59 protein-coding genes, 1 pseudogene and 1 other annotated feature (1 of these 61 running past the window's edge) are annotated in these 57671 nt (G+C 39.2%); of the genes and pseudogenes, 16 read left to right on the top strand and 44 right to left on the bottom strand.

Translation table 11 applies throughout. The annotated features are described in order from the left end of the window. The 3 genes in view from HMPREF2984_RS02260 to HMPREF2984_RS02250 are tightly spaced (at most 42 nt apart) and all read right to left on the bottom strand, a layout consistent with a single transcriptional unit that may run on beyond the window. On the bottom strand, positions 1-1823 hold the 5' portion of the coding sequence (locus tag HMPREF2984_RS02260) for a fructose-1,6-bisphosphatase (protein ID WP_049534311.1). The gene continues 97 nt to the left of window position 1, outside the view; the window shows 1823 of its 1920 coding nt (coding positions 1-1823); its start codon is at positions 1821-1823; the stop codon falls past the left edge of the window. Positions 1824-1865: 42 nt separating this feature from the next. Next, positions 1866-2684, bottom strand: coding sequence for a pyruvate, water dikinase regulatory protein (locus tag HMPREF2984_RS02255; protein WP_049508215.1), 819 nt, complete (start codon positions 2682-2684; stop codon positions 1866-1868). 13 nt (positions 2685-2697) lie between these two features. Then, positions 2698-3327, bottom strand: coding sequence for a CBS domain-containing protein (locus tag HMPREF2984_RS02250; RefSeq protein WP_049534309.1), 630 nt, complete (start codon positions 3325-3327; stop codon positions 2698-2700). 176 nt (positions 3328-3503) lie between these two features. On the opposite strand from HMPREF2984_RS02250, the gene ppdK reads away from it, so the two are divergent. Together ppdK and HMPREF2984_RS02240 are read left to right on the top strand one after the other, a co-directional pair. Then, on the top strand, positions 3504-6113 hold the full coding sequence (gene ppdK / locus HMPREF2984_RS02245) for a pyruvate, phosphate dikinase (RefSeq protein WP_070670240.1): 2610 nt from the start codon (positions 3504-3506) through the stop codon (positions 6111-6113). Between the two features lie 198 nt (positions 6114-6311). Beyond that, positions 6312-6740: a DUF6556 family protein gene (locus HMPREF2984_RS02240; RefSeq protein WP_003027515.1), complete on the top strand. Its 429-nt coding sequence runs from the start codon at positions 6312-6314 to the stop codon at positions 6738-6740. Positions 6741-6991: 251 nt separating this feature from the next. Here the strand turns inward: HMPREF2984_RS02240 and HMPREF2984_RS02235 are convergent, their stop codons facing one another. The 7 genes from HMPREF2984_RS02235 to lepA form a co-directional block, all read right to left on the bottom strand. Then, entirely contained in the window at positions 6992-8062 is a 1071-nt protein-coding gene (locus HMPREF2984_RS02235) for an ABC transporter substrate-binding protein (protein WP_003027517.1), read from the bottom strand. Further along, positions 8059-8832 carry an ABC transporter permease gene (locus HMPREF2984_RS02230; protein WP_003027519.1) on the bottom strand — a complete coding sequence of 258 codons (774 nt, stop codon included), beginning with the start codon at positions 8830-8832 and terminating at the stop codon, positions 8059-8061. The genes HMPREF2984_RS02235 and HMPREF2984_RS02230 overlap by 4 nt, the downstream gene beginning before the upstream one ends. Further along, complete coding sequence (locus HMPREF2984_RS02225) at positions 8829-9635, bottom strand: ABC transporter permease (protein ID WP_003027522.1); 807 nt, start codon at positions 9633-9635, stop codon at positions 8829-8831. The genes HMPREF2984_RS02230 and HMPREF2984_RS02225 overlap by 4 nt, the downstream gene beginning before the upstream one ends. Next, positions 9616-10773 carry an ABC transporter ATP-binding protein gene (locus HMPREF2984_RS02220; protein ID WP_003027525.1) on the bottom strand — a complete coding sequence of 386 codons (1158 nt, stop codon included), beginning with the start codon at positions 10771-10773 and terminating at the stop codon, positions 9616-9618. The genes HMPREF2984_RS02225 and HMPREF2984_RS02220 overlap by 20 nt, the downstream gene beginning before the upstream one ends. A gap of 97 nt (positions 10774-10870) precedes the next feature. Next, positions 10871-11773, bottom strand: a complete 903-nt coding sequence (gene murB / locus HMPREF2984_RS02215; protein ID WP_049534296.1) for a UDP-N-acetylmuramate dehydrogenase — start codon at positions 11771-11773, stop codon at positions 10871-10873. Between the two features lie 194 nt (positions 11774-11967). Further along, positions 11968-12612 carry a hypothetical protein gene (locus HMPREF2984_RS02210; RefSeq protein ID WP_003027527.1) on the bottom strand — a complete coding sequence of 215 codons (645 nt, stop codon included), beginning with the start codon at positions 12610-12612 and terminating at the stop codon, positions 11968-11970. 108 nt (positions 12613-12720) lie between these two features. After that, positions 12721-14544 carry a translation elongation factor 4 gene (gene lepA / locus HMPREF2984_RS02205; RefSeq protein WP_049534294.1) on the bottom strand — a complete coding sequence of 608 codons (1824 nt, stop codon included), beginning with the start codon at positions 14542-14544 and terminating at the stop codon, positions 12721-12723. A 136-nt stretch (positions 14545-14680) separates the two neighbouring features. Between lepA and HMPREF2984_RS02200 the strand changes: the two genes are divergently transcribed. Further along, positions 14681-15496 carry a Cof-type HAD-IIB family hydrolase gene (locus tag HMPREF2984_RS02200; protein ID WP_049534292.1) on the top strand — a complete coding sequence of 272 codons (816 nt, stop codon included), beginning with the start codon at positions 14681-14683 and terminating at the stop codon, positions 15494-15496. 133 nt (positions 15497-15629) lie between these two features. After that, positions 15630-16853, top strand: a complete 1224-nt coding sequence (pepT, locus tag HMPREF2984_RS02195; protein WP_022525088.1) for a peptidase T — start codon at positions 15630-15632, stop codon at positions 16851-16853. A 59-nt stretch (positions 16854-16912) separates the two neighbouring features. Here the strand turns inward: pepT and HMPREF2984_RS02190 are convergent, their stop codons facing one another. Next, a complete protein-coding gene (locus HMPREF2984_RS02190; protein WP_003027537.1) occupies positions 16913-17593 on the bottom strand; it encodes a YoaK family protein in 681 nt (226 codons plus the stop codon). A gap of 42 nt (positions 17594-17635) precedes the next feature. Then, entirely contained in the window at positions 17636-18268 is a 633-nt protein-coding gene (udk, locus tag HMPREF2984_RS02185; protein ID WP_003039926.1) for a uridine kinase, read from the bottom strand. 104 nt (positions 18269-18372) lie between these two features. Here udk and HMPREF2984_RS02180 point away from each other — a divergent pair, with 104 nt between their 5' ends. Then, on the top strand, positions 18373-19362 hold the full coding sequence (locus tag HMPREF2984_RS02180; protein WP_049534287.1) for a Gfo/Idh/MocA family protein: 990 nt from the start codon (positions 18373-18375) through the stop codon (positions 19360-19362). Further along, positions 19346-20434: a DEAD/DEAH box helicase gene (locus HMPREF2984_RS02175; protein WP_053090519.1), complete on the top strand. Its 1089-nt coding sequence runs from the start codon at positions 19346-19348 to the stop codon at positions 20432-20434. The genes HMPREF2984_RS02180 and HMPREF2984_RS02175 overlap by 17 nt, the downstream gene beginning before the upstream one ends. Before the next feature lie 52 nt (positions 20435-20486). Here the strand turns inward: HMPREF2984_RS02175 and HMPREF2984_RS02170 are convergent, their stop codons facing one another. From HMPREF2984_RS02170 to HMPREF2984_RS02140, 7 genes are all read right to left on the bottom strand, one after another. After that, on the bottom strand, positions 20487-21851 hold the full coding sequence (locus HMPREF2984_RS02170) for a polysaccharide deacetylase family protein (RefSeq protein ID WP_049534283.1): 1365 nt from the start codon (positions 21849-21851) through the stop codon (positions 20487-20489). Positions 21852-21952: 101 nt separating this feature from the next. Continuing rightward, positions 21953-22339 (bottom strand): lactoylglutathione lyase, encoded by a 387-nt coding sequence (locus HMPREF2984_RS02165; protein WP_049534279.1) that lies wholly within the window; start codon positions 22337-22339, stop codon positions 21953-21955. Positions 22340-22618: 279 nt separating this feature from the next. Beyond that, positions 22619-22978 carry a 50S ribosomal protein L20 gene (rplT, locus tag HMPREF2984_RS02160; RefSeq protein ID WP_003027551.1) on the bottom strand — a complete coding sequence of 120 codons (360 nt, stop codon included), beginning with the start codon at positions 22976-22978 and terminating at the stop codon, positions 22619-22621. Between the two features lie 46 nt (positions 22979-23024). After that, a complete protein-coding gene (gene rpmI / locus HMPREF2984_RS02155; RefSeq protein WP_003025048.1) occupies positions 23025-23225 on the bottom strand; it encodes a 50S ribosomal protein L35 in 201 nt (66 codons plus the stop codon). Between the two features lie 33 nt (positions 23226-23258). Then, complete coding sequence (gene infC, locus HMPREF2984_RS02150; protein WP_003025051.1) at positions 23259-23789, bottom strand: translation initiation factor IF-3; 531 nt, start codon at positions 23787-23789, stop codon at positions 23259-23261. A 15-nt stretch (positions 23790-23804) separates the two neighbouring features. Further along, positions 23805-23934, bottom strand: a sequence feature (ribosomal protein L20 leader region). A gap of 26 nt (positions 23935-23960) precedes the next feature. After that, positions 23961-24638 (bottom strand): (d)CMP kinase, encoded by a 678-nt coding sequence (gene cmk, locus HMPREF2984_RS02145; RefSeq protein ID WP_059220624.1) that lies wholly within the window; start codon positions 24636-24638, stop codon positions 23961-23963. A 9-nt stretch (positions 24639-24647) separates the two neighbouring features. After that, a complete protein-coding gene (locus HMPREF2984_RS02140; RefSeq protein ID WP_049534225.1) occupies positions 24648-25097 on the bottom strand; it encodes an SAG1386/EF1546 family surface-associated protein in 450 nt (149 codons plus the stop codon). Between the two features lie 45 nt (positions 25098-25142). Between HMPREF2984_RS02140 and HMPREF2984_RS02135 the strand changes: the two genes are divergently transcribed. Then, a complete protein-coding gene (locus HMPREF2984_RS02135) occupies positions 25143-25340 on the top strand; it encodes a ferredoxin (RefSeq protein WP_003040052.1) in 198 nt (65 codons plus the stop codon). Here HMPREF2984_RS02135 and HMPREF2984_RS02130 read toward each other — a convergent pair. From HMPREF2984_RS02130 to cdaA, 6 genes are all read right to left on the bottom strand, one after another. Next, complete coding sequence (locus HMPREF2984_RS02130; protein ID WP_022525091.1) at positions 25327-25821, bottom strand: EbsA family protein; 495 nt, start codon at positions 25819-25821, stop codon at positions 25327-25329. The two genes, HMPREF2984_RS02135 and HMPREF2984_RS02130, sit on opposite strands and share 14 nt — an antisense overlap. A 215-nt stretch (positions 25822-26036) precedes the next feature. Then, a complete protein-coding gene (locus tag HMPREF2984_RS02125) occupies positions 26037-27149 on the bottom strand; it encodes a glycerate kinase (RefSeq protein WP_070670237.1) in 1113 nt (370 codons plus the stop codon). Between the two features lie 3 nt (positions 27150-27152). Further along, positions 27153-27803, bottom strand: a complete 651-nt coding sequence (gene serB / locus HMPREF2984_RS02120; RefSeq protein WP_049534320.1) for a phosphoserine phosphatase SerB — start codon at positions 27801-27803, stop codon at positions 27153-27155. Between the two features lie 108 nt (positions 27804-27911). Further along, positions 27912-29264: a phosphoglucosamine mutase gene (glmM, locus tag HMPREF2984_RS02115; protein ID WP_049534219.1), complete on the bottom strand. Its 1353-nt coding sequence runs from the start codon at positions 29262-29264 to the stop codon at positions 27912-27914. 24 nt (positions 29265-29288) lie between these two features. Further along, positions 29289-30017, bottom strand: a complete 729-nt coding sequence (locus HMPREF2984_RS02110; RefSeq protein ID WP_037612632.1) for a CdaR family protein — start codon at positions 30015-30017, stop codon at positions 29289-29291. Next, entirely contained in the window at positions 30004-30861 is an 858-nt protein-coding gene (gene cdaA / locus HMPREF2984_RS02105; RefSeq protein WP_003040173.1) for a diadenylate cyclase CdaA, read from the bottom strand. The genes HMPREF2984_RS02110 and cdaA overlap by 14 nt, the downstream gene beginning before the upstream one ends. A gap of 107 nt (positions 30862-30968) precedes the next feature. On the opposite strand from cdaA, the gene murT reads away from it, so the two are divergent. From murT to HMPREF2984_RS02090, 3 genes are read left to right on the top strand one after another with little or no spacing between them, the layout of a single operon-like run. Then, the gene (gene murT / locus HMPREF2984_RS02100; protein WP_059220620.1) at positions 30969-32312 is read left to right on the top strand and encodes a lipid II isoglutaminyl synthase subunit MurT; all 1344 of its coding nucleotides are present in this window, start codon (positions 30969-30971) and stop codon (positions 32310-32312) included. Then, a complete protein-coding gene (gatD, locus tag HMPREF2984_RS02095) occupies positions 32312-33097 on the top strand; it encodes a lipid II isoglutaminyl synthase subunit GatD (RefSeq protein WP_003035035.1) in 786 nt (261 codons plus the stop codon). Before murT ends, gatD begins: the two co-directional genes overlap by 1 nt. A gap of 28 nt (positions 33098-33125) precedes the next feature. After that, on the top strand, positions 33126-33374 hold the full coding sequence (locus tag HMPREF2984_RS02090) for a LapA family protein (RefSeq protein ID WP_003035088.1): 249 nt from the start codon (positions 33126-33128) through the stop codon (positions 33372-33374). A gap of 378 nt (positions 33375-33752) precedes the next feature. On the opposite strand, the gene HMPREF2984_RS02085 is transcribed toward HMPREF2984_RS02090, so the two are convergent. The 7 genes from HMPREF2984_RS02085 to HMPREF2984_RS02055 all read right to left on the bottom strand — a co-directional run bounded on the left by HMPREF2984_RS02085 (position 33753) and on the right by HMPREF2984_RS02055 (position 42532). After that, positions 33753-35651, bottom strand: a complete 1899-nt coding sequence (locus tag HMPREF2984_RS02085; RefSeq protein ID WP_070670234.1) for an ABC-F family ATP-binding cassette domain-containing protein — start codon at positions 35649-35651, stop codon at positions 33753-33755. 74 nt (positions 35652-35725) lie between these two features. Then, positions 35726-36088: a hypothetical protein gene (locus HMPREF2984_RS02080; RefSeq protein WP_070670230.1), complete on the bottom strand. Its 363-nt coding sequence runs from the start codon at positions 36086-36088 to the stop codon at positions 35726-35728. Between the two features lies 1 nt (position 36089). Beyond that, the gene (locus HMPREF2984_RS02075; RefSeq protein ID WP_070670227.1) at positions 36090-36794 is read right to left on the bottom strand and encodes a matrixin family metalloprotease; all 705 of its coding nucleotides are present in this window, start codon (positions 36792-36794) and stop codon (positions 36090-36092) included. 144 nt (positions 36795-36938) lie between these two features. Continuing rightward, on the bottom strand, positions 36939-37730 hold the full coding sequence (locus tag HMPREF2984_RS02070) for an alpha/beta hydrolase (protein ID WP_049534203.1): 792 nt from the start codon (positions 37728-37730) through the stop codon (positions 36939-36941). 97 nt (positions 37731-37827) lie between these two features. Further along, complete coding sequence (locus HMPREF2984_RS02065) at positions 37828-39489, bottom strand: ribonuclease J (RefSeq protein WP_049534200.1); 1662 nt, start codon at positions 39487-39489, stop codon at positions 37828-37830. Positions 39490-40185: 696 nt separating this feature from the next. Continuing rightward, positions 40186-41472 carry a peptidase U32 family protein gene (locus HMPREF2984_RS02060; RefSeq protein ID WP_049534198.1) on the bottom strand — a complete coding sequence of 429 codons (1287 nt, stop codon included), beginning with the start codon at positions 41470-41472 and terminating at the stop codon, positions 40186-40188. Positions 41473-41602: 130 nt separating this feature from the next. Next, positions 41603-42532, bottom strand: coding sequence for a peptidase U32 family protein (locus tag HMPREF2984_RS02055; RefSeq protein WP_049534195.1), 930 nt, complete (start codon positions 42530-42532; stop codon positions 41603-41605). 138 nt (positions 42533-42670) lie between these two features. Here HMPREF2984_RS02055 and HMPREF2984_RS02050 point away from each other — a divergent pair, with 138 nt between their 5' ends. Next, positions 42671-42964, top strand: a complete 294-nt coding sequence (locus tag HMPREF2984_RS02050; protein WP_049534191.1) for a DUF3270 domain-containing protein — start codon at positions 42671-42673, stop codon at positions 42962-42964. A gap of 96 nt (positions 42965-43060) precedes the next feature. Here the strand turns inward: HMPREF2984_RS02050 and HMPREF2984_RS02045 are convergent, their stop codons facing one another. The 12 genes and pseudogenes from HMPREF2984_RS02045 to HMPREF2984_RS01990 all read right to left on the bottom strand — a co-directional run bounded on the left by HMPREF2984_RS02045 (position 43061) and on the right by HMPREF2984_RS01990 (position 52618). After that, complete coding sequence (locus HMPREF2984_RS02045; RefSeq protein ID WP_003040175.1) at positions 43061-43528, bottom strand: YtxH domain-containing protein; 468 nt, start codon at positions 43526-43528, stop codon at positions 43061-43063. 15 nt (positions 43529-43543) lie between these two features. Then, positions 43544-43928 (bottom strand): annotated as a pseudogene (locus HMPREF2984_RS02040) (DUF948 domain-containing protein). Positions 43929-43946: 18 nt separating this feature from the next. Next, positions 43947-44720 carry a prolipoprotein diacylglyceryl transferase gene (lgt, locus tag HMPREF2984_RS02035; protein WP_059220616.1) on the bottom strand — a complete coding sequence of 258 codons (774 nt, stop codon included), beginning with the start codon at positions 44718-44720 and terminating at the stop codon, positions 43947-43949. Then, positions 44713-45645 carry an HPr(Ser) kinase/phosphatase gene (gene hprK / locus HMPREF2984_RS02030; protein WP_049534181.1) on the bottom strand — a complete coding sequence of 311 codons (933 nt, stop codon included), beginning with the start codon at positions 45643-45645 and terminating at the stop codon, positions 44713-44715. The genes lgt and hprK overlap by 8 nt, the downstream gene beginning before the upstream one ends. Before the next feature lie 106 nt (positions 45646-45751). Further along, complete coding sequence (locus tag HMPREF2984_RS02025) at positions 45752-46273, bottom strand: NUDIX hydrolase (RefSeq protein ID WP_059220615.1); 522 nt, start codon at positions 46271-46273, stop codon at positions 45752-45754. 49 nt (positions 46274-46322) lie between these two features. Then, entirely contained in the window at positions 46323-46595 is a 273-nt protein-coding gene (locus HMPREF2984_RS02020; RefSeq protein ID WP_049534177.1) for a PspC domain-containing protein, read from the bottom strand. Positions 46596-46699: 104 nt separating this feature from the next. Next, entirely contained in the window at positions 46700-47149 is a 450-nt protein-coding gene (locus HMPREF2984_RS02015) for a SprT family protein (RefSeq protein ID WP_059220613.1), read from the bottom strand. Next, on the bottom strand, positions 47136-49265 hold the full coding sequence (locus tag HMPREF2984_RS02010; protein WP_070670224.1) for a Tex family protein: 2130 nt from the start codon (positions 49263-49265) through the stop codon (positions 47136-47138). The genes HMPREF2984_RS02015 and HMPREF2984_RS02010 overlap by 14 nt, the downstream gene beginning before the upstream one ends. 199 nt (positions 49266-49464) lie before the next feature. Continuing rightward, entirely contained in the window at positions 49465-50370 is a 906-nt protein-coding gene (locus HMPREF2984_RS02005) for a type II restriction endonuclease (protein WP_070670221.1), read from the bottom strand. Continuing rightward, a complete protein-coding gene (locus HMPREF2984_RS02000) occupies positions 50360-50971 on the bottom strand; it encodes a hypothetical protein (protein WP_049534167.1) in 612 nt (203 codons plus the stop codon). Before HMPREF2984_RS02000 ends, HMPREF2984_RS02005 begins: the two co-directional genes overlap by 11 nt. After that, on the bottom strand, positions 50971-51765 hold the full coding sequence (locus tag HMPREF2984_RS01995) for a DNA-methyltransferase (RefSeq protein ID WP_049534165.1): 795 nt from the start codon (positions 51763-51765) through the stop codon (positions 50971-50973). Before HMPREF2984_RS01995 ends, HMPREF2984_RS02000 begins: the two co-directional genes overlap by 1 nt. Further along, positions 51758-52618 carry a DNA adenine methylase gene (locus HMPREF2984_RS01990; protein ID WP_049534163.1) on the bottom strand — a complete coding sequence of 287 codons (861 nt, stop codon included), beginning with the start codon at positions 52616-52618 and terminating at the stop codon, positions 51758-51760. Before HMPREF2984_RS01990 ends, HMPREF2984_RS01995 begins: the two co-directional genes overlap by 8 nt. A 142-nt stretch (positions 52619-52760) precedes the next feature. On the opposite strand from HMPREF2984_RS01990, the gene HMPREF2984_RS09570 reads away from it, so the two are divergent. The 5 genes from HMPREF2984_RS09570 (at position 52761) to zwf (ending at position 57629) form a co-directional block, all read left to right on the top strand. Next, positions 52761-52901, top strand: a complete 141-nt coding sequence (locus HMPREF2984_RS09570) for an SPJ_0845 family protein (protein ID WP_003040097.1) — start codon at positions 52761-52763, stop codon at positions 52899-52901. Further along, a complete protein-coding gene (locus tag HMPREF2984_RS01985) occupies positions 52898-53803 on the top strand; it encodes a permease (protein WP_049534160.1) in 906 nt (301 codons plus the stop codon). Before HMPREF2984_RS09570 ends, HMPREF2984_RS01985 begins: the two co-directional genes overlap by 4 nt. Continuing rightward, on the top strand, positions 53800-54615 hold the full coding sequence (locus HMPREF2984_RS01980) for a TIGR03943 family putative permease subunit (RefSeq protein WP_049534158.1): 816 nt from the start codon (positions 53800-53802) through the stop codon (positions 54613-54615). Before HMPREF2984_RS01985 ends, HMPREF2984_RS01980 begins: the two co-directional genes overlap by 4 nt. A gap of 114 nt (positions 54616-54729) precedes the next feature. After that, positions 54730-56094, top strand: a complete 1365-nt coding sequence (locus tag HMPREF2984_RS01975) for an MFS transporter (protein WP_049534156.1) — start codon at positions 54730-54732, stop codon at positions 56092-56094. 47 nt (positions 56095-56141) lie between these two features. Further along, positions 56142-57629 carry a glucose-6-phosphate dehydrogenase gene (zwf, locus tag HMPREF2984_RS01970; protein WP_059220604.1) on the top strand — a complete coding sequence of 496 codons (1488 nt, stop codon included), beginning with the start codon at positions 56142-56144 and terminating at the stop codon, positions 57627-57629. The last annotated feature ends 42 nt before the right edge of the window (positions 57630-57671 follow it).

Raw genomic sequence — 57671 nt, 5'->3', positions numbered from 1 at the left:
ACATGTTCAATCACTCTCTTCAAGGATGAGAGATCTACAGCCTTCTCAATCATTTTTTGCACATTTTGAAAAGGTTGGTGTGTGACAATTTGAAAACCATATGAATTATTGAGCAAGGAATAACCAGCAATTCCCGTTTTCTTTTGATAGGCTTCACACAAACCACCGTCAATAACGAACAGCATTCCTTCTCCTCGAATCGGCGATTCTCCCTTCAGCGTTTTCACAGGTGTATGCCCATTTACAATCCTAGAATGTTCTGAAAAAAGCCCAAATTCTTCCAAAATCAACTTGCAAATCTTAGCAGAATTCCGATAGGAGAAATAGGGATTTTCCTTTTCAACGTGCGTTTCCTTATCCTCAATAAAATAACGCTCTAGGGTGGTCATCTTGTCCTTGCCAAACAAGGGAGACAGTTTTCCATTCCAGCAATACCAGATAAGATCCGTTGAGAAATCGTCTTGAATCTCCGGATTTTTAGAACTTTCCCGAATATGGTATTCAAAAAAGTCGAGCAATTCTTTACCAGCATAGCGGATTTGATTGATTTGCAAAGGTTGAAAGTCTCCTGATGTCTCTAGAGGAATACAGCCATGAAACAGGAGATGGTTGTTATAAATCTTATACATGGAACCCTTGTTCATCAAAAACGAAATGTGGTTCTTGAGCTGAATAGAATGCTGGAATGAATCCAGCAAAGTAGCAACCACTTCTTCTTCCTCGGCTGTCAGTTGATCTGGCTGTTGAGGATTGATTGTTTGGAAGCAAGTATTAGCTAAAAAATGCTTCTTTTCTCCAACTAGAATACTTTCTTCCCAATAATCAATCTTATCCAGAGTAAGGTGTTGAGACATATTAAATTCTGGTCGTCTTTTGATGAGCTGATTTTCCAATTTAAACTGGATAATCGCTAAAGCTTGGTGAATCTTTTCCAACTGAAGAATTTCCTCAGGAGAATAATCGTCACTTCTTTTTCCTAATTTTGGTTTGAACTTTGCATTTTCAGAATAAGTTTTTTCTGCAAAGAGAACGAGCGGTCTTAGATTGAGACCATAAGCTCTCTCAATATCGTAAAGATAGCCATATCTAGCAGCTATTCGCAAGAGAATAAGCAAGCATTCTTTTGATCCGAAGAAAGCCCCCATCCAGATAATATCGTGATTGCCCCATTGAATATCCACAGAATGATAAGCCATGATTTCATTCATTACTTTATCTGCGGCTGCCCCACGGTCAAAAATATCACCAACTATGTGAAGATGATCAATGATTAACTGCCGAATGACCTTTGCTAATGCCGAAATAAACTGACTTGCCTCGCCTAAATCAATCAAATAGTTCTGAATCGTTTCAAAATAAATATTGCTATCCGGCAAATTTCGATCTGTATAGAGCAATTCTTCAATCACATAAGCATATTGTGGTGGCAAAGCTTTTCTCACTTTGGAACGAGTGTATTTTGCTGCCACAAAAGTTAGCAAAATCAACAAGTTTTGAATAATTTCTCCATACCAGCTCTTGTCTTTCAAAGGATAAAGGAACCCATCGCTCAAAACTTCCTGGGGATAAGCAATCAGCAAGGTCAGCTTGTCTTTTTCCGCTTTTGATAATTCCTCTCCAAAACAGTCGTTGATTTTTTCATTCAGATTCCCCGCACAGGTCCTTAGGATATAGTCAAAAGCCTCAAACTCACCATGAATATCACTAAGGTACAACTCGGTTCCTTTCGGCAAATTTAAAATAGCTTCCAGATTGATTAACTCTGTAATGACCTTTTGCTTGGAATCAAACTCTTTTAATAAAATTCGTTTGTATTGTTCCATTCGTTCACCTCGTTTAAATACAGCACCTTAGGGCTTTAATTCTTATTTTGAAGCCAGAGATTTTAAGTGTTCTTCAATAATGCAAGCCGTCTCTTCAATAGATTTATCTGTCATATTGATAACATGAGCCTGATATTTTTGGAAAACTTTTTTAGAATAGTCCAATTCTTCATAAATTTTTTCAATATCTGTATAGCTTGTAGTTTGCGTCAAACCGAGCGCATCCAGACGGTTACTTCTCACTTTTGCCAATTTATCTGGGTCACACACCAAGCCTATCATTCTTCTTCTATCTACTTTATCCAAGATTTGCGGTAGCGGAACTTCAGGAATCAAGGGAAGATTGGATACTTTGTAGCCTTTATTAGCTAAATAGATACTGAGCGGAGTCTTGGAAGTTCGAGAAACTCCTAAGATCACAAGGTCTGACTCCAAAAATCCTTGCGGGTTCTTGCCGTCGTCATATTTAACAGCAAATTCAATAGCAGAGATTTTATTGAAATATTCCGTGTCCAAACGGTGCAGAACTCCTGGCACCTCAATCGGTTGCGTGCCTGTTTTTTCTTTGATGATTTCAAAAAATGGGTTCATCAAATCCAGATAAGACAAATGATTGACTCTACTAAATTCTCTGGCTGTTGCAGCTAAATGGCTATCTACCAACGTGCTGATAACAACTGCGTCATCTTTGATAGCGTCCTGCAAAATATCCAACAATTCAGATTCCTTATTGATAAAAGGAAACCGATAGCTATTATTAAAAATCAAATCTGGGTATTGAGCCATGACGGCTGATAGTAATTTTTGGGATGTTCCTCCCAAAGAATCAGAAATGGCGTAAATGGTAATCTCTTGTTTCATGAAAACTCCTTTTTTATCTATTCACTTCTGCATTTCTAGCTTCTTGGATAATAAAGTCCAACAAAGCTGATTTAGTAATTGTTCCGATAATATGACCTTCATTTTGCTCCTCCACAACAGGCAAGGAATCAATGGCAAAATCCTGCAAAAGCGCCGCAGCTTCAAGGATATTCAAATCCTTATGGCAGGTTTTTATATGTGGCATTCTGGTCATGCAAACGGCTACTGGGGTCACATCAATATTGTCATTGAGCGCCGCTCTTAACAAATCCTTTCGCGATAAAATACCTAGTAGCTGCTTTTTTTCATCTATCACATAGAGAACATCTGCATCATACATAAATAAAGTAATAATGGCATCTTGAATAAAAGAATCATGTGTTACTAATACGGGGGAGGTCATCACATCCTCTACTTTCTTCTGAAAAGTATCAAAGAAAAAGAGCGTTTCCAAATCCGAACCAGCATAAGTGTAGCCAACTTTCGGACTTGCTTTTAAAATCCCCACTAAGGTTAGAAAGGATAAATCTGAGCGCAAAGTTGCTCTAGACACATCTAGCAGTTCTGAGATTTTTTCACCGCTAACTGGTTGATCTTTCTTTACAATCTCAACGATCTCTTTTTGTCGTTTTGTTAATTTCAACTTTTACTCCTTTTCCAATATCAATTTCAAATCATTATTATGTGTCATATTATAACAAATAAAACTCTTTTGTCAACGGTTTATGATTGGTTTTTTCAGTTGACAAACATATATGATGTATATTACAATGTATTTGTCTTTTATCATGACACATATTTAATAAATTGGAGGCAAAAATGGATAAATGGATTTATTCTTTTGAAGAAGGACGCGCTGAAGACAAGGCGCTACTAGGTGGTAAGGGTGCCAATTTGGCAGAAATGACCCATTTGGGGCTGCCTGTACCTGAGGGATTTACGATTACAACTCAAAGTTGTCTACGTTATTTAGAAGCTCCTTCCTTTTTTGAATCTATTTTAAAAGAGGAAATTTTGAAAGCGATTACTAAACTAGAAACCAAAACGAATAAATTTTTCATGGGGAATGAACCCTCACTACTACTGGTTTCTGTCCGTAGCGGAGCTAAAATTTCTATGCCTGGTATGATGGACACGATTCTCAATCTTGGTCTAAATGACTTGCGTGTTCAGACTTTAGCAGATGCGACAAATGCCAATTTCGCTTACAATTGTTATCGGCGTTTATTGCAGATGTTTGCTGATGTCGTTTACGGCATTCCCAAAGAAGAATTCGACCAATGCTTAGAAAAAAACGAAAAACAGTTGAGTAAGAAGGTCAATGACTTTTCAAAAGAAGAACACCAATCACTTATTCAACAATATAAAGAACTCTATCAAGAACACTATCAAAATTTCCCACAAAACCCTAAAGAGCAACTCTACGCTGCTATCAAAGCGGTATTCAAATCATGGAACAATCCACGCGCTAAAGTCTACCGTGAACTAAACCACATTCCACATGATTTAGGTACGGCTGTCAATGTCCAGAGTATGGTGTTTGGCAATAGCGACCAAAAAAGTGGCACAGGCGTTGTTTTCACCAGAAATCCTGCCACTGGTGAACATCATCTGTTTGGGGAATTTTTGCTCAATGCGCAAGGAGAAGATGTCGTTGCCGGTATTCGGACTCCAGAGCCGATTGACTCTCTTAAACGGATCTTACCGCAAGCCTATGAAGATTTCTGCAACTACGCCAAGGTTCTTGAAAAACATTACAAAGATATGCAAGATATTGAATTTACTATTGAAAAAGAAAAACTTTATATCCTGCAAACTCGAAACGGAAAACGGACGGCTAAAGCAAGCTTAAAAATTGCTTTGGATTTAGTGAGCGAAAAAATGATTTCAAAGCAAGAAGCTCTCCTACGAGTCAGCCCTTCTGCCATTGACCAACTGATTCACCCTGTTTTTGAAGAAAAAGCTTTAACATCAGCTCATCACTTAACTCAGGGGCTTCCCGCTAGTCCAGGTGCCGCAACAGGAGAAATTGTCTTTACTGCCGAGCGCGCCAAAGAATTTCATGCACTTGGAAAGAAAGTGATTTTAGTTCGCCAAGAAACTTCTCCCGAAGACATTGAAGGAATGGTAGTTAGTCAAGCAATCGTGACCAGTCACGGTGGCATGACTTCTCATGCAGCCGTTGTAGCTCGTGGCATGGGCACTTGTTGTGTCGCAGGGTGCGGAGAATTATCTATCAATGAAGACGGAAAAACACTTGTATGCGGTAAGGTAACCTTAAAAGAGGGAGACATCCTTTCTGTAGACGGCACTTCCGGCAAACTCTACATTGGAAGCATTCCAACCACTATGATTGATAATAATGACGAATTACAACTGTTCCTTTCTTGGGCAGATGAAATGGCACAGCTAACCGTTCGAGCAAATGCCGAAACCATTCAAGATTTGAAAACAGCTGTTCAATTTGGAGCCAAAGGCATTGGTCTTGCTCGTACAGAGCACATGTTCTTTGGTGAGGAACGGATTTTAGAAATGCGCAGATTGATTTTATCAACGAATGAAATCGAAACTAAGTCTGCTTTAATGACACTTTTAGCTTTCCAAGAAGAAGATTTCTATCAGATGTATCAAACCATTCAAGATAAACCGATGATTGTCCGTTTACTAGATCCGCCTATGCACGAATTTTTACCAAAAACACAACAGGAAATTGAGCAATTAGCTGGGAAATTGCAAGTACCTCTTGATTCACTAATGCGGAAAATCACTTCTCTGCAAGAAACGAACCCAATGCTGGGACATCGTGGTTGCCGCTTGGGAATTACACAGCCTGAAATTTATAAAATGCAGGTAGAAGCCATTTTTAATAGCGCTATAAGACTAGCCAAAGAAGGCATGGTTATTAAACCAGAAATCATGATTCCTTTAATTGCAGAAAAGGCGGAGTTGGTTTCAATCAAAACATCTCTTTGTCAGCATATTGAGAAGATTTTCAAGAAACATCACATGCAGCCATTCCCTTATGAAATCGGTACAATGATTGAGCTGCCACGCGCTTGTTTCATCGCAGATCAATTAGCCGAGGAAGCAGACTTCTTTAGTTTTGGTACCAATGATTTGACGCAAATGACCTATGGTTTTTCTCGTGATGATATTGGAAAATTTATCCAGCATTACAAAGAGGGAGAAATCATGTCATTTGATCCATTCCAAACCATTGACCGAGCTGGAGTGGGCGAGCTCATGAAAATAGCTATTTCAAAAGCTCATCAAGTAAATCCAGAACTTCCAATTGGCATTTGTGGTGAAGTCGGAGGAGATCCTGCTTCTATTCCTTTCTTCCAAGAGATTGGCATTACTTATGTTTCTTGCTCACCTTATCGCGTTCCTGCTGCACGATTAGCTGTTGCGCAAGCACATCTTTCCTAGTTCCTTCCTTATAAGTGAATCAGCTCTTTCTATCTGCTAACAGGACAGACAAGGATGGAGCTGATTTTTTGTAAAAGGTAATTTTTTCAATCAATTTTCGATTGCTTTACATGAAATTTTCAACATTTTAAATTTTTTTAAGACAATTTTAAATAAAGAGGGTATAATGAAGATGAGAAAGGAGATTATCAACTCACAATGGAAAATTATTCTCGAAAAAACAAAACTTCAACTACTAAAGAAGAAAAAGCGCCTACTCGTCACCATATCAAAAAAGGGCTGTCAGCTTTTCAAAAGACCCTTGCTACGATTGGGAGTATTCTTGGGATTATCACCGCAACAATCACAATCCTGACTTTCATGAATAACAATAAATCTGATAACAAAACAAAAACCAGCCAGACAACACAAACAACTATTATCAAAGAAATTCAGAAAGAAACAACAACAGACGGGGCTCAATCTAGCAACACGACTGCTACTAGTCAAGGCGAAACAGAAACAAGTAGCGCTAGTTCTGACACCACGCAGTCTAGCAATACATCAAACGATATTAGCTCTAGTCAGACAAGTAGCAAAACGACTGACAACGACACAAATACAACTACTTCAAGCTCTAGTAATTAAAAAAACGGAAGTGAGACAACCAATCAGATCAATGTCTAGGAGTTGCTCAACTTCCGCTTTTTTATATTTAATTTCATACTCTCAATGAAAATCAAAAAGTTTGAATGAGATTCACTGCGTGAACCTTGTCCTACGACTTCAACTGACTTCCAGAAGTTTTTTGATGGAAACCTTGCTTCCTTTATCCGCAGTCTTTAATAGTTCCTCGAGCTGTTAAAGTTTACGAAGTTCGAAACAATTTTCACGGAGCATTATTTCCGATACATTTTCACTTGAAGATACAAGTCATTATAAATTCCTAGCCATTTTGAGCCGAGCTGTTGATAGACTTCTAAGTGCTTCATTGTTTCTTCATCTGGGTAAAAAGCTTTGTCCTCTTGGATTTCTTTTGGCAGCATCGCCTTAGCAGGCATGTTAGGCGTTGAGTAGCCAACATACAAAGCATTTTTATAGGCATTTTCAGGTCTTAACATAAAGTTAATAAATTGATAAGCAGCTTTTTTATTTTTGACCGTTTTAGGAATGACAATATTGTCAAACCAAAGATTGCTAGCTTCTGTTGGGACAACGTAGCGAAGTTTGTCATTCTTTTCCAACATTTGCCGTGCTTCTCCTGAAAAACTAACGCCAATCGCTGCATTGTTTTGAATCATATAGCCTTTCATCTCGTCTGCTACAATGGCTTTGATATTCGGCGTTAATGTATAAAGCTTATCAACTGCTTCTTGTAATTGCTTAGTATTTTTAGAATTGAGGCTATAACCTAAAGCATTTAGCCCGACACCCATTACCTCGCGAGCTCCATCAATCATCATAATAGAGTTTTTATATTCAGGTCGCCACAGGTCACTCCAATGCTTAGGTGCTGTTTTAACTAATTCTGTGTTGTAGACAATGCCTAGCGTTCCCCAAAAGTAAGGAATAGAGTATTGATTTTGGGGATCAAATGATTGATTTAAAAATCGTTTTCCAATATTTTCTAGCCCTTTAATTTTTGAATGATCCAATTTTTCAAGCAAGTGTTCCGACATCATTTTAGAAATCATGTATTCACTAGGAATTGCAATATCGTAAGTTGTCCCGCCCTGCTTAATCTTAGTGTACATGGATTCGTTGGAATCAAAGGTTTCATATTGGACTTGGACACCGGTTTCTCTGGTGAACTTCATCAGCAACTCTGGATCAATGTAGTCTCCCCAATTGTAGATGACCAATTTGTCACCATTCCCGCTTTTTGTCCGACTTTCAATATGATAGCTTACTCCCCAAAGGACAAGGATAATGGCAACAATGCCCATTAAAAATGAATAGAGCTTTTTCATGCTGCATCCTCCTTCTCACGAGAAATAAAGTAATAGCCAATCACCAAAAGAATACTAAACAGAAATACCAAAGCAGAGAGAGCATTGATTTCTAAGGAAATTCCTTGCCGAGCCCGCGAGTAAATCTCAACCGATAAGGTTGAAAAACCATTTCCAGTCACAAAGAAGGTCACTGCAAAATCGTCCAAGGAATAGGTGAACGCCATAAAATACCCTGCAATAATCGCTGGTGTCAAATAGGGCAACATGATTTCTTTTAACATCTGAACTTGGCTTGCTCCTAAATCATAGGCCGCCTTAATCATGTCGTCATTCATCTCTTTTAGCCGTGGCAATATCATCAAAACTACAATAGGAATTGAAAAAGCAATATGACTCGCCAAAACGGATAGAAAACCTAATTGAAATTTGATAGTTGTAAAAAGAATTAAGAAACTTGCCCCAATCATGACATCTGGCGCCACCATGAGGATATTATTAACCGATAAAAAGGCATCTTGGTATTTCTTTTTGGCTTGATAAATATAAATGGCACCAAACGTTCCGATTGCTGTGGCAATCAAAGAAGACAAAAAAGCCAGAAAAAAGGTTTGTGCCAAAATTAGCATCAAGCGAGTATCACTAAACATATTTTGAAAATGCGTCAGACTAAAGCCTGTAAACTTGCTCATATCATCGCCAGCATTAAACGCATAGCCAATCAAATAAAAAATCGGCAAATAAAGAATTAAGAAGACGACTGTTAAATAAATACTAGCAGTTTTTTTCATCGTTCTCCCCTTTCTTTCGTTGCCCACATGATAACGAGCATGGCTACAATCAAGACAACACCAATGGTTGAGCCCATTCCCCAATTTTGTGTAGTCAGAAAATGCTGCTCAATGGCTGTACCTAGCGTAATAACACGATTGCCACCGATCAAACGCGTCAGCATAAAAAGACTGAGACTGGGAATAAAGACAGACTGCACACCACTTCTCACGCCATTCATAGATAAAGGAAAAACGACACGACGGAAGGTTTCCCAACGATTGGCACCAAGGTCATAGCTGGCATTGATCAGATTTTGATCCATATCCTCTAAAACATTAAAAATCGGCAATATCATAAAGGGCAGCTCAATATAGCTGGCTACAAAAATAAAAGAGAAATCTGTAAACAGGATTTGTTGAGCACCTATCCCAATAAAACTTAAAAATTGATTGACAGATCCATTTTGTCCGAAAATCCCAATAAAAGCATAAGCTTTGAGAAGCAGATTGACCCATGTCGGCAAAATAATGAGCATCAACCAAAGCTGTCTATGCTTTAATTGTGTCAACAAAAACGCAGTAGGGTAACTAATTACCAAGGTAACAACTGTGATAATTCCTGCATATAAAACAGAGTTCAAACTCATTTTAAGATAAGTCAGATTTTGCGAAGCGAAGTAAGTTTTATAGTTTTCAAGGGTGAAATGACCTTCGATATTGAAAAACGACTGCCAAACAATCATGGCAACAGGTGCCAATACAAATAATAAAATCCAAAGAATATAAGGAGCAACAAAAAGATTAGAGGTTGTTTTCTTCATCGCGCTCCTCCTCAATGGCATTGATTAAGCCAGCTTCTTGCTCTTCCATTTCCACATATTCTTCAATTCGAGCATCGAACTCTTCCTCTGTTTCATTAAGCCGCATGATATGAATGTCTTCTGGTTCAAAGTCCAGCCCAATCTCTTCTCCGACAATGGCCTTGCGAGTCGAATGAATCATCCACTCATTGCCCAATTCATCATAAGCGATAATCTCATAATGCACGCCACGGAAAAGCTGCGTATCAACCTTAACTTGCAGTTTTCCTTCTTCCGGAAGTGTAATCCGCAAATCTTCTGGACGAATGACGACTTCCACCTGCTCATTAGGACGCATTCCTCCGTCAACGGCTTCAAATCGTTTGCAATTAAATTCAACCAGATAGTCTTCAATCATCTTTCCTGGAAGAATATTGGATTCGCCGATAAAGGTCGCTACAAAGTGATTGATAGGTTCATCATATATATCAACAGGTGTCCCTGACTGCACAATCTCCCCGTCATTCATCACAAAAATCCAGTCGCTCATGGCCAGTGCTTCTTCTTGGTCATGGGTGACAAAGACAAAAGTAATCCCTAGACGCTGCTGCAATTCACGTAATTCATACTGCATGTCTGTTCGCAACTTCAAATCCAGTGCAGATAAAGGCTCATCCAGCAAAACAACCCGCGGTTCATTGACAATAGCACGCGCAATAGCCACTCGTTGGCGTTGTCCACCGGACAATTTACGAATAGAGCGTTTCTCAAAACCATCCAAACGCACCATTTTCAGGACTTCTGCAACCCGTCGCTCTATTTCTTGTTTTTCAACTTTACGCAAACGCAACGGAAATGCCACATTTTCAAAAACAGTCATGTGCGGAAAAAGGGCATAGGACTGAAACACCGTATGCACATCACGTTTGTTGGTCGGAATATCGTTGATTCGGACGCCGTCAAGAAAAACATCACCGCTGGACGCATCCAACAAGCCAGCGATGATATTTAGAATGGTTGATTTTCCTGATCCTGATGCACCCAGAAGTGTGTAAAATTTGCCTTCTTCTAGCTCAAAGTTGATGTCCTTTAAGACGACTGTATTATTATCTTCAAAAACCTTTGATACGTTTTTAAATTCAATGATTGGTTTGTTCAATTGCCATAAATTCCTTCTTTTTCATAGATTGACAGATTAAAGTCTTGTCCTGACTGATTTTTTTAGAGAATAATATGAATGTTGCCGCTAGAGACACTCATTTCTCGCCAATAATGCGGACTTCTCTTTCCAAAGTCACACCAGAATGAACTTTCACTGTCTCAATCACATGTGCAATCAAATTTTCATAATCTGCTGCAGTTCCATTATCAACATTGACCATAAAACCTGCATGTTTTGTCGAAACTTCTACCCCACCAATGCGGTACCCTTTTAAATTTGCTTCACTAATCAATTGCCCTGCGAAATGCCCCACCGGACGTTTAAAAACAGAGCCACAAGAAGGATACTCTAAAGGCTGCTTCAATTGACGAAGATGTGTCAATCGTTCCATTTCCTGACGAATCACACGATGCATACCTGGCGCTAGGGCAAACTTGGCAGAGATTACCACATCGCCTGTCTGTTGAACGTAAGAACGGCGATAGCCAAATTTCATGTCTTGAGCACTAATATTTTTTATTTCTCCATCTCGTGTCAGCACCTTACAAGAAAGTAAAATATGCGAAATTTCACCACCATAAGCACCAGCATTCATAAAGACAGCTCCGCCAATACTCCCTGGAATCCCACAGGCAAACTCAAAACCTGTCAGACTGTGATAAAGCGCAACATGGGTCGTCTCAATCAGATTGGCACCTGCTTCTGCTTCAATGGTGTAGCCATCCACTGCAACACCATTTAATTTATCAAACATAATCACAAAACCACGAATACCACCATCACGAACGATGATATTGCTAGCATTTCCTAGTACCATCCAAGGAATCTGCTCCCGATTAGCAAATTTTACCACTCGTGCCAATTCATAACGATTTCGCGGAAAAACCAGATAATCGGCAGCTCCACCTACTTTTGTATAAGTGTATTGTTTCAAAGGTTCATCAAAACGGATATCAATTCCGTTCAATTCTGATTTTAACATTTCTAAAGTTGACATTTTCTCTCTCTCTTAAACAAAACTCAATCTATTATACCAAATTTAGCAAATATTTACGATAAATTGAAGAAAAATATTCTTTCAAAAAAGCCCCAAATAATGACAGAACCCTTTCTTATAGCTTTCCAGACTATTTAAAAAGTGGATTGAAATCGCGATGCTTGTAAAATCACAATTTGAACTCCACTTTACTTTTAAATTTTTGTTTTTTCTTTACTCAAGCTCCATGTATTTTCGATATAATTAATGAACCTTATGAGTGTTGCTCGATCGCCCTCGAATGCAATGAGATAAACTTTCTCGTCTTTTTTGAAAATCCAACTAATCAAGTATTGACCTGATTTCATTATAACATTAACTTGATAAGCTTCGTTACCTGCAACCGTGCTTTTTGAACCCCAAATTTTCTTTACGTCTGCATTGTTTTGCCAATTGTAGTAAATGCGATTAGCAATCGTTTGTGCTGTAAATTCTTCTCCTTCTTTGATGTTGGCTTTTTCTTTCGTATAGGCATTCATGGTCACAATATTATAGGCAGAACCATCTGTATATTGAATACTATCGCCACCATTTACATCAGTAAACTTCACCCACTTTTTAGGAATATCAATATAACCGTAATCATCCGAACCAACACGTTGCATTTCTTCCATCTTCACATCTTTTTTCGTAGCATTTGATGAACTTGAGCTACTGCTTTCTTTTGCAGAGACTCTACTTAACGAAGATGACTGTTGTGATGATTTTGGTTTATTCCCTCCGCTTGAACTACATGCTTCTAGTATAAAGATAAGGAGTACCACTAAAAATAAAATCAGCCAGCTCTTTTTCTTCTTCATAACCAATCCCTCCTATCTTTTTATTTTAGCATATTTATTTAGAGTTCACAATTATTTCACGACACAAGAAAAGAGAGCATTCCACTCTCTTTATAACTTTTGTACATATCACTCATCATCCATGCTGAGGACGCTGAGGAACGCTTCTTGTGGCACTTCAACAGATCCGATGGCCTTCATCCGCTTCTTACCAGCCTTTTGTTTTTCCAAGAGCTTACGTTTACGGGAAACATCTCCACCATAACATTTGGCAAGTACATTTTTCCGTAGAGCTTTGATGTCTGTCCGTGCCACAATTTTCTGACCAATTGCTGCCTGAATCGGCACTTCAAATTGCTGACGCGGAATAATTTTCTTTAATTTTTCAACAATCAATTTTCCGCGTTCATAGGCAAATTCCTTGTGAACAATGAAGCTAAGAGCATCTACTTTGTCACCATTAAGGAGAATATCCATTTTAACGAGACTCGACTTGCGGTATTCTGAGATTTCATAGTCAAAGCTAGCATAACCACGAGTTGAGGATTTTAGTTTGTCAAAGAAATCAAAGACAATTTCTGCCAACGGAATTTGATAGATGACATTGACCCGATTTTCATCGATATAGTCCATAGTCACAAAGTCACCGCGTTTACGCTGAGCCAATTCCATGACTGCTCCGACAAATTCCTGCGGCACCATAATCTGTGCTTTGACATAAGGCTCTTCAATGGAATCAATCTTGGTCGGTTCTGGAAATTCGCTCGGATTGGAAACATCAAGGGATTCGCCGTCTGTCATATTAACCTTGTAGATAACCGACGGTGCCGTCATAATCAAGTCAATATTAAACTCTCTCTCCAAACGTTCCTGAATCACATCCATGTGGAGCAAACCGAGGAAACCACAACGGAAGCCAAAACCTAAAGCTTGAGAAGTTTCGGGTTCAAATTGAAGACTAGCATCATTAAGCTGAAGTTTTTCCAAAGCTTCCCGCAAATCATTATATTTATTGGACTCAATCGGATAAAGTCCAGCAAAAACCATCGGGTTCATCTGCTTGTAGCCATGAAGTGGTTCATCTGCTGGATTGTCCGCTAAGGTCACCGTATCTCCGACCCGAGTATCCTGCACCGTCTTGATAGAGGCTGCGATATAGCCAACATCCCCTGTTGCAAGAAAATCTCGTCCAACAGCTTTTGGAGTAAAAATACCCACTTCAGTTACATCAAAAGTCTTGCCATTACTCATGAGCTGAATGGTATCACCTGGCTTCACAACTCCGTCCATCACGCGCACTTGCAGAATAACTCCACGATAAGCATCATAAACCGAGTCAAAAATAAGGGCTTTGAGTGGTGCAGTCACATCTCCTGTCGGCGCAGGAACTTTCTCCACGATTTGCTCTAGAATCTCTTCAATCCCGATACCAGCTTTAGCCGAAGCCAACACAGCTTCGCTTGCATCCAAACCAATGACATCTTCAATCTCTGTTCGAACTCGCTCTGGATCAGCAGCTGGAAGGTCAATTTTATTGATAACTGGTAAGATTTCCAAATCATTATCTAAGGCAAGATAAACATTGGCTAAAGTTTGTGCTTCAATACCTTGTGCTGCATCGACCACCAGAATAGCCCCTTCACAGGCTGCCAACGATCGCGATACTTCATAAGTAAAGTCCACATGCCCTGGTGTATCAATCAAATGAAAAATATAAGTTTCACCGTTCTTAGCTCTATAATTGAGTTCAATCGCATTGAGCTTAATAGTAATGCCCCGCTCCCTTTCCAAATCCATACTATCTAAAAGTTGAGCTTGCATTTCCCGGCTGGATACAGTATCCGTCGCTTCCAAAATTCGATCTGCCAAGGTTGACTTACCGTGGTCAATGTGAGCAATGATGGAGAAATTCCGAATCCGCTCCTGCCGTTTTTTTAATTCATCTAAGTTCATTTTTCTCATCCTTTTCGGGTATTCTATTTATTATAACATAAGGCAGGTGACTTTTACCAGTCTTGAAAAAGCGTTCCATATCCCGTTTCATTTGTGCTATAATAAAAGCAAATACATTTACAGAAATGAGGGTGCTATGATTAAATTAATCGCATTAGATATGGATGGCACACTTTTAAATAGCCAAAAAGAAATTCCCCAAGCACATATTGATGCTATTCATGAGGCAGTTGAAAACGGAGTAAAGCTCGTTCTTTGTACAGGTCGTCCCTTGGTCGGAGTGAAACCTTACTATGAACAATTAGGGTTGAGCGGAGAAAACGAATATGTCATCATTAACAACGGCTGCTCTACTCATCAAACGAAAGATTGGAATCTTGTTGCTTGGAAAGAACTGAGTGTGAAAGACATTCTTTATCTAGATAACATTGCCAAGCAAACTCCCGCCCAATTGACTCTTTTTGATGAAGAACGTTATTTAGTGGTAGACGAAAAGCCAAGTGAGCTAGTCACTTATGACGCTAGCCTTGTTTTTACAACCCCCACAGAAATCAGCCTCAAAGAAGCTATCAGCGGCAAGAATATCATGTTCCAAGCTATGTTTCTAGCACAGCCTGATGAATTAGACACCTTTGAAAAGCAATTTGCAAGCCAGATTTGCCAGCATTTCAGCGGCGTTCGTTCCCAACCAGTCATTTACGAAGCTATGCCCAAAGGCACTACTAAAGCGACTGCTCTTAGGGAATTAGCTCAACGATTAGATATCAAGCCCCAAGAAATTATGGCAATTGGTGACGCCAATAATGACATCGAAATGCTAGAGTTTGCAGGTCTTGGTGTGGCTATGGGAAATTCCAGTGATTATGTAAAAAAACTCGCTGATTACGTTACAGATAGCAATGATGAAAACGGTGTTGCCACAGCTATTGAAAAACTCATTTTGAGTAACTAATAGGATGAATCATGAGCTTCTTTTCAAGTTCATGATTTTTATTGAAACATATTGTCATTCTTTCACTATTTGTAGATAGCCTTCCCTCCCAAAATATGATACACTAGTTACATCTATGCAAAAAGGAGAACTTATGAACTACCCTACTCTTTTAGAACGTTTTTTGACTTATGTAAAAGTAAATACGCGTTCAGATGAACATTCTACGACGACACCAAGCACACAAAGCCAAGTAGATTTTGCCAATAACATCCTCATTCCTGAAATGAAACGCGTTGGTTTGGAAAATGTATATTATTTACCAAATGGCTACGCTATCGGCACTCTTCCTGCAAATGACCCAAGTCTCACGCGCAAAATTGGTCTCATTTCCCACATGGACACAGCAGATTTCAATGCAGAAGGTGTCAATCCGCAAATCATTAAAAATTATGATGGCGGTGTAATTCCGCTAGGACAATCTGGTTTTAACCTTGACCCTGCTGATTTTGATAGTCTGAAAAAATATAAGGGACAAACCTTGATTACAACTGATGGAACAACCCTTCTCGGCTCTGATGATAAATCAGGTATTGCTGAAATTATGACAGCGATTGAGTATCTGACAACTCATCCTGACATCAAGCACTGCGAAATTCGAGTTGGCTTTGGTCCAGATGAAGAAATCGGTGTTGGAGCTGATAAGTTTGATGCAGTAGATTTCGATGTAGATTTTGCTTATACGATTGACGGTGGACCTCTCGGAGAACTTCAATTTGAAACTTTCTCTGCAGCTAGTGCAGAAATTATTTTCCAAGGACGCAATGTCCACCCAGGCACTGCCAAAGGACAAATGATTAACGCTCTGCAATTAGCCATTGACTTTCATAATCAATTGCCAGATGGTGCTCGCCCAGAGCTGACAGATGGCTACGAGGGCTTCTATCACCTTATGAATGTAGAAGGAACTGTCGAAGAAGCAAAAGCAAGTTATATCATTCGTGACTTCGACACAGCAACTTTTGAGCAACGCAAAGAACTGATGCGCTCTATTGCCGCTAAAATGAATGCAACGCTTGGCGGTGAACGCGTTCAGCTAGAGCTTAAAGATCAGTACTACAATATGCGCCAAGTCATTGAAAAAGACATGACACCTATCAATATTGCAAAGGCTGTTATGGAAAAATTGGACATCCAGCCAATTATCGAACCTATTCGTGGCGGAACAGACGGCTCAAAGATTTCCTTTATGGGCATTCCTACACCAAATATCTTTGCCGGCGGTGAAAATATGCATGGGCGCTTTGAATATGTCAGTCTGCAAACAATGGAACGCGCTGTTGATACCATTATTGGTATCGTTTCTTACAAAGACTAACATTCCATAACTCTATCAAAAAACTGCAACCCTCATCAAAGCTGAGTTGCAGTTTTAATTTATCTTCTGCGAATGTATTGCACCATTCTAAAAGTTAAAAATGCTAGTAAAATAATAGCTACGAGCCAAATTGTTTTCAACAAATAAAATTGTATCAAATAAGTGGAAACAATCGCTCCTGTCACAAAACTTCCTAATAAAGCAACGAAGAAAATACCTTCCGCTAAGCAAGTTTTTTCTTTTGTCCGCACATAAGTACCAAAAGCAACCATTGTTTTTTTGATATTGCCCGTCATAAAGGAATTATTGTAGACAATACCGTCCACTTCACCAAAAGCTGTTGCCACCATCCCCATACAAAAACCAATCGGTGGAACAATGAAAAGGTTGGACACGGTTACTGGTAGAAATCCTGTAAGCCCACAAACCAAAATCAGTGGAAGAATGCTGGATAAGCGCCATAAAGAATTTTCAAAGTTATTTTTGAAAATAGTTAGCACAAAAATGCCTAGCATAAAAGCCAGCATCGTTGCTAACTTCACTTCTATTTCTCCTGTCTCATGATGAATCAATTCAACTGACAAGAAAACAACGTTTCCTGTTTGGCCCGCAACCAATGTCCCGCCTCTTTCAATAAATGTATAAGCATCAATAAATCCCGCACAAAAAGTCAGCAGACAGGCAAAAAATTTCGATCGCGAATGAAACTCTCTTTTTCTTTTTACACTATTTATCATCATCACCTAAAAAGTCTAGCACTCCCTCACTAGACTTCCTTTCTATTACTCTCTTGCTTCCTGCAAGATTTTTTCAATTTTCGTTGTAATCAAATCAATCGCCACTGTATTAGAAGCTCCTTCTGGAATAATCACATCCGCATAGCGCTTCGTAGGCTCAATAAATTGATGATACATGGGTTTTACCACACCTAAATATTGCTCAATGACACTGTCTAAACTACGTCCACGCTCATCCATATCACGCTTAATCCGACGAATGATTCGAACATCATCATCCGTATCAACAAAAATCTTAATGTCCATTAAATCACGTAAGCGTTTGTCCTCTAAAACCAGAATTCCTTCTACAATAAAGACATCCTGTGGGTCTTGACGATAGGTTTTATCACTGCGTGTATGAGCTGTATAGTCATACGTCGGAATATCTACCGGACGTCCTGCCAATAATTCCTTGATTTGCGCAATCATCAAATCTGTATCAAAAGCAAAAGGATGGTCATAATTGGTCTTAATCCGCTCTTCAAACGTCAAATGTGACTGATCCTTATAATAAGAATCATGCTCAATCATAGAAATCTTTTCATTTGGAAAATTTGACAGAATGGCTCTTGAAACACTCGTCTTACCGCCGCCAGAACCACCAGTAACGCCAATAATAATCGGTCTATTTTGCATTATTCACTCCATTTTTTATCATCTTATCTATTTTACACCAAATCATGATATAATGAAAGAGGTAAATCAAAATAAATGACAAGACAAAAAATAAGGAGAAAACGATGTTAAAACTTGGAACGATTGGAACAGGAGACATTGTTCACCAATTTGTCAAGGCTGCTCATGCTACAAAAGAGTACCAATTGACTACGGTGTATTCACGGACGATACAAGCTGCTCAAGCATTTGCCAGTCATTATGAAAATGTAGATTGCTACACAGATATGGCTGATTTTTTAACTAGTGATATAGACATTATTTATATTGCAAGCCCCAATTCTCTGCATTTTCTACAAGCAAAAGCTGCTATTTTAGCAAGCAAACATGTAATTGTAGAAAAACCTGCTGTCTCACGCCCAGAAGAATGGGCTGAATTGGTAACATTAGCTCAAGAACAGCATGTATACATTTTTGAAGCAGCTCGTAACTATCATGAGCAATCATTTGATGTCATTTCAGATTTTCTCAAAAACAAAACGATTCTTGGGGCACATTTCACCTATGCGAAGTATTCTTCCAAAATGCCAGCTCTGTTAGCTGGACAAGAGCCAAACGTCTTTTCTGCTAAGTTTTCAGGCGGTGCTCTAATGGACTTAGGCATTTATCCTGTCTATGCAGCCATACGACTTTTTGGAGCACCAGAAAATGCTTATTACACCGCTCAGCAGTTACCAAATACCGTTGATCTAAATGGAGTAGGAAGTTTAATCTATCCAGAATTTCAAGTGACTATCCAAACCGGAAAAAATATCAATAGCTTTTTCCCTGCTGAAATTTACACAACAGACGGTACGCTAACCTTAAATTCAATCGAATTCATCACTTCTGCTGTTTTCCAAAATCTAAACAAGGAGAAAACAACTCTTGAAATCACACGCTCTTCTCACACCATGGCTGAAGAAGCCAAACAATTCGCTAAAGTATTGAGCGGTGAGATAAAACAAGAAATTTACCAAAACTGGCTAGACGCTGCTGCCGCCGTGCATAAAGCTCTGTTTAGTATGCGACAAGATGCTGGTATTAGATTTGAGGCTGATGATGATAACAACTAAATTTCCCCAAAGTTGGCAAGACCAACTCACCAAACTTGGCTTCGAGCATTTAACTCCCATTCAAGACCAACTCTTTTCTCCCATTACGGAAGGAGAGAATCTCCTTGGGATAAGCCCTACCGGAACTGGAAAAACACTTGCCTACCTTTTCCCAACTCTTCTAAAACTAAAACCTAAGAAATCCCAGCAATTACTTATCTTAGCTCCCAACACTGAGTTAGCTGGACAGATTTTTGACGTTACTAAAACGTGGGCTGAACTACTTGACTTAACAGCTCAACTCTTTCTATCTGGTTCCAGTCAAAAACGACAAATTGAACGATTAAAAAAAGGTCCTGAAATTCTCATTGGTACGCCAGGACGCATTTTTGAACTCATCAAACTAAGAAAAATCAAAATGATGAATGTTGATACAATCATTCTGGATGAATTTGATCAACTGCTTAGCGATTCGCAATATCATTTCGTTCAGCAGATCCTGCACTATGTACCACGTGAACATCAATTGATTTACATGAGTGCGACTGCTAAGTTTGACCAAGACAAGCTTGCTGAAAATACTCTGCTCATCAAACTAGAAGAGCAACAGCTTGACAATATTCAACATTTTTATATGCAGGTCAAACAGCGCGACAAAGTTGAATACTTGCGAAAGCTGGCTCAAGTCTCAGAATTTCGCGCCCTTGTATTTTTCAATGCCCTCTCAGACTTAGGAAGTGCTGAAGAAAAGTTGCAATATCGTCATATTCAAGCTGTGTCCTTAGCTAGTGATGTCAACATTAAATTCCGTAAGATTATCTTGGAGCAATTTAAAAACGATGAACTCACACTCTTACTTGCTACCGACTTGGTAGCTAGAGGAATTGACATTGATTCTCTCGAATGCGTCATCAACTATGACCTGCCTCGCGATCTTGAAACCTATACTCACCGCGCTGGACGAACCGGCCGTATGGGCAAAGAAGGCTATGTCATTACATTCGTCAGCCACCCAGAAGAATTAAAAACGCTTAAAAAATATGCTCACGTTCAAGAAATTATCTTAAAAGATCGTGAACTCTATGTGAAATAAAAAGAGTATAGAAAAAGGATAGGAAATAACCATTTCTATCCTTTTTTTCTATCTAATTTGCACCGTAATACAGCTGATGTCCTTCTAATCGATGATTCAGAAGTTCACTAACTGTAACCAAAGTGTACCCATTCTTTTGCAAATATTCAATCACACTCGGCAAGGCATTAATGGTTGTTTGATGAATGTCATGCATTAAAATGATTGATCCTGGACAAGTCTGCTTTTTCACTTGCTCCATGATAGACCCAGTATTGCGATTTTTCCAATCCAAGCTATCCACATTCCACATGATGAAAGACATATCAACAGCATTTCGAATTGTATCGTTGATAGCTCCATAGGGCGGACGCATCATTTTTGGACTCTCTCCGATAACAGCCCGCAGTGCTGCTTGTGTATCCTCAATCTGTTTTTTAGCTTGTTCAAGAGAAAGAGTTGGTAACTGCGGATGACTCCAACTATGATTGCCAATTTCATGCCCCTCATCATGAACACGTTTGACAAGTTGCTCATTTTCAGCTACATTTTTCCCCAACATGAAAAAAGTTCCTTTGACATGGTATTTGGCTAAAATATCCAAAGCCTGCGATGTCGTTGCTGCATTGGGACCATCGTCAAACGTCAAAGCTACTAATTTTTGCTGTTTTTTAGCTTGATAGGACTGATAAGCTGCCAAATCCTCTCCCTTTAAATAATGCTCATCAATTACCTCATATAAGGCTGGTAAGGCGATTTCTACCTTTGAAGCTCGTTCATTGTTTTTATAAAATAGTTTGAGTTTTCCTTTTTCATAACTGAATGTCCATTGGGAGACATCTCTTGTTTGAAATTCTTGTAGAGTCTTCTGTCCTTCTGTTTTATGGAGAGTAGTGATTTGCTGCTGAATTTCTTCTAGCAATAACTTTTTGGCTTGCTCAGTATTTTTAAAAAGTCGATTTAAGCTAAACAATTTATTGTCAGACGACATGTAAAGCGAGTCCAAAACCTCTTCTCTAGCCTTTCCAACTTTCGTAGTCAACACTGGATAAGAGATTCGCTTGATTTCAACTTGCTTTACTCCAGAAAAATTTGTCTCTGTAAAATGACTCACATAAAAAATAAGTTTATCGTATTGCGATACTTGACTTTGTTTATCTGAAAATTTCTGAATATCGGCATCGATTTTCTCTTTAATAACACCAATATCTTGCTTACTCTCTGTTAATGGATAGTAAGACGTAATGAGCCGACTTCCTACACGTCCTGTTTGCTTTCGTACTGAACCCTGATGATATTTTGTATCTGCCCTTTTCAGAACTTGTGAAATTTGTTGATTTAATTTTCTTTCTTGCAGTAATTTTCTAATCCGAAAACTCCCAAAAATAATAATCATTAAAAAAGCGACATTTAGGACAATGAGAAGTATTTTTTTCACTACACTACCTTTCTACCTCGTCTCTTTCGTTTAAAAAAGACTTTACCTACTAAAAAAGGCTAAAATAGTTTCAAGCCTTTCATTTTCAATTATTTACAAACTTATAAAGTTTTTTCTTGAATCACTTCAACTTTATAACCATCCGGATCCTTAATAAAGTAATAATTCGGCTTTGTTCCAGGAAGTCCATTTGGCTGTGTAACCTCATATCCTTTAGCAGTGTGTTCAGCGTGAAGCTGTAGCAAATCAGCCGTACTCAAAGCTACATGAGAAAATCCATCGCCAATCACATAAGGTCCGTGTCCATAATTATAAGTCAATTCTAACTCATACTCATCACCTTCAAGCCCCAAATAAACAATTGTAAATTGATGTTCTGGGAAGTCCTTGCGCCGTAATTCTTTAAATCCAAATGCATCTGCATAAAATGCAATAGATTTTTCTAGATTTTCCACTCGCAAGCACGTATGCAACATTTTCGAAACCATAACATCCTCCTTTGCTTTTTTCCATTATATCCTAAATCACGAATTTTCTCCAGCTTCAGCTATGAAGAAAAAATAAGGAGTGGGATCGAACTAAACAAAAATTTAGTCCCATCCCGCTCCTATAAAGTTGCTGAGTTAAAAAACAAATAGCCCTGAGATTTGTTTCGCACATTCTATCTTGCAATCTCAAGGCTCTCCTTTGAACAATCAATCATTGCGTCGTTGATCTATGACACAGTATAATTTAAGGCTGGAAACATTCTCCCAGCCTATTTTTCATTATTTACCTAATTTTGCTTTAGCTGCATCTGCAAGAGCTGTGAAAGCTGCTACATCGTTGACAGCTAGGTCCGCAAGCATTTTACGATTGACTTCAATTTCAGCCAATTTCAAACCATGCATCAATTGTGAATATGACAAACCATTCATACGAGCTGCCGCATTGATACGTGTAATCCACAATTTGCGGAAATCACGTTTCTTTTGACGACGGTCACGGTATGCATAGTAGTAAGAATTCATTACTTGTTCTTTTGCTGTACGGAACAAGATATGTTTTGCACCATAGTAACCTTTAGCTAATTTTAAAATACGTTTACGACGTTTGCGTGATACAACGCCACCTTTAACACGTGCCATTTATATTTCCTCCAATATTTCCTAGAATAATCTGCTACAAAATCTCTTATTTAAGACCTGTCAGCATTGCTTTGATACGTTTGAAATCTCCTGAATGCACCATTGCTGCTTTACGAAGATGACGACGTTGTTTTTTTGTTTTTCCGTGGAAACGGTGAGAAGTGTAAGCACGGAAACGTTTCAAGCCACCAGAACCTGTACGTTTGAAACGTTTAGCTGATGCGCGGTGTGTTTTTTGTTTTGGCATGATATTTTTCTCCTTTTTCTAACTTCTGACAGATTACTTTTTGTCAGGGATTGGTGCTAATTGCATGAACATTTGACGTCCATCCATTTTAGCTCTCTGCTCAATAATCGCAATGTCTTGCGTTGCTTGAGCAAAGTCGGCTAATACTTTAGCTCCGATTTCTTTGTGAGTAATCATCCGCCCTTTAAAGCGAATAGAAACCTTCACTTTATTTCCTTTTTCAAGGAACTTGCGTGCGTTGCGAAGTTTTGTATCAAAGTCACCTTTATCAATCGTTGGACTGAGACGAACTTCTTTCACAGTAACAACGCTTTGTTTTTTGCGCTGTTCTTTTTGTTTTTTCTGATACTCAAATTTGAACTTTCCGTAGTCCATAATTTTCGCAACAGGTGGTTTAGCTTGTGGTTGAATTAGAACAAGGTCTACATTTGCATCGTCGGCAATTGCTTGCGCTTCGCTAAGTGGTTTAATGCCTAATTGTTCACCATCAAGACCGATCAAACGAACTTCACGCACACGAATTTCATCATTGATGAATAAGTCTTGTTTTGCTATGGTTTTCACCTCTTTTTTATTTTTAGAGAAAAACAAGAGCAGACTTGCTAACGCAAGCCCGCACTACATGATAGTATTTCATTTCTGAAACTTAATCCGTAGAGCCAGACAACGTTAGTCGCAAGGCGAGAAGTTCTCACTTCTGCTTTTCTCAACTTTTATATAATACCAAGTTTTGGATTATTTGTCAAGGATTTTTTTAGCTTTTTCTTCGATAAAAGCCACAACTTCATCAATTCCAACACCCGTTGTATCAAAATGAATGGCGTCGGCTGCTGGTTTTAAAGGAGAAACCGCTCGGTGACTGTCTTTATAGTCCCGCTCTGCAATTTCTTTTTTCAGAGTTTCTAAGTTCGTCGGAATGCCTTTTTCACGATTTTCTTTATAACGGCGCTCAGCTCTTTCCTCAACTGAGGCTACGAGGAAAATTTTTAATTCTGCATGAGGCAATACAACCGTTCCAATATCACGGCCGTCCATAACGATACCGCCTTGAGCAGCAATTTCTCGCTGTAAATCAACCAACTTTTCTCGTACTTCTGGAATTGCAGACACCCAAGAGACATTGTTGGTCACTTCGTTTTCACGAATCGGATGCGTCACATCTACATCTCCGACAAAAACAAGCTGCTCCCCATTTTTATCACGCCCAAAACTAACTGGATAAGTGTCTAATAATGCGACAATTTCAGACCACTTTTCTGCCGATAAATCATTCTTTAAAGCTAAGTAAGTCGCCGCACGATACATAGCGCCTGTATCCAAGTAAGTGTAGTCGAAATCTTTCGCAATAATCTTGGCAACTGTTGACTTTCCGCTTGAAGCTGGACCATCAATGGCGATTTGAATTTGTTTCATTCTATACTCCTATCGAATTTTCACCACATCACCCGGATTGGCATACCAAGCACCTGTCGTCATGTGAGAAGGATTTAAACGCTCCAATTCAGCAATCGAAATCCCTGCACGCGCAGCAATAGCCGCCTCACCTTCTCCAGCTTGAACAGTAAGCGTTCCTTCAGATGATTGGGGTTGACTGCTATCACTTGTTGCCTTAGAAGACTCTGGAACGCTAGAACTTTCACTTGGTTTGCTGGTAGCCTTAGTATTATAAAAGCCCTCTGTTGCTGCTTTTTTGCTGCTTCCGCCAGTTGATAAATAAATCATCATACCTACAATTGTAATCACCATGATGAAAAAAATAACCGCTAAAATTGTCAACACACGATTGGCCACTACATCGCTCGTTTTTTTACTTCTCGTCAATTCTTTTTCTCCCTCGTCGTAAATATCTTCTTCCCATGGTTCCTTTGCCATGACTTCCTCCTTGTATTTTTTCCAAATTCCGATTACAATATGAATATGAAAGTTACACTCATTCCTGAACGGTGCATTGCTTGCGGGCTTTGCCAAACTTATTCTAACTTATTTGATTACCACGACAATGGCATTGTCAAATTTTATCAAGATGATGAATTGCTAGAAAAGGAAGTTCCTGAAACAGCTGATGTTATCGAAGCCATCAAAAACTGTCCTACAAAAGCTCTTAAGAAAGAGTAGTTTTTTTAGGATGAGCATAATAGGTTTCAAAATAGTCTACGTGGGTTAAGTTGTCCATTAGTTCAACTTCCCCTTTAAAATGGTCATTCAAAGCCAAAGCATTTACAAAATACTTCTTAGGCCACTTACGCATACAAAACGTACGGCCTTTTTCTTTGCCATCAAATAAAAGAGTAATAGAAGTTTTTGTCACTTCCACTTTACGAATTGTTGAAATTTCAATCTTTGAAGGTGTGAATGGATTTGCCGTAGTAATTCTCAAAATCCCGTCATCGTATATAGTGAAATATCTATGTACGCCAATCCCTAACAAAACCATAAAGAGAAAGAAAGAGAAAAGAACTAAAAACGGAACTTCTGAACTCTCAAATAAAAATGCAAAACCTATAAAAATCGGAATGACCGATAAAGACCAATAAATGATTAGAAGAGAAAGATCTGGCTGCCAATGATAACGCAATTGACCAAAAATCTTTATCATATCTACACCTCCTCTTATATAGTTTATCATAAAAAAAAGAAAAATGGGAGTGAGATTAGACAACAAAAGAAAAAATTAAGGAAGTGAAAGAATACTAGCTCTAATCCCTTATTAAATTAGTCGAAAATGGCAGATGTGATAGAGATAATCGCCTCAACGAAAATGCAAATAGCTCAAATTCCACTTTCTCAAGATTCAGCCGATAGAGTGAAATATTACATTTTCATCTTCAACAAATTTCCAATATTTTGGGCTGTTCGGATGAGACTTTCTTCTGCCTTGGCTAGAGTAATAGCTAGAGGTTCAACTTGAGAAATGATCGGAAAAGCAGCTTGAATATTTTCTACTGGAAAATCAGGTAAGTTATCACTTAAACTACCACAAATAGCAATCACAGGAATATTACTAGGCGTTCTTTTGGCTACTCCAATCGGAGCTTTGCCTGCCAGACTTTGTTGATCCATTCGTCCTTCACCCACGATGACTAAATCAGCTTTTTTGACATGATTATCAAAATCAAGCAAATCAAGACAAGTATCAATTCCTGAAACAATTTTTCCATGTGCAAATGTTACCAGACCAGCTGCCATACCTCCTCCAGCACCTGCACCAGTCAGTGAAAAAATTGCTGGATTAGCCTGTTTATAAAATGTTGCCATTGCCTGATCCACTTGAGAAAATAGCAGAGCGGATAAGCCTTTTTGTCCTCCAAAGACGTATGTGGCGCCGTTTTCACCACAGAGAGGATTCGTGACATCTGTCAAAATCTGAATGTCCAGATTTTCCAAAATTGCAGGAACATTATCAGCTGAAATGCGAGCCACACGCCCCAACGATGCACCTTTTGCTTGAAGCAAATGATTGTCTTTATCGAAAAATTCATAACCCAGTCCAACTGCCATTCCAATCCCACCATCATTGGTAGCCGAACCACCTACGCCAATATAGATTTGCCTCACACCTTCCTTGGATAGATACAAAATCAACTCTCCCAATCCCCTGGTATCAAGAGTCAGAGGATTTCTTTTTTCTGGTGAAATAGAGGCTAAACCAACCAAATCAGCCATTTCAAAGAGAGCTATATCTCCTTTGCGAGCATATTTCATCGAAACAGGTTCTCCGAAAGGCCCAGTTACGATGTGAGTATAAGTGTCTAACTGCAAGGCTGCGATCAAAGCTGTCATCGTTCCTTCACCACCATCTCCAATGGGTAGCAAGTCAAATGTCGCTTCAGGGAGTGCCTTGGAAAATCCTGCTTTTATAGCCTCTGCAACACTTTGGGCTGATAAACTTTCTTTAAAAGAATCTGGTGCAATTAAAATATGCATGACTTAGTCCTCACTTTCTATCTCTTCCAAAAGTTTTATGACTTGATACAAGTCCGTTCGATTGATTTGATACGGCGCTTGTTCTCTCACAAGAGGCTTGGCGTTAAAAGCAATCCCGATTCTTGCCGTCAATATCATTGGGAGGTCATTGGCACCGTCTCCTACAGCAATGGTTTGAGCAAGAGTCAAATTGTTTTCCTCCGCCCATTGTCTTAGCATTGCTTTTTTGACTTCTTTTGTGACAATTGTTCCTAAAACTCTGCCGGTTAGCTTACCGTCTTTCACTTCTAAACGATTAGCTTTTACGTAATCTACATTCAATTTCGCGGCTAATTCGTCTACCATCTCATGAAAGCCACCTGATACAACGCCAACCTTGTATCCACGCTGATGCATGTCTTCTATCAACTGTTGAGCTCCTTTTGTAAAATGAATTTGCTTAGAAACTCGTTTAAAAATTGTTTCAGGAAGTCCTTTGAGCAAGGCCACGCGTTCTATCAGAGCTGTCTCAAAATCATATTCCCCTTGCATAGCCCGTTCTGTAATGGCTGCGACTTGCTCACCAACTCCTGCTGCAGCACCTAGCAAATCAATTCCTTCTTCTCTAATCAAGGTACTGTCAACATCCAGTACCAATAGCCCTCTTGTTTTCACATCATCACCCCATATATTGCTTGTATTATATAAAAAATTGATTAACAAAACAAGTTGCAATAGAAAGAAAAAAGCCTCGTTTGCTGTACAAACAAGAGCTTCTTTACTTTATTCAATACCAATTTCAGTACGTACAATATCTGCAATTGTATCAACGTAATAGTCTACTTCTTCGTGGCTTGGTGCTTCTGCCATGACTCGTAAAAGTGGTTCTGTTCCGCTTGGACGAACAAGAATACGACCATTGCCAGCCATTTCCGCTTCCATTTTTTCAATCACCGCTTTAATAGCAGGTACTTCCATAGCCTTGTGCTTCATGCTGTTTTCAACACGGATATTGACCAATTTTTGTGGATAAATCGTTACTTCTGACGCTAATTCAGACAAAGGTTTACCTGTTTCTTTCATCACTTTTGTCAATTGAACGGCTGTTAGCTGACCGTCACCCGTCGTATTATAATCCATGATGATTACGTGACCAGATTGCTCACCGCCCAAATTGTAACCAGATTTGCGCATTTCTTCTACAACATAGCGGTCACCAACAGCTGTAATCACCTTGTTAATGCCTTCACGATCCAAAGCTTTATGGAAACCAAGATTTGACATAACAGTTGTTACAATTGTATTTTGAGCAAGCAAACCTTTTTCAGAGAGGTATTTCCCGATGATATACATAACTTTATCACCATCGACAATCTCACCATTCTCATCAACTGCAATCAAGCGATCGCTATCTCCGTCAAATGCCAGACCAAGTGCTGATCCTGATTCACGGACTGTTTCTTGCAATTTTTCAGGATGTGTAGAGCCAACATTCAAGTTGATATTTAACCCATCTGGATTTTCCCCAATGACTGTTAATCTAGCTCCCAAATCTGCAAATACTTGGCGAGCACTGGTTGAAGCAGCACCATTTGCTGTATCAAGAGCAACTTTCATTCCGTCTAAATCAAGACCAGTAGATACGAGATATTGTTGATATTTGCGCAATCCTTCTGGATAATCCATAAGAGTTCCTAACCCTTCCGCACTTGGACGCGGTAAATCGTCTTCTTTAGCATCAAGTAGAGCTTCAATTTCTAATTCACGTTCATCGTCCAATTTATAGCCATCGCCACCAAAGAATTTAATACCGTTGTCAAGCGCTGGATTGTGGCTAGCTGAAATCATGACACCAGCACTTGCTTTCTCAGATTTCACCAGATAAGCCACACCTGGTGTGGCGATAACCCCAAGCTTGTAAACACGGATTCCAACCGATAAAAGTCCTGCTATTAATGCACTTTCCAGCATTTCTCCTGAAATACGTGTGTCACGTCCTACAAAGACGCGCGGCACATCTTTCTCATGTTGGCTCAATACATAGCCACCAAATCGCCCTAATTTAAACGCTAACTCTGGTGTTAATTCCACATTTGCTTCTCCACGAACTCCGTCCGTTCCGAAATATTTTCCCATTTTTATAAAATCCTTTCGATACTTTTATTTAGATGAGCTCGTCGAACTTGAAGACGAACTTGATGATTTAACAGTAATTTTTATGGTTGTCTCATAAGGAGTAATCACACTTGGCAAAACTGTACCATTTGCATCAACCGCCTGTAGTGGGGCATTTCCTGAATAGTTAGCGGATATTTTTTCACTAGTTGGCACTACCGCTTCTACATGATCTACCTTAGCCAGCGTATCTTCGTCACTTGTAACAGTTACCTTATTGTCACCAACCGTCACGCGATCAACCATCAACCCATCTGCTAACTGGGCTGAACTGATAGTTGTTTTCACTTCAACTGTCTTACTTGCTTTCTTGCCAACTTTCACCGTAATCTTAGCCGGTGTAACAGTCGCAGTCAACCCACTTGGTAAATTTTTAATAGCTAAAGGTACCTCTCTTGTTCCTTCTGTAGCTTTTGTCAAATCTGCCACAACCTTGAATTTTCGTGTACTTTCTTGCATTTCACTAGCAAGTGTCACACGGTTAGAGCCTGTTAACACTACTGATACTTCGGACGCAAACCCACTAATAAAATACTTTTCACTATTGTATTTAATATCAATTGGTACACTAGGCAAGGTGTTGGTATAGGTTTCAGAAGTTGTTTGTCTAGCATTTGAATTATTTTGGTAATTTGTCGTGGTGGCGTAAATAAATAAAACAGCAGCAAAAAAGATGGAAGAAACGATATACCAAATCTGTTTACGATTTTTCATGTTTCCGACCTCCTAGCACACGATTTCTAAAGGGTGATTTTGGTTGTTCATCTGAAATCAGCACTTTCCGCAATTCTGCTTCAAATTCCTCTAATGTCAAATTATGCTTGAAAACTCCATTATGTGTGATAGAGATACCTCCAGTTTCCTCCGATACTACAAAAGTAAGGGCATCGGATACTTCTGACAGACCGATTGCCGCGCGGTGACGTGTCCCAAATTCCTTAGAAATCCCTGTGTTTTCTGTGAGCGGAAGATAAGCGCAAGAAACGGCTATTTTATTGTCTCTTACAATGACAGCACCGTCATGTAGCGGTGTATTGGGAATGAAGATATTGATTAACAACTCACCAGATACATCAGCGTCCAACGGAATCCCTGTTGCAATGTATTCTTGCAAGGTTCTGCTACCTTGGATAGCAACGAGAGCTCCAATTTTCCGCGGACTCATATAATCTACTGCTTTGACAAATGCCTGCACCATTCTTTCTTCTGAGCTAATCGGTGCTGTCGAAAACAAATCGGTAGCACGCCCCAGCCTCTCCAGACCTGTACGAATCTCAGGTGTAAAAATCACAACCGCCGCAATGACCCCATAGGTGATAACTTGGTTAATCAACCAGGAAACCGTTGTTAAACCAATTGCATTGGCAAGAATCTGAGCCAGCACAAATATTAAAACCCCTCGAACAAGAATCATAATTTTAGTGCCCGCGATTGCCTTTGTAAAATAAAATAAAATCCAAGCAACCAGTGCAATATCTATAATATTGGTAACAATACTCCAAGGGCTAGAAAATAAACTAGACCAATATTGGAGATTGGACAATTGCTGAAAATTCATTTTCAGTGTCCTCTCTTTCTCAACCTAAAAACGTTCTTGACTATTATATCACTTTTCAAAATATTTTTCTGTAACCTTCTTTACTTTTTTATGATAAAATATTTCTTATGAAGATAAATACATTATTTGGCAAACTTGTAGGAAAATCCTCCCATTTTGTGTTAAGCAAATTGGGACGCGGATCGACCTTGCCCGGAAAGCTTGCTCTGAAATTTGACAACAACATTTTAAACACACTAGCGCGTGACTACGAAGTGGTGGTAATCACAGGAACCAACGGTAAAACTCTGACTACTGCTCTTACAGTTGGAATCCTCAAAGAGGCTTTTGGCGAAGTTGTGACCAATCCCAGCGGAGCCAATATGATTAGCGGGATTGCGACGACTTTTCTGACCGCTAAAAAAGGAAAATCCGGCAAGAATATCGCCGTACTAGAAATCGATGAAGCCAGTCTCTCACGCATTTGCGACTACATTAAACCGAGCCTCTTCGTCTTTACTAATATTTTCCGCGACCAAATGGATCGTTACGGGGAGATTTACACGACCTACCAAATGATTTTGGATGCTGCTCAAAAGGTTCCTACGGCAACCGTCTTGCTAAATGGAGACAGTCCGCTGTTTAACTCTGTTACTCTCAAAAATCCGGTTCAATATTATGGTTTTGATACAGAAAAAGGAAAGCCAAAACTAGCTCATTACAATACGGAGGGTATTCTCTGTCCTAAATGTCAGCACATTCTAAAATACAAGCTCAACACTTATGCCAATCTAGGCGATTATATTTGTGAGCACTGTGGCTTTAGGCGCCCTGAATTAGACTACAAACTAACCCAATTGACCAGTCTTCGTCACAACAGTTCGGATTTTGTCATTGACGGTCAAAGCTATCACATCAATATCGGTGGTCTCTACAATATCTACAACGCTTTAGCTGCCGTTTCCGTTGCTCAATTCTTTGGAGTTGAGCCAACCACTATCAAGACCGGTTTTGACAAGAGCAGAGCCGTTTTCGGACGTCAGGAAACTTTCAAGATCGGAGACAAAGAGTGCACGCTGGTTCTCATTAAAAACCCTGTCGGAGCCACGCAAGCTCTAGAAATGATTAAGCTAGCTCCTTATCCATTTAGCTTGTCAGTTCTGCTCAACGCAAACTACGCGGACGGTATCGACACGAGCTGGATTTGGGACGCGGATTTTGAGCAGGTTTTAAACATGGATATCCCGCATATGATTGCTGGTGGGGTTCGTCATTCTGAGATTGCTCGACGCTTGCGGGTAACTGGCTATGACGCTGAACAAATCAGTGAAGTAGCTGATTTAAGCCAAGTCTTTGAAGAAATTAAAAACCAAGAAACCAAGCATGCCTATATCCTAGCTACTTATACAGCCATGCTAGAATTCCGCGACTTGCTGGCTTCTCATCAAGTCGTCAGAAAGGAGATGAACTAATGGTTTATACATCACTAACTTCTCCTGAAAATCGGGATTATACTTATGATTTGAAGATTGCCCATCTCTATGGCAATCTCATGAACACTTACGGCGACAATGGCAATATTCTCATGCTCAAATATGTAGCTGAAAAGCTAGGTGCTCGCGTTCAAATTGATATTGTCTCACTTGAAGATGAGTTTGACAAAGATTACTATGATTTGGCGTTTTTTGGCGGAGGGCAAGACTACGAGCAGACCATTGTGGCACGAGATCTGCCTGCAAAAAAAGATAGCTTGGAAGAATTTATCAATCATGACGGCGTGGTGCTAGCTATCTGTGGTGGCTTTCAGCTTCTAGGTCAATACTATATCGAAGCTTCTGGTCGGCGGATTGAGGGACTTGGAATTATGAGACACTATACTCTCAATCAAAAAAATAACCGCTACATCGGCGACATCAAGATTTATAACGATGAATTTGACGAAACCTATTATGGTTTTGAAAATCACCAAGGACGGACCTTTCTATCTGACGATGAAAAACCGCTCGGCAGAATTATTTATGGGAATGGAAACAACAAGGAAGACCAAAGCGAAGGCGTACACTACAAGAATGTCTTTGGCTCTTATTTCCACGGTCCTATCCTATCCCGCAATGCCAATCTAGCTTACCGCCTAGTGACAACTGCTCTGAAGAATAAATATGGTCAAGATATTCCCCTCGCCAACTACGAGGACATTCTAGCTCAAGAAGTCCCAGAAGAATACGGAGACGTCAAGAGCAAGGCAGAGTTTGAATAGGGATATGAAACACAAAAGGAGACCAATGATGAAAGAAAGAATGTACTACATTTTACTGCTACTTGCAATCCTCCTAATCGCTGGACTGTCTTTGGCAAATATGCAAAGCGTCACCGTTAGCTTTATTCTCTTTCGTTTTAAAATTCCACTGATTCTCTTAATTTTACTCTCTGTCTTACTTGGAGCTATCACTACTATCCTCATCAGCATGCCAAAGAATTTTTCTCTCAAAAATGAATTAGCTAAAGCCAAAAAAGAACTCAAAACAAAAAACTAGGTTGGAAATCCAACCTAGTTTTTTGAAGATATTCTTAAAAAGTTCGGATTTTACTTTCGGACACGTTTTTTTTTGTCAAAATTCTCTTGTCCGCAAATCGGACGACATTATTTTTTCAAAAAAGCTTTGTCCGAAACAAGAATGTTCAGAATTTGCTCCAAAAATCTCTTTCCGAAAACTGGACAAAGCAATCTCTCCCCTAAAACTTCTCGTCCGAATGTGGAAAATGGCAAATTACTTAAAAGTTACCCCGTCCTTCATGAAGGACGAGGTTTTTTGCTCAAAAAACTCTCATTCCCGTTTGAAACGTTCGGGATTTACTCTCAGAGATAAATTTCTCCGCCTCAAACAAACTTTCTTGACTTAAAAATAGCTCGCTCACACCTGTTCTGCCACTTCTTCCCACTCTGTCATGGCTGCTTCCTGTCGTTCAGTCAGCTGGTCTAGCTTCTGCTGAAGCTCCATGAGCTCGATCGCATCATTGGTCTCCTGCATAGCTGTAGTCAACTCGGTCGTTTGCGTCTCAAGTTCTTCGATTTCAGCTTCTAGCTGCTCCAAACGGCGAGCTAATTTTCGAGCTTCTTTCTGAGTTTCTTTCTGGAGTTGGTAGTTGGTGACTGGCTGAGGTTGAGTGGGCTCTGATGCAGTAGCTTTCTCCTCTCTCAAAGCTTCCAGCTCTGCTTTTTTCTCCAGATAATAGTCATAATCGCCCAGATAAAGAGTGGAGCCAGTATCAGAAAGCTCGATAATCTGCGTGGCAACTCGGTTGATAAAGTAGCGGTCATGACTGACAAAGAGCAGAGTGCCGTCAAAGTCAATCAAGGCATTCTCCAACACCTCTTTACTATCAATATCTAGGTGGTTGGTTGGCTCATCCAGCACCAGAAAATTCTTGTTTTCCATAGACAGCTTAGCCAGTAAAAGCCGTGCTCGTTCCCCACCTGACAGCATGCTGACAGACTTTTTGACATCATCGCCTGAAAAGAGAAAGGCACCCAGACGATTGCGAATTTCCACTTCTGGCGTTAGTTTAAAATCATTCCAAAGCTCGTCTAAGACTGAATTGCTCGGTGTCAATCGGCTTTGAGTCTGGTCATAGTAGCCCAGCTCCACATTTGCCCCCAGATGCTCCTGACCACGGATAAAAGGAATTTGTCCCACAATGGACTTGATAAGAGTTGTTTTGCCAATACCATTTGGTCCAACAATAGCTACTGCGTTAAATTTGCGAATATCCAGATTGATAGGCTCGGATAACACTTGGTTATCATAACCGATAGCCGCGTCTTCTACAGTCAGAACGACATTTCCAGAAGGCTTAGCCGAGCGAAAAGTCATATTAGCAGAACGACTGCCTCTGTCCGGCTTGTCCAGACGCTCCATTTTTTCCAGCTGTTTGCGTCTGGATTGAGCGCGTTTGGTTGTAGAAGCCCGAACCAGATTGCGATTGACAAAATCCTCCAAAGCAGCAATTTCTTTCTGCTGCTTTTCATAATTCTTAGCCTCTGTCAAGAGCTTCTGCTCCTTTTGCTGAACAAAACTAGAGTAATTTCCCACATAGAGGTCCAACGAATGCTGGGTCAAGTCCAGTGTCACAGTGGCTACTTTATCAAGAAAATAACGGTCGTGACTGACGATGATGAGAGCTCCGCTATAGTTGCTCAAGTAGTTTTCCAGCCAAGCAATCGTCTCTATATCCAAGTGGTTGGTAGGCTCATCCAGTACCAATAAATCTGGCTTTTCCAGTAGCATTTTTGCTAGAGCCAATCGAGTATTCTGCCCGCCCGAAAGCTCTTCTATTTTCATCTGCCACATGGACTCATCAAACTTGAAACCATTGAGAATCGCACGAATATCTGCCTCATAGGTAAAGCCGCCTGCCTGACGGAAATCCTCTGACAAGCGGTCATAGTCTGTCATCAGTTTTTCCAGATCCGTCCCAGTCAAATCCCCCATAGACAGCTCCATCTGTCGCAATCGTTGCTCCTGCTGACGTAAATCATCAAAGACATGCAGCATTTCATCGTAAATGGTATTGACAGACTCAAAGCGACTGTCCTGCGCCAAATAAGACAGGGACATGTCCCGCTTTTTATTGACTTCCCCAGTGCTTGGAGCTTCCTCACCAACTAAAATCTTCAAAAGAGTGGACTTACCAGCTCCATTTTTCCCTACTAAGGCAATTCTATCTCGTTCATCCACTTGCAGGTTGATATTATCAAAAAGAACCTCCCCTGCAAAAGAGCGTTCAATCTTATTTGCTTGTAAAATAATCATAAACCTATTATAGCAGATTCCTATCTCAACTGCTATCTTAGAAAACAAAAATACGGTTCATTTCGACCGCATTTTCATTTAAAGCTACTTAAAATTTCTTGATTTTGCATCACAAGGTAAACACCTAATAGAATAATCAAAGCAAAAAGCCCTAATTTGATGATTCCTTTTACAAAACGAATGACCCCAAAAATTATCATCGAACCAATCAACCACATCACAACTGAATGATTGAAAAATCCTTGAATAGCTTGACTATTTTGACCAAAGAAATTCTGCATGGCAGGAACATGTTCCTGCCATGCAGCTGTCACACCGATACGATCGGCAATATCAGAACCACTTGGCCATAGCCAGGCAAAAATGCTGGAATTAAAGACAAACAAGAAAACTTGCTCTGGGAAACGTCTAATGATTTTAAAGATACTTCTTATCATGCTATGCTTGATACAACTCCTTTACTGCTTGAACATCTACTGCTTGAATCTCGTAAAACGAGCCAGAAGATTGCATGACAGATTTTTCTTCATTATGTTCTAATCCAATCGCATGTCCCAATTCATGTTCTGCTGTGTTTACGATTCGTTCATAAGAGTAGCCGTATTGACTATTCAATAGATAATAACGATTTAGCCGAACCGTTACATTTGTGAAGCGTTTCGTCAATAAATTAGTTTGTGATTCTGCCTCACCTGCCGCACTCACCGTACCATCATTCATCTCTGTCGCCACAATATTGGCTTGACTTTTATCATTTACAATCTGAAAAGTGAAAGCACCTGTTTGATTCCAAGTACGAATGGCTTCCTGATAAGCTGAGCGAAATGTCTCATCTTGTGTATCTATATAAACCGTAGCGCTTGCTGTGTCCCATCGGACACCAGACGCTTGATGAACATGATTGTCCGATAGCTGTTTGGTCAGGTCTTTCACATTTTGCCCGACGCCTAGCTGACTATCCTGTCCACTTACATATCGATAAATTTGACTGACATCTTGCTGAAGTGTTGTCGAAAAACTGCTTTTAGAAGGACTCATGATATACAAGATTCCGACTAAAAAGAGTGCTGTTAATGCAAGACTATAAACTAAACGCCATATCAAGCGCAACAGCGCTGAAAATATTCGAAATATAAACCTCATACTTCCCTCCTAATCTCAAATGTAAAGAGTAAGTATAATGAGATTCGCTTAAAAATTTCTTAACATAGAGAACTGTAAAAGAAAGAATAAAATATTGACAAAAAAATGTAAATTGCTGTCAAAAAAGTCATCTCTCAAGCAACTTTAGGATAAGCGCTCCTCCACTTCAAAATCAATCGGCAACCATTTCAGAAATTCTTCTAGTTGATTTTCCCAATAATACCACTCATGCTTTCCCGGATTATGATGATAGGTGATATCTAAGCCACATTCGCGCAATTGTTTAACAGCTACTTCATTTGCTTGATAAAGAAAATCCTGCTCCCCACACCAAGCGTAAAATTTAGTCTTTTTATCTGACTTCTTTGCCATTGTCGTCAAAAAATGCTGCTTGACATCAGCTGCTTTCAAATCACCAAACACACCTTGCCAATAGTTGAGCGTCCCACCTGGAAGTTCTTCTATGTCCACATCATCTAGACCGAGCCCAATAGCGCCTGAAAATGACCCTGCATAAGAGAATCGATCTGTCGTCAAGGCTATTTTATAAGCCCCATAACCTCCCATTGACAGACCTGCAATAAATGTTTTCTCCCGTTTCCGACTCATATTGGGAAAGAAACGCTGCATAACCTCAGGCAATTCTTTTGCTATGGCATCATAATAATTCAACCCATAAGCAGTATTAGTGTACCAAGCAAGATCTGTTGACGGCATAATGACAATTAAATTTGTATGGCGCAGTAAACGCTCAATATTCGTCCGTTTTCGCCACGAATTTTCATTGCCTCCCATGCCGTGCAAAAGGTAAAGAACGGGAATATCCATATCTGCTATCTGACTGGGGGCTACTGCATCCGCATCAGGATAGATGACATTGACACGACGCTCCATTTCTAGTACTGCTGAATGATATTCTATTTCAAAAAATGCCATTTTTTCTCCTTTTAATATAAATGTAAGAAAGGGGTTGGAACAAACGTCCTGACCCCACGATTTTTGTAACTATATAAAATGTGCTAATTTAACCTACTTAACGCACTTCCATTACAACAGGTAAAATTGCCGGACGACGTTTGGTTTGCTCAAAGAGATATTTCGCAAGATTGTCACGCACCGAGCCTTTCAACTCACTCCAGTCAAAATTATCTTTTGCAAGGTAATCTTCAACTGTTTTATTGATTAAGTCAGCACTCTCACGCAAAATATCACGGCTTTTCTTGACATAAACAAATCCACGTGTATGAACCTTGGCTTTGGAAATAATCTTCTTGTCACGACGGTTTACTGTAATGGCTACGATAAAGATACCGTCTTCAGACAGAACTTTGCGGTCACGAAGAACGATAATTCCGACATCACCAATCGCATTTCCGTCAATCATAACATCACCAGAAGATACCGCACCAGCAGGTACAAAATCACCCTTTTCATATTCCATAATGCTACCACGCTTTGGAATAAAAATGTTCTCTGGCAACATACCAATTGCCATGGCAGCTTTAGCATGTGCTGCCAATTCACGATATTCTCCTTGAATTGGGAACAAGAATTTTGGCTGCAAGAGGTTTAACATCAATTGCAAATCGCGCTCATTTCCATGTCCAGACACTCGCAAATCTTGCGTAATTAGTTTGACAACACCACCTGCTTGGTAGATCATGTTTTCTACACGTGCCACCAAGGCTTCTTTTGCGATAGACGGTGTTGTAACAATATAAATCAAATCACCTTCTTTGATTTCTACATAACGGTGACGACCAATAGACATCTTGCGCAAGCCATTGATTGGCTCACCCATACGCCCAGTTTCCAAAATAATCAACTCATGATCTTCAAACTTGGACATTTCTTTTGGTTTGATTAGCAAACGTTCGTCCACAAGTGATAATTTCTTCAAGCGAATAGCTGTACGAACGATATTTTCAATGTCAAATCCAGTCAACACAACACGACGCCCTGTCCTAGCAGCAGCTTCAAAGACTTGTTGAATCCGAGAAAGATTGCTTGCAACCGCCGCAACAATCACGCGTCCTTCCCAGTCTCCAATTGTATCGCTAATTTCCTTTGCAACTTCGCTCTCACTTGCCACTTGAATCGTACTATCCGCATTTGAAGAATCACTAAGAAGAGCTAGAACCCCTTCACGACCAATTTCCGCCAAGCGAGCAAAATCTGTTGCGTAAGACTGACTAGCCGTTTGGTCAAACTTGAAATCACCTGTGTAAACAATATTCCCTTCAGACGTTTTCAAAACAATCCCTAAACTCTCTGGAATAGAGTGCGTTGTTTTAAAGAAAGATACAACTGTACCTCCAAAATCAATCTCTGTGTCTTCATCAATCACATGAAAATCATTGAACTTTTTGACCGTATCATTTCCTTTGACAAATAACTTAGCCAACTCAATCGTCAATTCTGAGCCAAATACAGGGACTTTCGTTTCAGCCAATAAATAAGGCAAGGCACCAATTGCATCCGCATGACCGTGTGTCAAAAAGACCCCTGCAATACGGTCCTTATTTTCAAACAAATAGTCCATATTTGGAATAACAAAATCCACACCAAGCTGTTCATTTTCTGGATATTTTAATCCGACATCCAGGACAAAAATATATTCATCCACTTCAGCGATGTAAAGATTTTTTCCATTTTCACGTACACCGCCCAAAGCAATCAATTTAATATTGCTCATTGATTCTCCTTTTCAATTTTTTTTACTAACGGTCCTTGGAATCCCAAGTCGAATTACAGTTTTGCAAATCTTTTGCATATCTAATTTATTATACTACTTTTCATGATTTTTTTCAAAGAACAGAGCATACAAAAACTCCTAGTTACTGTATACCTACAGAAAGCTAGGAGCCGTCTCTATTTGCTAATAAGTGATAGATAGACTTTCAGAAAGTAATTATCTGAAAAGAGATTCTTATGATGATTCCATCGTTATCTTATTAAAGAATGATTTTCTTGTCCACAATATATCAAAAACAAGTTTTTTCATCTAAAACAATAGCGGTTTTTTTACTAAGCATGAAAATCATTAAAAAGCTTCTACCAACTGCATCAAATAACATTCTTATTTATTCTTACTTTGCGTTCTTCATACGCGATGCAATTCTACAAACCACTACATGACATCTTCAGAAATATTTATCAAATACCTCCAATTAAGAAAAACAATTAGCAAATAGAAACTAATACATCATAAACGATTTAAAATATGAATGTTCCGATACCCATTGGAATCAGCCCTTTCTTATCTTTCTTTAATTATATTGTACACCTTCTTTTTTAAAAAAGCAAGCGTTTACATTCATTTTTTTTAAATATTTTTTACAAATGAAAAGAGGCAGAATTAACCATTCAAACCTCTTCTCAATGTGGATTTTTATGCCCGTACTGTGACACTTGTGCCGTCTTCTTTATAAAGATTTATCAAACCTTCTTTACGACTGCGTACCATATCACCTGGATAAACCGGATGTGGCAAGGAAATCGTCAACAGTTCCATCGGATTTGGAGCCCGATCAATTTTATTTCCATCTGAATCATGTAAATCTGTAATGACTGCGTTAAAATGACGGAAACCAGGACCATAAAACTCAACTGGGTCGCCCTCATTGATGACATTTCGTTGCCGAATAGTCGCTGTTTGCGTATCAGGGTCATAAGCCACCACTTCTGCCACAAATTTATATTGCGGAATTTTGCGGCGTGCTCCAAAAAGCTGCTCATTTTCAGTTGGTGTATGATAGTAAAATCCCGTTGCCAACTCACGTTGCGCAACTTTCCACATTTCATCTACTAAATCTTGCTTGATTGCTTCAAACTTTTCAGGACTTTCAAGATAAGCATCTACTGCCGCCTTGTAACAATTTGAAACAGTAGATACATAGTGAATAGACTTCATGCGCCCTTCAATTTTCAAGCTGTCCACCCCATTTTCAATCATATCTGGAATATGATCAATCATGGACATATCAACAGCCGACATAGAAAATTCTTCTGGAATTTCTCCTTTTAAGCTCTTGCGCTCTTGTCCAAAGGGCATATCGTAGAGGTCATATTTCCAGCGGCAAGACTGAGAGCACCCCCCACGATTGGCATCCCGCATACTCATGTGATTAGATAAAGTACAGCGCCCTGAGTAAGAAATGCACATAGCCCCATGAACAAAAGCTTCAATCTCCACATCAGTATGTTTGCGGATTTCTGCCAATTCTTCCATGGAAACCTCACGTGCCAAAACGACACGTGTCAACCCCAAATCCTTCCAAAATTCTAAGGTTTCATAGTTTGTTGCGCTAGCTTGTGTTGACAAGTGTACTTCCAAACCTGGCGCTTCTGTACAAGCAATGGCAATCAATGCTGGGTCAGATACGATAACGGCAGAAATGCCAATATCTCGCAAAGTGCGGAACCATTCCCCAGCTCCTTCTTCATTTCCTTCGTGGGTTACCATGTTCGCAGCCACATAGACTTTTGCGCCATGTTCACGAGCAAATTGAACGCCCTCTTCCATTTCTTCAAACGTAAAATTTCCAGCACGACTGCGCAAACCATAGGCTTGTCCGCCAATGTAGACAGCATCCGCTCCATAGCGAATGGCGACTTTTAATTTTTCCAACGTTCCAGCAGGCGCCAGAACTTCTGGTCTTTTCAAAGTTTTTGTCATATTCTCGCTCTTTTCTAAATTCTAATACTTAGCCTTTTTATTTTATAGCAAAAAAGGTTTGAAAGCAAGCTAAAGGAAACAGATTGTGAAAGTTAAACAAGCAGTTGCAACTCGCAACTACCTGCGTCCCTTATTTCACCTGGTCTGGATCATATTCATAAAATCCAGTATCCAAGAAACGATTCTTTGGATGCAATTGATGAACCTGCTCATCCAAAAGGAAAGCCTGATCATGTGTAAATTGATTGGTCTCAATCAGCTCACGCGCTTGCACAAAGAGTTTGACAATTTCAACAAAATTGTGTCCTGGCGTGTAAATACCTTCTAATTTCCAATGTGTAAAGCCATGTTCTACCAACTCTCCAAGTTTCGTCATCATATCCAAATCATTATTTGCAAAAATATGCGTCCCATGATTGTCCTCAAAAATAGAATAATGGCTATCTGGGTCACTCGGCTCTGCAAGGAATAAATCACGCTCACGACTCTTTTCGTCATCAATATGAGTGAAATTGTAATAATTCTGCAAAAGCGGTCGCTTAGAATGATGAATGACGCTAGCACCATAGACTAGTATCTCAACAGGAATTTCTAACACTTCCTGCATTTTAAACAATTCTGCCGATGGGATTTCACGCGCTAGAACTGCCTCAGAAGCGCCAGCTTTTTGCCCCCAGAAGTTCACTTGACGACTGCTAGCAACCATAGTCGAAGCATCATAAATCGTCTTAAACGGATAACCGTCGCGTTTTAACACATAAAAAACACCGGCATCTCCTACAGTAATATAATCCGCCTGAATATCCACTAAAAAATCAAGAAATGGCTTGATTTTATTCATCATTTCCTGATGCATCAAAGCATTGACAGCAATTGTCAACTTTTTGCCTACCTCATGTACAAGGGCTGCAATCTGTCGCAATTCGTCATAAGAAAAAGTACGGGGTAATCGAAGACCATACTCTTTTTCGCCTACATAAATGCGATCCACACCTGCTTCTAAAAGCTCTTTTACTTGTTCAACGCTCTCAGCTGTCGCTGTAATGATAATCTTTTTCATAGCAAAATTATAACATATTTTTGATTTCTCTTCTATTTTTTAATTTGAAAAGCATTTTTAGCCTTTTTGTAACTGTTATGTAATATTTATCTAATTAAAATCATGATAAAATAAGAGAGTACTGTAAGGAGAGAGAACATGACCGCAAGAAAATATCAGTCCTATCAAGAGGACTACACCTATCCAGAATTAGAACAAGAACAATATCCCCTTTATCAAGATTACATTCCTGAAGCAAAAACGAATCCAAACCTGAAAGAATTACTATTTTTCGTGAATATTGCTACATTTTGTATCTTGACAGCTTTGTTTAGCTTTTTATTCCTGTCTATTAAAATAAACACTTTCTTAGCTTTTGCTTTAGCAATTGGTGTTAGTTTAGTTTGCATTAAAATGCAGCAAGCATTTATTCGTCAGAAAAGAAATAAATAGTTTTGAAATTAAAGCGCCTATTTGCAAGGCACTATTTTTGTCGTGAATTGTTGTGATTCGTTGTGATGTAAAATCGATGTTAAAAAAATTGAGGTGCTAGTCCTCAATTTTTTTGTCTTCATTTTCCGATTCTTGGTTTTCTGTCAAATCAATGACAATATCCTCCGATGTGGTTTCTTTATCAACTGGTTCTTGCTCAGTTTTTTTGAAATCTTCTGGAGAGATACCTTCTGGTGTCATTTTTTCTTTCCATTCTTGTATTTTCTCTTGTGAAAAGTCAACTACTTGTTTCGTTGCTTCTTTCACAGAGTCAAGAACAGTTTCGCCTGTAATTTCTCCGCTTTCAACCTTTTCTTTGGCTTGGTTGACTGCTTCTACAGCTTGGTTAGAGAATTGATTGGCTTTTTGTACTACTTGATCTTTAAAATCATCTGGATTTTCTTTGACGTCATTCATAAAATCAGAAACCTTAGCAGTCACTTCTTTTCCTTTTTTGCTAGTAAGAAATACAGCTACAGCCGCTCCAGAGATTGTTCCTAAAAGGATTGATGAAAATTTACCCATAATAAGCCTTCTTTCTTATTTTTTAAATAGTTTTGTAATCATGCGCAAAGCTGATAAAGCTGCACCAGCTTTGACACTATTTTTTCCTGCTGCAGCGGCTTTTTTACTCAAATGACGAGCAGAATCATTCAAATCCGAAACGGACTCAGATAAATCTGCAACTGCAGTGAAAAGCGGTTCAATGGTTGTCATTTTTCCGTTAATATCATCTGCTAAAACATTCACTTTCGTTAACAATTCATTGGTTTGATAGAGTGTCACATTGACATCTGTCGTCAACACCTGAATTGTTTTTTCTGTTTCGTCAACGACATTTGAGATTTTCCTAACCAAAAAAATTCGTATAAACAATCAAGGCAACCAAAGCGAGGGCAACTAAACTATAAGCAATCTCAAGCATTTTTCTTCTCCTAACTTTTTAATAATAAGGGGTATCTTTTTTTCTGCGTTGGTAAATGACGAGAATGATTCCGGCAACCACTAGAACAGCAGACAACCATTGTGACACACGCAAGCCAGCAAACATGAGACTGTCTGTCCGCATCCCTTCAATGACCATGCGCCCCATTCCGTACCAAATCAGATAAAACCCTGTAATTTCACCACGTTTGAGGAAGTTTTCCTTTCTTCGTACAATCATCACCAGAGCAAATCCAAGCAAATTCCAAACCGACTCATAAAGGAAAGTTGGTTGTCGATAATGACCATCAATGTACATTTGATTGCGAATAAAACTTGGTAAGTAATTTAAACTTTTAACGACCGCTCCGTAAGCCTCTTGGTTGAAGAAATTTCCCCAGCGTCCAAGACTTTGGGCAATCATTACACTCGGAACCGCAATATCTAAAAAGTCTAGCGTATTGATAAGCTTTCTCTGTGAGAAAAAATACAAGACAATCGCTCCGGTGATTAAACCGCCATAGATAGCAATTCCTCCGTGCCAAATGGCAAAAATCTCACTAGGATTTTTAGCATAATAGCCCCAATCAAAAATAACATAATAAATGCGAGCTCCAACGATTGCCAAAGGAAACGCAATGAGGATAAAATCAAGAATATCATCTGGAATGATTTTCTTCCGCGGCGCTTCACGCATAGCCAGATAAACAGCTAAAACTAAACCTGTTACAATACAAATCGCATACCAGCGAATACTAAGAGGCCCTATCTTAAATGCAATTGGATCAATCATGAGACACCTCATTTTCACTAATGAGATTGGTCAAGCGTTCCTCAAAAGTCTTCGTGGCATCAAAGCCCATTTCTTTTGCACGGTAATTCATTGCTGCTGCTTCAATCACTACCGAAATATTGCGGCCCGTTTTCACAGGAATACGGATTCTTGGAATGGAAACACCTGATACTTCAAACTCTTCACCATTATTTCCTAAACGGTCAAATGTTTTATTGACATCATAATTTTCCAAATAAACGGCAATCTGCACTTGTGATGAATCTTTGACAGCACTAGCTCCATAAAGACTCATGACATCGATAATTCCGACACCGCGAATCTCAAGCAAATGGCGCAAAATTTCAGCTGGCTCGCCCCAAAGAGTCATTTCATCTTTTGCATAGATATCCACGCGGTCATCTGCAACCAAACGATGTCCTCTCTTCACCAGCTCCAATCCAGTCTCGCTTTTTCCGATTCCACTATCTCCTTGAATCAAGACACCCATCCCGTAAATGTCCATTAAAACCCCATGAATACTGGTTCGCTCAGCCAAACGCGAATCCAAATAACTTGAAATCTCACCGGATAAACGACTAGTTGGTGTGTGACTGCTGAGAACAACAATTTCATTTTCCTTTGCAGCCTTTAACATCTCATCGGGAATTTTCAAATCACGCGCCACAATCATAACAGTGTCTCGTTCAAACATTTTCCGTAAAACCTGATAGCGATTATGGGACGTCATCTTCATCAAGTAAGACCATTCTTTCATGCCCATTAGCTGGATACGCTCTGGGGTGTAATAGTCAAAATAACCTGTCATTTCAAGTCCTGGGCGGGAAATATCAGAGGTCGTAATTTCTCTTTCCAACATTTTCTCGTCGCCATAAACCACATTTAACCTGACTTTTTTTAATAGATCTTTGATCTTTACAGTCATATTCTTCCCCTTTGATAGTTTCTTTTTCTATTATAGCAAATTTTCAGATTAAAGGAGAGTTTCATCCTTGTTTTTAAAGAAAATGGATAAACATACATAGCATTTACTACTTCTCTGACTGGAGCATTCTTTCTACAATTTGTTTTTGATCTTGAAATAAAGGATAACGGTTCACAAAATATCGTAATTCACTAGGTTTCAGCCAGATGTGACTATCCGTTTCACCCTCTTGATATTTCACGTCTTTCTCTGTGACAATTGCCTCATAAAAATCAAAATGACAGTGTTCTTTAGGTGAAGTCGTCTGCTCAATTAGTTGTATTTCTCTAGGAATCAGCCCAGTTTCTTCCTGCAATTCACGATAAGCTGCGGTCATGCTATCTTCACCAGCCAACACACTTCCTCCTGCACCAAACTCATAATAATTAGGATGAATTTCTTTTTTTGGACTGCGGTGCATCAGGAGAAATTCCCCATCTATATGACGAACAAAGACATTGACACAAAGGTGATACTGACCTTCCGCAATTGGTTCTCCTCTCTTTAGAAACTTTCCTTGTCGCTCTCTTTGCTCATTATAAGCATCCCAATATTCCATCTCTTCTCCTTCAAAAATAAGAGAGTCCATTTCCTGAACCCCTTTTTACATATATAAACAAAGTCTCGTTCTATTATAGTCACCAAAACCAGCCGTCTTCTTCTTTGATTGCTTCTGCTTCTTTACGCTTACGAGGTCCTGTCCCATACATTTCTTCTTCTACATCTTCCTTGTAAGGCATCACAGATGATAAGATGATGTAGATGATAATCCCTAAACCCAAATTAGAAATGGTAAATAAAACGAATAAAAAGCGAACAAGCCCTACATCTAGACCAAATTTATCAGATAAACCTGCTAACACTCCCGATACAGCTCTATTTCGACGTAATTTATAAAATGTTGTTTTCATAATCAGTAAGCCTCTTTCATTGATACTGAATCTAGTGTAGCACATTTCATTCATCATGCCATCCGTCCTTAGGCGGATTTCTGATTGTTTCTCCAAAATAGTCATTAAGACTGCAACTGTCTGACAAAAATGAGTTTCCCTTGGCAGCGTCCGCAGCAATACCGCTCAGTATTGATTCGTCTTTTTCTATGATATTGTGCACGACAATGCAGGCATTGATAAACAAGCGTTTTTGAAGTTGATTGGCTTGATAAAGTAGGGGCATAGCGCAAACCATCCACGGCTTTCAATAATTGCTTGAAATCTCGATCCTTATGTCGATAGCCCTTCTTTTCAAAGTAAAGATGATAGTGACACAACTCGTGCCGCACAATTTTTCGGAAGGTTTCTAAACCAAACTGTTCATAGATTCTAGGATTAAAATCAAGATGCCCATCCTTTGGAAAAAAGCGTCCACCTGTTGAGCGAAGGCGCTTATTCCAAGAAGCCGTATGTCGAAATTCTTTGTCAAAATCTTCCAAAGAGACTTGTCTGACATAGTTAGTTAGATTCACGCGGTGCCACCAAGGAAAGATTGACCTTTTCTCTTTCTATATCCAATTTGTCTACCCACACGGTTACCAAGTCACCGACAGAAACTACTTGACTCGGATGTTTGACATAGCTGTTACTGAGCTTAGAAATATGAATCAAGCCGTCCTCATGAATGCCAATATCCACAAAAGCACCAAAATCAACGACATTGCGAACAACGCCTTCTAACTTTTGCCCAATTTGTAAGTCCTTTATATCAAGGACATCTTGACGCAGAACCGGTGCATCAAATGAATCACGCATATCACGACCTGGCTTGAGCAAGTCTGCAATGATATCCTTAAGAGTAGCTTCTCCCAAGTCCAAATCTGCAGCAACTTTTTTGACATCTAAAGACTGCAATTTTTCCTGAGCGGCTTGATCCAAGTCCGCAATTGCAAGCATTTGGAACAATTTCTCAACAGCTGGATAACTCTCTGGGTGAACACCTGTATTATCCAAAACATTATCACTTTCGGGAATCCGTAGGAACCCTGCCGCCTGTTCAAATGCTTTAGCACCCAGACGAGGAACTTTTTTAATGGCATCGCGCGAGCGAATCATGCCTTCTTCTTCACGATATTTGACAATATTTTCAGAAATAGTTTTGTTTAACCCTGCCACATGCGATAGAAGAGATGGACTTGCGGTATTGATATTAACGCCGACTTGGTTAACAACGGTATCTACGACAAAATCCAAGCTTTCAGATAATTTCTTCTGGCTAACATCATGCTGGTATTGACCGACACCGATTGATTTTGGGTCAATTTTGACTAGCTCTGCAAGGGGGTCTTGCAGTCGACGTGCGATAGAGATAGCCGAACGTTTTTCGACCGTCAAGTCTGGAAATTCGTGTCGCGCCAACTCGCTAGCAGAATAAACAGATGCGCCACTTTCATTGACAATAACATAGCTGACGTTTGGATGAGTTTTCAATACTTCAGCAACAAATGCTTCACTTTCACGACTAGCTGTTCCATTCCCAATAGCAATGATTTCAACACCAAATTGGTCAATCAAGTCTGACAAATCTTGCTTAGAAGCTTCAATTTGCGCTGCTTTTGCCGGTGGAACAGGATAGATAACCTGAGTTGTCAGCATTTTTCCAGTTGCATCTACGACTGCTAATTTTGCTCCTGTCCGGAAAGCTGGGTCAAATCCTAGTACCACGCGTCCTTTGAGTGGTGCAATCAAGAGCAGATTTCGCAGATTATCTGAAAAGAGCTGAATGGCTCCGTCTTCTGCAGTCTCGGTCAATTCTGCCCTAATCCGACGTTCCATAGCTGGAATGATTTTCTTTTTCACAGCTTGCTGGATTGCTTCATGAATGTAGTCATTCTTGAGCTTAAAGCGCACTTCAAAAAATCGGATAATTTTATCTACATTGTGCTCAAAGCCAACTTTGAGAATGCCTAACTTTTCACCACGATTCAGCGCTAAGGTGCGATACCCCTGCATATCCGCGATTTTTTCGGAAAAGTCATAATAGATTTGGAATACTTGCTTTTCGTCCAAATCGGCGTCTTTCAAAGTTGAAATAATGCTTGAATTTGTCAGCATTTCATGATAGGTCCAAGCACGCAGCTGCACATCTTCTGAAATGGCTTCCACTAAAATATCTACAGCTCCAGCTAGAGCTGCTTCTGCCGTCGGAAATGTTTCGTTAGTTAAGGCAGTTGCTTCCTCTTGAAGAGTGGCAGCATTTTGTAATATGAGTCGTGCCAAAGGAAAAAGTCCTGCTTCACGTGCAATCGTGGCTTTTGTCCGACGCTTTTCTTTATAAGGAAGATAGAGTTCCTCCACATCAGCTAATTTTTCAGCTGCTTCAATAGCTGCACGTAGTTTTTCCGTCAGTTTTCCTTGCTCTTCAATCTTCGCGAGCACCGTTGCCTTGCGCTCTCTGAGGTTCGTCAGACTTTTATCCAAATCAAGAATAGCCTTAATCTCTACCTCATCCAAATTCCCTGTCATTTCTTTCCGATAACGAGCGATAAATGGGATTGTGTTGCCTTCTGCTATCAGTTCCAATACTTTTTCAATTTGCTTCTGACTAATCTTTAAACTTTGCGATAGTTCGATAATATTTGTTTCCATAAAGAATATTATACCATACCTTATCCAGCAGTCCAAATACAATTGTCTCTCTGGCTACTTTCTTCTTTCGCCATTATTTTATTCATTTGATGAATTGCAAGAATAAGTGCAATTTATCATTCTAAATAGTAAAAGAGTCCTCAAGCAGGACTCTAAAAACACTGATAAAGATGAATTATTCCTCAGATTATGTACTCAATCATTGTAACAACTCAGTTAAATACCCTCGCTTCATCATCTCTAGATTAAATACATTTGGAATATGAGCAAAAGCTTCCGCAAGAGGTAAGTGTGCCGTTTTCCAGCCCTGTCCATCTGTTACCCAGACAAAGTTCACATCATCTGTTGAACTTTCAACAAACTGGCTTAGTTCTGTGAATTCTCCTGCAACAGCTTTCAACTTACTACCACCTCCACCATAATAGTTCGTTTCTATTAACCACAACTTTCTATTTTGGGGAGAAAAAACGGCTACATCAAAACGTCTCTCGGATTTATCAACTGGAACAGTAATTCCCCAATTTTCCCTAATATAAGCCGCTGTCGCCTGAGCTTTAAACTCCAAACCATATTTTAAACAGACTTTCTCTACACTACGCTCCAAAATGCCTTCCATAGTTGTTCCGCTCCGATTTTTTCGAGCGTTACTGTCTAAACCAGCTTCAACACCATATACATAATCCACCAGTGAGCGATTAGCTTCATATTGTAGAAAATCAAGCAGGCCAGACTGATCAACAAACTCCACATAATCTTCTATTTTCTCTGTTTCAATTTTTTTAAAATTAAGCTGATGGAAGGACATATTGTCTTCTTCATCCAGACTCAAAACATCTAAAATTTTGTCTCTACTAGCAATCAGACTAGGAATTGCCCTCAACAAATCAGGTTGTTTTCTGAACAAATCAAGAGCTGTTTGGTAGATATCATCTTTTCCAATCAGATAATTAAGTGTATGCAGTTCCAACTCAAATTTCTTCGTCTCTCTTTCTACTTTCTCCCAGTTAACATAGTATTTTGGTGTACGGTTGGTGACAGAGAGGGTGGAGAGAAAATGGCCCAATCTTTCGTCAGAGTTCAATTGTAAATAAGATTCAAGATTCATTTTTTTCCTCCTCAGGAATTGGTAACCCTAGTGCATCTAACGGAATATAATTAAAGTAATAACCGCAGCCAACATCAATAATATAATTTAGTGTATCTTGATAGCTAGGCTTATCAAACCATTTTTTATCTAGCAAATAGTAATACTTGACTTCTTTATTAAGTGGGGCAAATAATTTTCTATACTGCTTTAACTTAAAATCACAAGTTTGTAATTTTTCATCTACACTACCTGTAGTACTTTGAGTTTTTTTCTCAATAATAAAAACAGTATTATTGTTAATTACAAATATTGAATCATCTGGTAAAAGTTTTTTTGAAATAACTTTATTATAATCAAACTCTAGCTCATCAAAATATCGATACAAGCCATATTTCTGAAATATCTCACCAACTTCTTCTGAGTTGAAAAAAACTTTCCATCTAGCCTGCTTTTGTCGAAGTTTATTCCTAATTACACCATTTTTTAGGTATCTAATATCGTAGTCATTGGGTTCAACAATATATCCTTGTTGTTTAGCAATAAAAGTAGGTAAATCCGTTTTTAGCTCAAAAGCAAGACCCGTCCTTGTATTTGCTCCACCGACACCATCTTTCTTCATCACTCGGCCTCCAATCTTCTTTTTGCTATTTCTAAATAATCTTGTTCTGCATCAATACCAATGAACCGTCTGCCTAGTCTTTTAGCCACAACCCCTGTAGTCCCGCTTCCAACAAAAGGATCCAAAATGTAATCACCTTCTCTTGTACTAGCTAAAATGATTCGCTCCAATAAATACTCCGGTTTTTGAGTCGGATGTTTACCAGCCCATTTTTCAGCTTTTTTTGTCAATGAGCCTGTCCAAACATCTTTCATTTGTTTTCCACTGTTGATTTCCTTCATCAAATCATAATTGTAATAATGTTTGACTTTTTTATCATCTTTCCTAGCCCAAAGAATGGTTTCAGTAGAATGTGTGAAATAACGACAAGATAAATTAGGAGCGGGATTGGTTTTCTGCCAAGTGATATTATTTAGAATCTTGAACCCCTCTTGCTCCAAAGCCATTCCGACCGAATAGATATTATGAAAACTACCCGAAATCCAAATAGTTCCATTAGGTTTAAGTACTTGTTTAGCTAACCTTATCCATCTGCGGTTAAAATCGTGTTTTTCTTCTAAACCTGATACCTTATCCCACTCCCCCTTATTTACAGAAACAACATTTCCACCTGAATTGGAAAAACCACCATTGCTTAAGAAGTAAGGTGGATCCGCAAAAATCATATCCATGCTTTCTGGCTTCATTTTTGATAAAAAGTCAAAGGTATTTGCATGAACCAGAATAGCCCTATCCTTATTATAGTATGGTTTTGTCATTAAAACACCTCCATACTTATATTCGTAATTATTCATAATTTGTTACTATTATTTCTGAAATTTTTCCTCGGCTTGATTTTTTAGCACCATTCGTTCGTTGGGCTTCGACAAAGTAGATATTAAAATCCTTGTATAATTCCTCAGCTAAGGGACTAGAAGAGTTTGAGAGCATGGCATAGACCCCTCTATCAGTTAATTCCTTAAAGGTATCCCTCAAGCGAACTTGTTCTTTATAAGAAAAACCTTCATGAGTATAAGAAGTAAATGAACTCGTTTCATTTAAAGGAATGTAAGGCGGATCAAAATAGACAAAATCTTCTGCTTGGGCTCCTGCAACTGCATCAGCAAAGTCTGTTTGTAGAATTTCCACATCGTTTTCATTCAAATAACCACTAATCTGATGAATTAAATCTACATCTACTATTTTAGGATTTTTGTAACGACCATAAGGAACGTTAAATTGATTTTTAGAATTAACTCGATAAAGACCATTAAAGTCAACTCGAAGCATGTAGAGAACCCGAGCTGCACGCTCAACATCGGTCATCTCATCAATACGACCATCCCGATCAACAGAACGAAGTTCTAAATAGTATTCTTTGCTATTATTTGTTTTGTGTTCCAGAAGCAAATCAATCAAGTCAGCTGGCTTCTCCTTTATTTGTCGATAAACATTCATCAACTCCTCGTTAAAATCATTGATAACAGCTCGTTCAGGAGCTAAGTCAAAAAATAAAGCACCTCCGCCTACAAAAGGCTCAAAATAACACTTATACTTTTCAGGCATATAGCTTCTCAATTCACTCAAAAGTTGCCGCTTTCCGCCCGTCCATTTGGTAAATGGTTGAAGATTATAGTATTTTAATTTTATATTATTATCTGGAGACATGATCCTTCCTTTGCACATATAGTCTATTTATTATACCACATTCATCTCCTTCTTTCACAAGCTAATTGCTATTCTGCTGACTTTATTTCACCATAATTTTCAAAATGATAGTATAATAGTTAAAAAGGAAAAGGAGGCTGTTATGGCTATTAAATTTACGCGTTCAGATGATTTGGACAAAATGTTTGAAGAATTTGCAACGTTACCTAAAATCGAAAAAGTAGAATTTCCTGATGAAAAAGAAAAAAAGATTAAAAAAGTGGAGAAGGCTAAAAAGTCATGAGCTTTTTTAATCAACTGCCACCTAGTGTGCTACAAGCTGGTGCGATTTTCCTCTCCATTATTATCGAAGCACTACCTTTTGTGCTAATCGGGAGCATTATTTCAGGTTTTATAGAGGTTTATATCACACCAGACAAAGTTTATCGCTATCTGCCTAAAAATAAATGGGGTAGGATTTTCTTTGGTACTTTTATTGGCTTTATTTTCCCTTCTTGCGAATGTGGAATTGTGCCTATTATCAATCGTTTTTTGGAAAAGAAAGTACCAAGTTACACAGCTGTTCCTTTTATGGTGACAGCACCTGTTATCAATCCTATTGTTCTTTTTGCGACCTATTCTGCCTTTGGGAATTCCTTTAAAATGGCTTTGCTCAGAGCCCTTGGCTCTATTGTTGTGGCAATCATCTTAGGAATTTTCTTTGGCTTTCTCAATACTGCAACTATTCAAAAAGAAAATCGAGTTATTCGGCATGAGCATGACTTTTCTCATTTGAATCAAGCGCAGAAAGTATTTCAAGTGTTTGTGCAATCTATTGACGAATTTTTTGATACAGGTCGTTACTTAGTCTTTGGTTGTCTCTTTGCCAGTCTAGTGCAAGTCTACGTACCTACACGCATTCTGACTTCCATTAGTGCAACGCCACTTATGGCTATTTTGCTATTGATGCTACTTGCATTTCTTCTCTCACTTTGCAGTGAAGCAGACGCCTTTATCGGCAGTTCGCTCATTTCTAGTTTTGGCTTAGCGCCAGTTCTCGCTTTCCTCGTCATTGGACCAATGCTAGATGTGAAAAATATTCTCATGATGAAAAATTACCTCAAAGGACGATTCATCTGGCAATTCATTGGAATTGTTAGTTTAGTTGTTGTCATTTACTCTTGGCTTGTGGGGGTGGTGCTATGATTCGTTTTCTAATTTTAGCTGGTTACTTTGAAATCACCATGTATTTGCAACTTTCCGGCAAGCTCAATCAATACATCAATATGCATTTTTCTTATTTGGCATATATTTCAATGATTCTTTCTTTCGTGCTAGCCATTGTCCAGCTCATTGTCTGGATGAAAAAAATGAAAGTGCACAGCCATTTGACGAGTCGTTCTGCAAAATTTGCTAGTATTGCTTTTCTTGTTGTACCACTTGTCGTTGCTCTCTTCTTTCCAACGGTCAATTTGGACTCTACAACCGTTTCTGCTAAGGGCTACCATTTCCCGCTGGCTGACGGTAGTTCTAAGAACATTCAGGCTGATGAGGGCACTACCAATCAGTACCTAAAACCTGATACCAGTACCTATTTTACTAAAAGTGCTTACGAGAAAGAAATGCGGGCAGCTGCAAAAAAATATCTGAAAAAAGACGTCATTTCCGTTACGACTGAAAATTATATGGAAATCATGGAAGTCCTCTATGATTATCCAGATGAATTTGCGGGAAAACGGCTAGAATTTACTGGCTTTGTCTACAACGACCCAAGCGATAAAAACAGCCAGTTTCTTTTCCGCTTTGGTATTATTCATTGTATTGCCGATTCGGGAGTTTATGGACTTCTGACAACTGGTAATACGGAGCATTTTGAAAATAATACCTGGATAAGAGCAAGCGGAAAAATTACGATTCGCTATCATAAGCAACTAGGACAAAGCTTGCCAACGCTTGAAGTGGATAGTTTCAAGAAAGTTGAAAAACCTAGCAATCCTTATGTCTATCGTGTCTTTTAAACTACATTAAATAACCCAAAGAAGACCTGAGAACTATTTCTCTAGGTCTCCTATTATGCTCTTTTGTGAGCAATTATGATAAAATAAGAGAAATTTGTATTTTTAGGAGGTACTATGTCACATCAAAATCAACCCGTTTCAAGGAAAACCTTGCTATCTATTTTCGCCACTGCTCTAATTACTTTTGCTGGAATTCTGTCTGAAACCAGTATGAATGTCACTTTTCCGCATCTTATGAAAGTTTTTCATACAGACCTTGGCACATTGCAATGGATTACGACAGGTTATCTGCTGGCTGTCGCCATCACAATTACACTCGGAGCTACGCTAGCACACAACTGGTCTGAACGGAGAATTCTCTTCACCAGCCTAGCTATTTTTACGTTAGGAAATGGTGTTGCAATGCTTGCGCCTAATTTTGCCTTACTCATGTTAGGACGCATTTTGCAAGGTTCAGCAACTGGAATTGCTACCCCCCTTATGTTTAATCTTATCGTAGAACGCATTCCGCGTAGCCAAATTGGTTTTTACATGGGATTGTCTGGACTTGTTATAAGCCTAGCTCCTGCGATTGGTCCCACCTATGGCGGCTTGATGATTGGTTCATTCGATTGGCACATGATTTACACATTCATCATGCCGGTTCCGATTATCTCCTTCATTTTAGGATTTTTCTTTTTAGAAAATACCCCCAATAGAAAGGAACGTCCCTTTGAATGGGTTTCTTTCTTGCTCCTTGCACTCGCACTTACTTTTTCTATTATGGCGATTTCTAGTTTAGAAGCAGGCAGCTTTAATTGGAGCTTTGTCATCATCTTTTTATTATCACTTATCCTTTTCATTTGGAGAAGTCTAACCGTTGAACATCCTTTTTTAGATATTCGTATTTTGAAAAATCCAGTTATTTTACTAGGGATTATTCCTTTCTTTCTCTACCAATTTTCAAATTTATCAGCCAATTTTCTGATTCCTAATTTCTTGGTTTTAGTGAAACACGAGGCTACTTCTGCTGCTGGCTTTGCACTGCTACCTGGAACAATGTTAGGAGCTTTTTCGGCACCTTTCTTGGGAAAATTATATGACACCAAGGGACCCAAATTTTCTCTATATGGTGGGAATCTCCTCTTTTTCTTAGCCGTTTCCGTTTTTGCATTCTTTACAAAAGCCTTAACATTACCGCTCATCATCCTTTTTTATATTTTCTTTACGATTGGGCGCAATCTGGCTTTCAACAACACGATGGCCTTATCTGTTTCACAAATTAGTCGGGAAAAGTCACCAGACGCCACTGCTCTCTTTCAAATGGCTCAAACATTTGCTGGAGCTTTAGGAACGGCGATTGCTGCTATCATGGTCAATCAAGCTCCTGATACTACAACAGGTGTACATCTTGTCTTTCTACTTTTATTCTTCCTTGTTATCCTTATTTTTTATCTCTTTTACTCTTTATTTCGAGTTATCAAAAATCAGAAATTTTAATCAATTTATGGTAAAATAAATAAAATATTAGAAAATGGGTGTTCAAAATGTCTTCAAAAGTGATTATTACAATTTTTGGTGCCAGTGGAGATTTGGCAAAAAGAAAACTCTATCCCTCTCTTTTTAGATTGTATAAATCTGGCAATCTGTCTAAGCATTTTGCCGTTATCGGCACAGCTCGCAGACCTTGGAGCAAGGAATATTTTGAATCTGTCGTGGTCGAGTCTATCACAGACCTCGCAGATAGCCCTGAGCAAGCGCAAGAATTTGCTAGCCATTTCTATTATCAAAGTCACGACGTCCAAGATACTGAGCATTATATTGAATTAAGGAAACTACAAAACAGCCTTGACGAGCAATATCAAGCAGAACATAACAAACTTTTCTTCCTGTCCATGGCTCCTCAGTTTTTCGGAACCATTGCTAAACACCTCAAATCCGAGCAAATTGTAGACGGGAAAGGATTTGAACGCTTAATTGTAGAAAAACCGTTTGGCACAGACCTTGCCTCTGCTAGCAAACTGAACGACGATTTGTTGGCAACATTTGACGAAGAGCAGATTTTCCGGATTGACCATTATCTCGGCAAAGAAATGATTCAAAGTATTTTTGCCATTCGCTTTGCCAATCTTCTTTTTGAAAATGTCTGGAATCGTGATTATATTGACAATGTACAGATCACTTTTGCTGAAAAGTTAGGTGTGGAGGAACGTGGTGGTTATTACGACCATTCAGGTGCACTGCGCGATATGGTGCAAAATCACACACTTCAACTCCTGTCTTTGCTTGCTATGGATAAACCCAAAACTTTCACCAAAGATGATATTCGGGCTGAAAAAATTAAGGTTTTTAAGCACTTGCATAAACCTACTGATAATGATCTGAAAAAACTCTTCATTCGTGGTCAATATACTTCTGGTAAAGTAGACGGGAAAAAGTATATTTCCTATCGCAGCGAACCAAATGTTGACCCAGAATCTACTACAGAAACTTTTGCTTCTGGTGCATTTTTTGTAGATAGTGAGCGTTTCCGTGGTGTTCCATTTTTCTTTCGTACTGGAAAGCGTCTTACTGCTAAAGGAACTCATGTCAACATTGTTTTTAAGCAAGTGGAATCCATTTTTGGCTCCTCGCTCCAACCAAATGTGTTGACCATCTACATTCAGCCAACTGAAGGTTTTTCTCTTAGCATGAACGGCAAAGAAGTGGGCGAGCAATTTAACTTAGCTCCATTGACACTTGATTATCGTACAGATGCAACAGCTTCTGGTGCGTCACCAGAGCCCTATGAAAAGCTCATCTACGATGTGCTAAACAATGACTCAACCAATTTTAGCCACTGGGACGAAGTTCGCTCTAGTTGGGAATTGATTGACCGTATTGAAACCTTGTGGGCAAATAACGAAGTTCCCCTTCATCATTACAAATCAGGTACTATGGGACCCGAAGCCAGCTTTGAGCTCCTTAACCAATTTGAAGCTGATTGGAATTGGCGTCCAGACGAAGCCTATCGCAAAGAAGGACGATTGGGGTAAAGTAAATATATGATAAATTGCAAGAATAAGTGCAACATTTAT

It is taken from the genome of Streptococcus sp. HMSC066E07, from assembly GCF_001814695.1.
Taxonomy (GTDB): domain Bacteria; phylum Bacillota; class Bacilli; order Lactobacillales; family Streptococcaceae; genus Streptococcus; species Streptococcus hominis.
This window is presented reverse-complemented; position numbering and strand designations above follow the sequence as displayed.

Bases quoted from the DNA above. Each gene is read 5' to 3' on its own strand.
- HMPREF2984_RS02190 (WP_003027537.1), bottom strand. From the start codon at position 17,593: ATGATGATAAATAGTGTAAAAAGAAAAAGAGAGTTTCATTCGCGATCG.
- HMPREF2984_RS02180 (WP_049534287.1), top strand. From the start codon at position 18,373: ATGTTAAAACTTGGAACGATTGGAACAGGAGACATTGTTCACCAATTT.
- HMPREF2984_RS02055 (WP_049534195.1), bottom strand. From the start codon at position 42,532: ATGAAAAAGATTATCATTACAGCGACAGCTGAGAGCGTTGAACAAGTA.
- HMPREF2984_RS02210 (WP_003027527.1), bottom strand. From the start codon at position 12,612: ATGAAGAAGAAAAAGAGCTGGCTGATTTTATTTTTAGTGGTACTCCTT.
- HMPREF2984_RS02090 (WP_003035088.1), top strand. From the start codon at position 33,126: ATGAAAGAAAGAATGTACTACATTTTACTGCTACTTGCAATCCTCCTA.
- udk (WP_003039926.1), bottom strand. From the start codon at position 18,268: ATGCAAAATAGACCGATTATTATTGGCGTTACTGGTGGTTCTGGCGGC.
- HMPREF2984_RS02225 (WP_003027522.1), bottom strand. From the start codon at position 9,635: ATGAAGAAAACAACCTCTAATCTTTTTGTTGCTCCTTATATTCTTTGG.
- HMPREF2984_RS02130 (WP_022525091.1), bottom strand. From the start codon at position 25,821: ATGATAAAGATTTTTGGTCAATTGCGTTATCATTGGCAGCCAGATCTT.
- HMPREF2984_RS02080 (WP_070670230.1), bottom strand. From the start codon at position 36,088: ATGATAAGAAGTATCTTTAAAATCATTAGACGTTTCCCAGAGCAAGTT.
- gatD (WP_003035035.1), top strand. From the start codon at position 32,312: ATGGTTTATACATCACTAACTTCTCCTGAAAATCGGGATTATACTTAT.
- cmk (WP_059220624.1), bottom strand. From the start codon at position 24,638: ATGAAACAAATTCAAATCGCCATTGATGGTCCAGCTTCAAGCGGAAAG.
- HMPREF2984_RS02255 (WP_049508215.1), bottom strand. From the start codon at position 2,684: ATGAAACAAGAGATTACCATTTACGCCATTTCTGATTCTTTGGGAGGA.
- HMPREF2984_RS02110 (WP_037612632.1), bottom strand. From the start codon at position 30,017: ATGAAAAATCGTAAACAGATTTGGTATATCGTTTCTTCCATCTTTTTT.
- murT (WP_059220620.1), top strand. From the start codon at position 30,969: ATGAAGATAAATACATTATTTGGCAAACTTGTAGGAAAATCCTCCCAT.
- HMPREF2984_RS02240 (WP_003027515.1), top strand. From the start codon at position 6,312: ATGGAAAATTATTCTCGAAAAAACAAAACTTCAACTACTAAAGAAGAA.
- murB (WP_049534296.1), bottom strand. From the start codon at position 11,773: ATGTCAACTTTAGAAATGTTAAAATCAGAATTGAACGGAATTGATATC.
- HMPREF2984_RS02165 (WP_049534279.1), bottom strand. From the start codon at position 22,339: ATGGTTTCGAAAATGTTGCATACGTGCTTGCGAGTGGAAAATCTAGAA.
- HMPREF2984_RS01985 (WP_049534160.1), top strand. From the start codon at position 52,898: ATGAGCTTTTTTAATCAACTGCCACCTAGTGTGCTACAAGCTGGTGCG.
- HMPREF2984_RS02010 (WP_070670224.1), bottom strand. From the start codon at position 49,265: ATGGAAACAAATATTATCGAACTATCGCAAAGTTTAAAGATTAGTCAG.
- HMPREF2984_RS02005 (WP_070670221.1), bottom strand. From the start codon at position 50,370: ATGAATCTTGAATCTTATTTACAATTGAACTCTGACGAAAGATTGGGC.
- HMPREF2984_RS02045 (WP_003040175.1), bottom strand. From the start codon at position 43,528: ATGGGTAAATTTTCATCAATCCTTTTAGGAACAATCTCTGGAGCGGCT.
- HMPREF2984_RS01990 (WP_049534163.1), bottom strand. From the start codon at position 52,618: ATGTCTCCAGATAATAATATAAAATTAAAATACTATAATCTTCAACCA.
- HMPREF2984_RS01975 (WP_049534156.1), top strand. From the start codon at position 54,730: ATGTCACATCAAAATCAACCCGTTTCAAGGAAAACCTTGCTATCTATT.
- HMPREF2984_RS02135 (WP_003040052.1), top strand. From the start codon at position 25,143: ATGAAAGTTACACTCATTCCTGAACGGTGCATTGCTTGCGGGCTTTGC.
- HMPREF2984_RS02075 (WP_070670227.1), bottom strand. From the start codon at position 36,794: ATGAGGTTTATATTTCGAATATTTTCAGCGCTGTTGCGCTTGATATGG.
- HMPREF2984_RS02070 (WP_049534203.1), bottom strand. From the start codon at position 37,730: ATGGCATTTTTTGAAATAGAATATCATTCAGCAGTACTAGAAATGGAG.
- HMPREF2984_RS01995 (WP_049534165.1), bottom strand. From the start codon at position 51,765: ATGAATAATTACGAATATAAGTATGGAGGTGTTTTAATGACAAAACCA.
- pepT (WP_022525088.1), top strand. From the start codon at position 15,630: ATGAACTACCCTACTCTTTTAGAACGTTTTTTGACTTATGTAAAAGTA.
- HMPREF2984_RS02025 (WP_059220615.1), bottom strand. From the start codon at position 46,273: ATGGACTCTCTTATTTTTGAAGGAGAAGAGATGGAATATTGGGATGCT.
- hprK (WP_049534181.1), bottom strand. From the start codon at position 45,645: ATGACTGTAAAGATCAAAGATCTATTAAAAAAAGTCAGGTTAAATGTG.
- HMPREF2984_RS02125 (WP_070670237.1), bottom strand. From the start codon at position 27,149: ATGCATATTTTAATTGCACCAGATTCTTTTAAAGAAAGTTTATCAGCC.
- HMPREF2984_RS02085 (WP_070670234.1), bottom strand. From the start codon at position 35,651: ATGATTATTTTACAAGCAAATAAGATTGAACGCTCTTTTGCAGGGGAG.
- rpmI (WP_003025048.1), bottom strand. From the start codon at position 23,225: ATGCCAAAACAAAAAACACACCGCGCATCAGCTAAACGTTTCAAACGT.
- HMPREF2984_RS02140 (WP_049534225.1), bottom strand. From the start codon at position 25,097: ATGGCAAAGGAACCATGGGAAGAAGATATTTACGACGAGGGAGAAAAA.
- cdaA (WP_003040173.1), bottom strand. From the start codon at position 30,861: ATGAATTTTCAGCAATTGTCCAATCTCCAATATTGGTCTAGTTTATTT.
- HMPREF2984_RS02060 (WP_049534198.1), bottom strand. From the start codon at position 41,472: ATGACAAAAACTTTGAAAAGACCAGAAGTTCTGGCGCCTGCTGGAACG.
- glmM (WP_049534219.1), bottom strand. From the start codon at position 29,264: ATGGGAAAATATTTCGGAACGGACGGAGTTCGTGGAGAAGCAAATGTG.
- rplT (WP_003027551.1), bottom strand. From the start codon at position 22,978: ATGGCACGTGTTAAAGGTGGCGTTGTATCACGCAAACGTCGTAAACGT.
- lepA (WP_049534294.1), bottom strand. From the start codon at position 14,544: ATGAACTTAGATGAATTAAAAAAACGGCAGGAGCGGATTCGGAATTTC.
- zwf (WP_059220604.1), top strand. From the start codon at position 56,142: ATGTCTTCAAAAGTGATTATTACAATTTTTGGTGCCAGTGGAGATTTG.
- HMPREF2984_RS02200 (WP_049534292.1), top strand. From the start codon at position 14,681: ATGATTAAATTAATCGCATTAGATATGGATGGCACACTTTTAAATAGC.
- lgt (WP_059220616.1), bottom strand. From the start codon at position 44,720: ATGATTGATCCAATTGCATTTAAGATAGGGCCTCTTAGTATTCGCTGG.
- HMPREF2984_RS09570 (WP_003040097.1), top strand. From the start codon at position 52,761: ATGGCTATTAAATTTACGCGTTCAGATGATTTGGACAAAATGTTTGAA.
- HMPREF2984_RS02000 (WP_049534167.1), bottom strand. From the start codon at position 50,971: ATGAAGAAAGATGGTGTCGGTGGAGCAAATACAAGGACGGGTCTTGCT.
- HMPREF2984_RS02065 (WP_049534200.1), bottom strand. From the start codon at position 39,489: ATGAGCAATATTAAATTGATTGCTTTGGGCGGTGTACGTGAAAATGGA.
- HMPREF2984_RS02235 (WP_003027517.1), bottom strand. From the start codon at position 8,062: ATGAAAAAGCTCTATTCATTTTTAATGGGCATTGTTGCCATTATCCTT.
- HMPREF2984_RS02175 (WP_053090519.1), top strand. From the start codon at position 19,346: ATGATGATAACAACTAAATTTCCCCAAAGTTGGCAAGACCAACTCACC.
- ppdK (WP_070670240.1), top strand. From the start codon at position 3,504: ATGGATAAATGGATTTATTCTTTTGAAGAAGGACGCGCTGAAGACAAG.
- HMPREF2984_RS02230 (WP_003027519.1), bottom strand. From the start codon at position 8,832: ATGAAAAAAACTGCTAGTATTTATTTAACAGTCGTCTTCTTAATTCTT.
- HMPREF2984_RS02050 (WP_049534191.1), top strand. From the start codon at position 42,671: ATGACCGCAAGAAAATATCAGTCCTATCAAGAGGACTACACCTATCCA.
- HMPREF2984_RS01980 (WP_049534158.1), top strand. From the start codon at position 53,800: ATGATTCGTTTTCTAATTTTAGCTGGTTACTTTGAAATCACCATGTAT.
- HMPREF2984_RS02020 (WP_049534177.1), bottom strand. From the start codon at position 46,595: ATGAAAACAACATTTTATAAATTACGTCGAAATAGAGCTGTATCGGGA.